This is a genomic window from Streptomyces galbus (genome assembly GCF_005280195.1).
Taxonomy (GTDB): domain Bacteria; phylum Actinomycetota; class Actinomycetes; order Streptomycetales; family Streptomycetaceae; genus Streptomyces; species Streptomyces galbus.
The window spans coordinates 56,237-112,488 of the sequence record NZ_SZPR01000013.1; the positions used below are offsets into that span (position 1 = coordinate 56,237).

51 protein-coding genes and 1 pseudogene (2 of these 52 running past the window's edge) are annotated in these 56,252 nt (G+C 73.2%); 23 read left to right on the forward strand and 29 right to left on the reverse strand.

Translation table 11 applies throughout. From position 1 onward, the window contains the following. The 4 genes in view from E4U92_RS16600 to cobI are tightly spaced (each overlapping or abutting the next) and all read left to right on the forward strand, a layout consistent with a single transcriptional unit that may run on beyond the window. Positions 1-330 carry the 3' end of a putative cobaltochelatase gene (locus E4U92_RS16600; protein WP_137301196.1) on the forward strand. It extends 1,686 nt beyond the left edge of the window, so only the last 330 of its 2,016 coding nucleotides appear in the window; its start codon lies off the left edge, out of view; its stop codon occupies positions 328-330. Next, on the forward strand, positions 330-929 hold the full coding sequence (gene cobO, locus E4U92_RS16605; RefSeq protein ID WP_137301197.1) for a cob(I)yrinic acid a,c-diamide adenosyltransferase: 600 nt from the start codon (positions 330-332) through the stop codon (positions 927-929). The genes E4U92_RS16600 and cobO overlap by 1 nt, the downstream gene beginning before the upstream one ends. Further along, positions 923-2,302 (forward strand): cobyrinic acid a,c-diamide synthase CobB, encoded by a 1,380-nt coding sequence (locus tag E4U92_RS16610; RefSeq protein ID WP_137301198.1) that lies wholly within the window; start codon positions 923-925, stop codon positions 2,300-2,302. Before cobO ends, E4U92_RS16610 begins: the two co-directional genes overlap by 7 nt. Then, positions 2,287-3,033 carry a precorrin-2 C(20)-methyltransferase gene (gene cobI / locus E4U92_RS16615; RefSeq protein WP_137301199.1) on the forward strand — a complete coding sequence of 249 codons (747 nt, stop codon included), beginning with the start codon at positions 2,287-2,289 and terminating at the stop codon, positions 3,031-3,033. Before E4U92_RS16610 ends, cobI begins: the two co-directional genes overlap by 16 nt. A gap of 17 nt (positions 3,034-3,050) precedes the next feature. Here cobI and E4U92_RS16620 read toward each other — a convergent pair whose 3' ends face one another. Then, the gene (locus tag E4U92_RS16620; protein WP_137301200.1) at positions 3,051-3,779 is read right to left on the reverse strand and encodes a ZIP family metal transporter; all 729 of its coding nucleotides are present in this window, start codon (positions 3,777-3,779) and stop codon (positions 3,051-3,053) included. Positions 3,780-3,951: 172 nt separating this feature from the next. Between E4U92_RS16620 and cobM the strand changes: the two genes are divergently transcribed. Genes cobM through cobC form a run of 6 tightly spaced genes read left to right on the forward strand, consistent with a single transcriptional unit; the run spans position 3,952 to position 10,227 of the window. After that, positions 3,952-4,770: a precorrin-4 C(11)-methyltransferase gene (gene cobM / locus E4U92_RS16625; RefSeq protein ID WP_137301201.1), complete on the forward strand. Its 819-nt coding sequence runs from the start codon at positions 3,952-3,954 to the stop codon at positions 4,768-4,770. Further along, positions 4,767-6,014, forward strand: a complete 1,248-nt coding sequence (cbiE, locus tag E4U92_RS16630; protein ID WP_137301202.1) for a precorrin-6y C5,15-methyltransferase (decarboxylating) subunit CbiE — start codon at positions 4,767-4,769, stop codon at positions 6,012-6,014. Before cobM ends, cbiE begins: the two co-directional genes overlap by 4 nt. Continuing rightward, positions 6,011-7,684, forward strand: coding sequence for a precorrin-3B C(17)-methyltransferase (cobJ, locus tag E4U92_RS16635; protein ID WP_137301203.1), 1,674 nt, complete (start codon positions 6,011-6,013; stop codon positions 7,682-7,684). The genes cbiE and cobJ overlap by 4 nt, the downstream gene beginning before the upstream one ends. After that, positions 7,681-8,268: a precorrin-8X methylmutase gene (locus E4U92_RS16640; RefSeq protein ID WP_137301204.1), complete on the forward strand. Its 588-nt coding sequence runs from the start codon at positions 7,681-7,683 to the stop codon at positions 8,266-8,268. Before cobJ ends, E4U92_RS16640 begins: the two co-directional genes overlap by 4 nt. Further along, the gene (locus E4U92_RS16645) at positions 8,265-9,182 is read left to right on the forward strand and encodes a sirohydrochlorin chelatase (RefSeq protein ID WP_137301205.1); all 918 of its coding nucleotides are present in this window, start codon (positions 8,265-8,267) and stop codon (positions 9,180-9,182) included. Before E4U92_RS16640 ends, E4U92_RS16645 begins: the two co-directional genes overlap by 4 nt. After that, complete coding sequence (gene cobC, locus E4U92_RS16650) at positions 9,172-10,227, forward strand: Rv2231c family histidinol phosphate aminotransferase CobC (RefSeq protein ID WP_137301206.1); 1,056 nt, start codon at positions 9,172-9,174, stop codon at positions 10,225-10,227. Before E4U92_RS16645 ends, cobC begins: the two co-directional genes overlap by 11 nt. Before the next feature lie 54 nt (positions 10,228-10,281). Here the strand turns inward: cobC and E4U92_RS16655 are convergent, their stop codons facing one another. From E4U92_RS16655 to E4U92_RS16680, 6 genes are all read right to left on the reverse strand, one after another. Continuing rightward, a complete protein-coding gene (locus E4U92_RS16655; RefSeq protein ID WP_137301207.1) occupies positions 10,282-11,169 on the reverse strand; it encodes an SCO1860 family LAETG-anchored protein in 888 nt (295 codons plus the stop codon). A 257-nt stretch (positions 11,170-11,426) separates the two neighbouring features. Next, positions 11,427-12,518 (reverse strand): amidohydrolase family protein, encoded by a 1,092-nt coding sequence (locus E4U92_RS16660; protein ID WP_137301208.1) that lies wholly within the window; start codon positions 12,516-12,518, stop codon positions 11,427-11,429. A gap of 33 nt (positions 12,519-12,551) precedes the next feature. Continuing rightward, positions 12,552-13,343, reverse strand: a complete 792-nt coding sequence (locus tag E4U92_RS16665; RefSeq protein WP_137301209.1) for a PIG-L deacetylase family protein — start codon at positions 13,341-13,343, stop codon at positions 12,552-12,554. 110 nt (positions 13,344-13,453) lie between these two features. Next, a complete protein-coding gene (locus E4U92_RS16670) occupies positions 13,454-14,245 on the reverse strand; it encodes an amino acid ABC transporter ATP-binding protein (RefSeq protein WP_137301210.1) in 792 nt (263 codons plus the stop codon). After that, positions 14,242-15,075: an amino acid ABC transporter permease gene (locus E4U92_RS16675; protein ID WP_137301211.1), complete on the reverse strand. Its 834-nt coding sequence runs from the start codon at positions 15,073-15,075 to the stop codon at positions 14,242-14,244. Before E4U92_RS16675 ends, E4U92_RS16670 begins: the two co-directional genes overlap by 4 nt. Then, positions 15,072-15,923 (reverse strand): ABC transporter substrate-binding protein, encoded by an 852-nt coding sequence (locus E4U92_RS16680; protein WP_137301212.1) that lies wholly within the window; start codon positions 15,921-15,923, stop codon positions 15,072-15,074. Before E4U92_RS16680 ends, E4U92_RS16675 begins: the two co-directional genes overlap by 4 nt. Positions 15,924-16,118: 195 nt before the next feature. Between E4U92_RS16680 and E4U92_RS16685 the strand changes: the two genes are divergently transcribed. From E4U92_RS16685 to E4U92_RS16710, 6 genes and pseudogenes are all read left to right on the forward strand, one after another. Further along, positions 16,119-17,222: a pyridoxal-phosphate-dependent aminotransferase family protein gene (locus E4U92_RS16685; protein ID WP_137301213.1), complete on the forward strand. Its 1,104-nt coding sequence runs from the start codon at positions 16,119-16,121 to the stop codon at positions 17,220-17,222. A gap of 138 nt (positions 17,223-17,360) precedes the next feature. Next, positions 17,361-17,912, forward strand: coding sequence for a DinB family protein (locus tag E4U92_RS16690; protein ID WP_137301214.1), 552 nt, complete (start codon positions 17,361-17,363; stop codon positions 17,910-17,912). A gap of 307 nt (positions 17,913-18,219) precedes the next feature. Next, on the forward strand, positions 18,220-18,747 hold the full coding sequence (gene ectA / locus E4U92_RS16695) for a diaminobutyrate acetyltransferase (protein ID WP_137301215.1): 528 nt from the start codon (positions 18,220-18,222) through the stop codon (positions 18,745-18,747). 73 nt (positions 18,748-18,820) lie between these two features. Next, on the forward strand, positions 18,821-20,092 hold the full coding sequence (gene ectB, locus E4U92_RS16700; RefSeq protein ID WP_137301216.1) for a diaminobutyrate--2-oxoglutarate transaminase: 1,272 nt from the start codon (positions 18,821-18,823) through the stop codon (positions 20,090-20,092). Between the two features lie 29 nt (positions 20,093-20,121). Beyond that, positions 20,122-20,526 carry an ectoine synthase gene (locus E4U92_RS16705; protein ID WP_137301217.1) on the forward strand — a complete coding sequence of 135 codons (405 nt, stop codon included), beginning with the start codon at positions 20,122-20,124 and terminating at the stop codon, positions 20,524-20,526. 7 nt (positions 20,527-20,533) lie between these two features. After that, positions 20,534-20,947: pseudogene (locus E4U92_RS16710) on the forward strand (hypothetical protein). Between the two features lie 72 nt (positions 20,948-21,019). Here the strand turns inward: E4U92_RS16710 and E4U92_RS16715 are convergent. The 4 genes from E4U92_RS16715 to E4U92_RS16730 form a co-directional block, all read right to left on the reverse strand. Then, complete coding sequence (locus E4U92_RS16715; protein ID WP_137301218.1) at positions 21,020-22,081, reverse strand: aminotransferase class V-fold PLP-dependent enzyme; 1,062 nt, start codon at positions 22,079-22,081, stop codon at positions 21,020-21,022. A 121-nt stretch (positions 22,082-22,202) separates the two neighbouring features. Beyond that, complete coding sequence (locus E4U92_RS16720) at positions 22,203-22,919, reverse strand: DsbA family oxidoreductase (protein WP_137301219.1); 717 nt, start codon at positions 22,917-22,919, stop codon at positions 22,203-22,205. Between the two features lie 79 nt (positions 22,920-22,998). Next, positions 22,999-23,505, reverse strand: a complete 507-nt coding sequence (locus E4U92_RS16725) for a GNAT family N-acetyltransferase (RefSeq protein WP_174863908.1) — start codon at positions 23,503-23,505, stop codon at positions 22,999-23,001. Beyond that, positions 23,502-24,485: a GlxA family transcriptional regulator gene (locus E4U92_RS16730; RefSeq protein ID WP_137301220.1), complete on the reverse strand. Its 984-nt coding sequence runs from the start codon at positions 24,483-24,485 to the stop codon at positions 23,502-23,504. The genes E4U92_RS16725 and E4U92_RS16730 overlap by 4 nt, the downstream gene beginning before the upstream one ends. 70 nt (positions 24,486-24,555) lie before the next feature. Between E4U92_RS16730 and E4U92_RS16735 the strand changes: the two genes are divergently transcribed. Further along, positions 24,556-25,944, forward strand: a complete 1,389-nt coding sequence (locus E4U92_RS16735) for an MFS transporter (protein WP_137301221.1) — start codon at positions 24,556-24,558, stop codon at positions 25,942-25,944. On the opposite strand, the gene E4U92_RS16740 is transcribed toward E4U92_RS16735, so the two are convergent. Both E4U92_RS16740 and E4U92_RS16745 read right to left on the reverse strand, forming a co-directional pair. Continuing rightward, positions 25,904-26,512, reverse strand: a complete 609-nt coding sequence (locus E4U92_RS16740; RefSeq protein WP_137301222.1) for a DUF1349 domain-containing protein — start codon at positions 26,510-26,512, stop codon at positions 25,904-25,906. The genes E4U92_RS16735 and E4U92_RS16740 overlap by 41 nt on opposite strands. A 50-nt stretch (positions 26,513-26,562) precedes the next feature. Next, positions 26,563-28,107 carry an aldehyde dehydrogenase (NADP(+)) gene (locus tag E4U92_RS16745; protein ID WP_137301223.1) on the reverse strand — a complete coding sequence of 515 codons (1,545 nt, stop codon included), beginning with the start codon at positions 28,105-28,107 and terminating at the stop codon, positions 26,563-26,565. A 123-nt stretch (positions 28,108-28,230) separates the two neighbouring features. On the opposite strand from E4U92_RS16745, the gene E4U92_RS16750 reads away from it, so the two are divergent. Both E4U92_RS16750 and E4U92_RS16755 read left to right on the forward strand, forming a co-directional pair. Beyond that, positions 28,231-29,004, forward strand: a complete 774-nt coding sequence (locus E4U92_RS16750; protein ID WP_137301224.1) for an IclR family transcriptional regulator — start codon at positions 28,231-28,233, stop codon at positions 29,002-29,004. Positions 29,005-29,089: 85 nt separating this feature from the next. Beyond that, positions 29,090-29,557: a GNAT family N-acetyltransferase gene (locus E4U92_RS16755; protein WP_137301225.1), complete on the forward strand. Its 468-nt coding sequence runs from the start codon at positions 29,090-29,092 to the stop codon at positions 29,555-29,557. A 17-nt stretch (positions 29,558-29,574) separates the two neighbouring features. Here the strand turns inward: E4U92_RS16755 and E4U92_RS16760 are convergent, their stop codons facing one another. The 3 genes from E4U92_RS16760 to E4U92_RS16770 all read right to left on the reverse strand — a co-directional run bounded on the left by E4U92_RS16760 (position 29,575) and on the right by E4U92_RS16770 (position 32,865). Beyond that, positions 29,575-30,456 (reverse strand): carbohydrate ABC transporter permease, encoded by an 882-nt coding sequence (locus tag E4U92_RS16760; RefSeq protein ID WP_137301226.1) that lies wholly within the window; start codon positions 30,454-30,456, stop codon positions 29,575-29,577. Further along, complete coding sequence (locus E4U92_RS16765; protein WP_137301227.1) at positions 30,453-31,436, reverse strand: carbohydrate ABC transporter permease; 984 nt, start codon at positions 31,434-31,436, stop codon at positions 30,453-30,455. The genes E4U92_RS16760 and E4U92_RS16765 overlap by 4 nt, the downstream gene beginning before the upstream one ends. 106 nt (positions 31,437-31,542) lie before the next feature. Beyond that, entirely contained in the window at positions 31,543-32,865 is a 1,323-nt protein-coding gene (locus E4U92_RS16770; protein WP_137301228.1) for an ABC transporter substrate-binding protein, read from the reverse strand. Between the two features lie 280 nt (positions 32,866-33,145). Here E4U92_RS16770 and E4U92_RS16775 point away from each other — a divergent pair, with 280 nt between their 5' ends. From E4U92_RS16775 to E4U92_RS16785, 3 genes are all read left to right on the forward strand, one after another. Then, complete coding sequence (locus E4U92_RS16775; RefSeq protein WP_137301229.1) at positions 33,146-35,575, forward strand: glycoside hydrolase family 2 protein; 2,430 nt, start codon at positions 33,146-33,148, stop codon at positions 35,573-35,575. Next, the gene (locus tag E4U92_RS16780; protein ID WP_137301230.1) at positions 35,572-36,600 is read left to right on the forward strand and encodes a LacI family DNA-binding transcriptional regulator; all 1,029 of its coding nucleotides are present in this window, start codon (positions 35,572-35,574) and stop codon (positions 36,598-36,600) included. Before E4U92_RS16775 ends, E4U92_RS16780 begins: the two co-directional genes overlap by 4 nt. 134 nt (positions 36,601-36,734) lie before the next feature. Beyond that, entirely contained in the window at positions 36,735-38,465 is a 1,731-nt protein-coding gene (locus tag E4U92_RS16785) for a PA14 domain-containing protein (RefSeq protein WP_137301231.1), read from the forward strand. Between the two features lie 355 nt (positions 38,466-38,820). On the opposite strand, the gene E4U92_RS16790 is transcribed toward E4U92_RS16785, so the two are convergent. Beyond that, on the reverse strand, positions 38,821-40,446 hold the full coding sequence (locus E4U92_RS16790) for a cellulase family glycosylhydrolase (RefSeq protein ID WP_137301232.1): 1,626 nt from the start codon (positions 40,444-40,446) through the stop codon (positions 38,821-38,823). Positions 40,447-40,828: 382 nt separating this feature from the next. Further along, positions 40,829-41,788: an ROK family protein gene (locus E4U92_RS16795; protein ID WP_137301233.1), complete on the reverse strand. Its 960-nt coding sequence runs from the start codon at positions 41,786-41,788 to the stop codon at positions 40,829-40,831. A gap of 280 nt (positions 41,789-42,068) precedes the next feature. Here E4U92_RS16795 and E4U92_RS16800 point away from each other — a divergent pair, with 280 nt between their 5' ends. Next, positions 42,069-43,517 (forward strand): peptidoglycan D,D-transpeptidase FtsI family protein, encoded by a 1,449-nt coding sequence (locus tag E4U92_RS16800; RefSeq protein ID WP_137301234.1) that lies wholly within the window; start codon positions 42,069-42,071, stop codon positions 43,515-43,517. A gap of 141 nt (positions 43,518-43,658) precedes the next feature. Here the strand turns inward: E4U92_RS16800 and E4U92_RS16805 are convergent, their stop codons facing one another. The 11 genes from E4U92_RS16805 to E4U92_RS16855 all read right to left on the reverse strand — a co-directional run. Next, positions 43,659-44,456 carry an HAD family acid phosphatase gene (locus E4U92_RS16805; protein ID WP_137301235.1) on the reverse strand — a complete coding sequence of 266 codons (798 nt, stop codon included), beginning with the start codon at positions 44,454-44,456 and terminating at the stop codon, positions 43,659-43,661. Between the two features lie 94 nt (positions 44,457-44,550). Next, entirely contained in the window at positions 44,551-45,681 is a 1,131-nt protein-coding gene (locus E4U92_RS16810) for a pectinesterase family protein (RefSeq protein ID WP_137301236.1), read from the reverse strand. Positions 45,682-45,772: 91 nt separating this feature from the next. After that, entirely contained in the window at positions 45,773-47,092 is a 1,320-nt protein-coding gene (locus tag E4U92_RS16815; protein ID WP_137301237.1) for a pectate lyase family protein, read from the reverse strand. A gap of 208 nt (positions 47,093-47,300) precedes the next feature. Then, positions 47,301-48,641: an ABC transporter substrate-binding protein gene (locus E4U92_RS16820; RefSeq protein WP_137301238.1), complete on the reverse strand. Its 1,341-nt coding sequence runs from the start codon at positions 48,639-48,641 to the stop codon at positions 47,301-47,303. 90 nt (positions 48,642-48,731) lie between these two features. Then, on the reverse strand, positions 48,732-50,255 hold the full coding sequence (locus E4U92_RS16825) for a glycoside hydrolase family 43 protein (protein WP_137301239.1): 1,524 nt from the start codon (positions 50,253-50,255) through the stop codon (positions 48,732-48,734). Continuing rightward, positions 50,252-51,097, reverse strand: coding sequence for a DUF6807 domain-containing protein (locus E4U92_RS16830; RefSeq protein ID WP_137301240.1), 846 nt, complete (start codon positions 51,095-51,097; stop codon positions 50,252-50,254). Before E4U92_RS16830 ends, E4U92_RS16825 begins: the two co-directional genes overlap by 4 nt. Continuing rightward, positions 51,094-52,290, reverse strand: a complete 1,197-nt coding sequence (locus tag E4U92_RS16835; RefSeq protein WP_422070797.1) for a Gfo/Idh/MocA family protein — start codon at positions 52,288-52,290, stop codon at positions 51,094-51,096. The genes E4U92_RS16830 and E4U92_RS16835 overlap by 4 nt, the downstream gene beginning before the upstream one ends. Beyond that, complete coding sequence (locus tag E4U92_RS16840) at positions 52,290-53,186, reverse strand: carbohydrate ABC transporter permease (RefSeq protein WP_137301241.1); 897 nt, start codon at positions 53,184-53,186, stop codon at positions 52,290-52,292. Before E4U92_RS16840 ends, E4U92_RS16835 begins: the two co-directional genes overlap by 1 nt. Continuing rightward, positions 53,183-54,118, reverse strand: coding sequence for a carbohydrate ABC transporter permease (locus E4U92_RS16845; RefSeq protein ID WP_137301242.1), 936 nt, complete (start codon positions 54,116-54,118; stop codon positions 53,183-53,185). Before E4U92_RS16845 ends, E4U92_RS16840 begins: the two co-directional genes overlap by 4 nt. A gap of 120 nt (positions 54,119-54,238) precedes the next feature. Next, positions 54,239-55,981 carry an L-arabinonate dehydratase gene (gene araD / locus E4U92_RS16850; RefSeq protein ID WP_137301243.1) on the reverse strand — a complete coding sequence of 581 codons (1,743 nt, stop codon included), beginning with the start codon at positions 55,979-55,981 and terminating at the stop codon, positions 54,239-54,241. Beyond that, positions 55,978-56,252, reverse strand: partial view of a dihydrodipicolinate synthase family protein gene (locus E4U92_RS16855; RefSeq protein ID WP_137301244.1) — the 3' end only. The gene runs 637 nt beyond the window's last position; only the last 275 of its 912 coding nucleotides appear in the window; the start codon falls outside the window, past its right edge — the gene reads right to left on this strand; it ends in the stop codon at positions 55,978-55,980. Before E4U92_RS16855 ends, araD begins: the two co-directional genes overlap by 4 nt.

Genomic DNA, 56,252 nt, shown 5'->3' on the forward strand with positions numbered 1-56,252 from the left:
GCCGCCGGGCTGCTGAAGGCGCACGAGGTGCTGCGCGTGGAGCGGCTGCGGGACCCGGCGCGCCGGGCGCTGGTCGTGGTGGTGACCGACGGCAGGGCCACCGGTGGTCCTGAACCGGTGGCGCTCGCCGGGCGGGCGGCGCGGCTGTTCGCGGCCGAGCAGATCGCGTCGGTGGTCGTGGACTGCGAGTCGGGGCCGGTGCGGCTCGGGCTCGCGGGGCAGCTCGCGGCCGAGCTGGGCGGCACCGCCGTCACGCTCGACGAGCTGCGCGCGGACGCGATCGCCGGACTGGTCAAGGACGTTCAGGGGACGAGCAGGAGGGCCGCGTAATGCCGCAGGGACAGCCGAGTGTCGTACCGGACGACGGACTGACGACCCGTCAGCGCCGCAACCGTCCGCTGGTCGTCGTGCACACCGGCGTCGGCAAGGGCAAGTCGACGGCCGCCTTCGGGCTCGCGCTGCGCGCCTGGAACCAGGGGTGGCCGATCGGGGTGTTCCAGTTCGTCAAGTCGGCGAAGTGGAAGGTCGGTGAGGAGAACGCGCTGCGCGTGCTCGGCGCCTCCGGCGAGGGCGGCACCGTCGACTGGCACAAGATGGGCGAAGGCTGGTCCTGGGTCCAGCGCGATGCCCAGATGGACAACGAGGAGAAGGCCCGCGAGGGCTGGGAGCAGGTCAAGCGCGACCTCGCCGCCGAGACGTACCGGCTGTACGTGCTGGACGAGTTCGCCTACCCGATGCACTGGGGCTGGGTCGACACCGACGAGGTCGTCTCCGTGCTGCGGGACCGGCCCGGCACCCAGCACGTGGTGATCACCGGGCGCAACGCCCCGCAGGAGCTGGTGGACTTCGCCGACCTCGTGACCGACATGTCCAAGGTCAAGCACCCGATGGACGCCGGCCAGAAGGGCCAGAAGGGCATCGAGTGGTGACCTCCCCGTCGTCCGTGCCCCGGCTGGTGGTCGCCGCGCCCTCCTCGGGCAGCGGCAAGACCACCGTCGCCACCGGGCTGATGGCCGCGTTCGCCGCGCGGGGGCTCGTCGTGTCCCCGCACAAGGTGGGCCCGGACTACATCGACCCCGGGTACCACGCGCTCGCCACCGGGCGGACCGGTCGCAACCTCGACGCGTACCTGTGCGGGCCGGAGCTGATCGCCCCGCTGTTCCTGCACGGGGCGCGCGGGTGCGACCTCGCCGTGGTCGAGGGCGTGATGGGGCTGTACGACGGGGCCGCCGGGGAGGGCGAACTGGCCTCCACCGCGCAGGTGGCGAAGCTGCTCGGCGCGCCGGTGGTGCTGGTGGTGGACGCCTCCGCGCAGTCGCGGTCGGTGGCCGCGCTGGTGCACGGGTTCGCCTCGTGGGACCCCGGGGTGCGGATCGGGGGCGTGATCCTGAACAAGGTCGGCTCGGACCGGCACGAGGCGCTGCTGCGGGAGGCGTTGGAGTCGTGCGGGGTGCCGGTGCTCGGTGCGCTGCGGCGGGCCGAGCCGGTGTCCACGCCGTCGCGGCATCTCGGCTTGGTGCCCGTCGCGGAACGGCGGGCCGCCGCGGTCGACTCCGTCGCGGCGATGGCCGACCTGGTCGTACGAGGGTGTGACCTGGACGCGTTGGAGGCGCTCGCCCGGGGTGCCGGTGCCGTACCAGGGGGCGCCGCCCCCTGGACCCCCGATCGGCCTGAACGGCCTCGTCCTCAATCGCCGGACGGGCTGGTAGTTGCTGTGGCCGGCGGGGAGGCGTTCACCTTCTCCTACGCCGAGCACGCCGAACTGCTCGCCGCCGCCGGGGCCGAGGTCGTCACGTTCGATCCGTTGCGGGACGAGCGGCTCCCCGACGGGACGCGGGGGCTGGTGATCGGGGGCGGGTTCCCCGAGGTGTACGCCGGGGAGCTGTCCGCCAACGAGCCGCTGCGCAAGGCCGTCGCCGAACTGGCGAACTCCGGCGCCCCCGTGGCCGCCGAGTGCGCGGGGTTGCTCTACCTGTGCCGGGAGCTGGACGGGCAGCCGATGTGCGGGGTGCTCGACGCCACCGCCCGTATGACGGAGCGGCTGACGCTCGGCTACCGGGACGCCGTGGCCGTCGGGGACAGCGCGCTGGCCGCGGCCGGGACGCGGATGCGGGGGCACGAGTTCCACCGCACCGTCGTCGAGCCCGGCGCCGGTGCCGCTCCCGCCTGGGGTGTGCGGGCGCCCGTGCGGCGGGTCGAAGGCTTCGTGCAGCACGGCGTGCACGCGAGTTATCTGCACACGCACTGGGCGTCCGAGCCCGGTGTCGCCCGTCGGTTCGTGGAGAGGTGCCGGACGTCATGAGCAGCAGCAGGTTGGTCGGGGTCGGGGTGGGTCCCGGGGATCCGGAGCTGGTGACCGTCAAGGGCGTCAACGCCCTGCGGGCCGCCGACGTCGTCGTCGTCCCGGTGATGGACACCGGCGAGCGGGGGCGCGCGGAGGCGACGGTGCTGCACTACGTGCCCGCGGAGAAGGTCCTGCGCGTGGTGTTCGCGCTGAACGAGCGCACCGACCGGGCGCGCCGCGAGGCCGCCTGGGACGAGGCCGGCCGGACGGTCGCCGAGCTGCTCGGACGGCACGGCACGGTCGCGTTCGCCACCATCGGCGACCCGAACGTGTACTCGACGTTCACCTACCTCGCGCACACCGTCGGGGAGCTGGTGCCGGGCGTCGCCGTGGAGACCGTGCCGGGCATCACCGCCATGCAGGACCTGGCCGCGCGTTCGGGCGCCGTGCTCACCGAGGGCACCGAACCGCTGACGCTGGTGCCGGTGACGGCCGGGTCGGCGGTGCTGAAGGAGGCGCTGGCCGGGCCGGGCACCGTGGTGGCGTACAAGTTCGGCCGGCACGCCGCCGAGGTCGCCGAGGTGCTGCGGGAGACCGGGCGGCTCGACGACGCCGTGTGGGGCGCCTCGCTCGGGCTGCCCGAGGAGAGCATCCGGCCGGCCGCCGGGATGGACGCCGAGCCGCTGCCGTACCTGTCGACGCTCATCGCGCCCGCGCGGCGCGACGGCGGGCGGGGCGGCAAGCTGTGAGCCCCGCCGTCGCCCGGTCAGCTCGCCAGGCCCACCACCAGCCAGATGAAGGCCGTCCCGGCGACCGTGCACAGCAGGGTCGAGCGGGCCGGGTGGGCGTGGTGGGCCTCGGGCAGGATCTCGGCGGCGGCGAGGTAGAGCAGCGCTCCGCCGAAGAGGCCGAGATAGCCGCCGAGCAGTTGCTCCGGAATGGTGACGAACGCGGTCGAGGCGGCGCCGACGACCGGGGCCACGGCGTCCGCGAACAGCATGGTCAGCGCCTTGCGGCGGGCGTTCCCGTACAGGCTCGTGATCGTGTACGTGTTGAAGCCGTCGGCGAAGTCGTGGGCCACGACCGCCAGCGCGACCGCGGTGCCCATGCCGCCGCCGACCTGGAAGGCCGCGCCGATCGCCACGCCGTCCATGGCGCTGTGGCCGACCATCGCCGCCGCAGCCGTCAGGCCCACCTCGGGGGCTCGGTGGTGGTGGTCACCGGCGCCGTGCGCCGCTGTGCGCCCGGCGAGCAGGTGCTCCATCAGGTGGGCCAGCAGGAAGCCGGCCACGAACAGCAGCAGCGCGGCCGGGACGCCGAACACCTCCGCGCCGGCCGCCTCCAGGGCCTCCGGCAGCAGGTCCAGGCCGACCACGCCGAGCATCAGCCCGCCGGCCAGGCCCAGCACCAGGTGGCGACGGTCGGTCACGCGCTGTGCCGTCCAGCCGCCGGCCAGCGTCATCAGGAACGCGCCGAGCGCGACGAGGACCGCCATGGCCCCTTCGTATCCGATCAACCCCCGGCCGCGCACATCCGGCCACCCCGGCACGGGTGATCTGTCCCGCCACGCCCGTTACGTCCCCGCTCGATCCGTCCGACCCCACCGTCACATCCACCCCCGACTTCACGACCCGACGTGATCCGCCCGTCTCGAGAGGACCGAACCCATGGCCGATGCCCCCACCGGCAAGGTGACCTTCGTCGGTGCCGGCCCCGGCGCCGCCGACCTGCTGACGTTCCGCGCCGCCCGCGCCATCGCCGAGGCCGACGTGGTGATCTGGGCGGCCAGCCTGGTCCAGGCGGAGGTCCTCGAGCACGCGCGCGGGGGCGCCGAGGTGCTGGACTCGGCGACCATGTCCCTGGAGGACGTCGTCGCCGTGTACGAGCGGGCCCACCGCGAGGGTCTGCGCGTCGCCCGCATCCACTCCGGCGACCCGGCGCTGTGGGGCGGCACCCAGGAGCAGCTCGACCGCTGCCACGCGCTGGGCATCGCGACCGAGGTCGTCCCGGGGGTGTCGTCGTTCTCGGCGGTGGCCGCGCTCGCGCAGCGCGAGCTGACCATCCCGGAGGTCGCCCAGTCGGTGGTGCTGACCCGGCTCGGCGGCGGCAAGACGCCCATGCCGCCCGGCGAGGAGGTGCGGGAGTTCGCCCGGCACGGGACCACCATGGCGGTCTTCCTGTCCGCCGCCCGCAGCGGGCAGCTCGTGCGGGAGCTCCTGGAGGGCGGCTACCCCACGGACACCCCGGTCGTCGTCGCCTACCAGGCGACCTGGCCGGAGGAGCTGGTCGTGCGGTGCACGATCGGCACGCTGGAGGAGACGGTCAAGGAGCACAAGCTCTGGAAGCACACGCTGTTCCTCGTCGGGCCGGCGCTCGACGCGCACGGCACCCGCTCGCACCTGTACCACCCGGGGCACTTCCACGGCTTCCGCAAGGCGGACCCGCAGGCCCGCCGGGCGTTGCGCGAGCGGGGGGCGAGTACGTGATCACGGTGGTGGGCGCGGGGACGGGCGGACCGGCCGGCGCCGAGACCCTCGCGGACACCCTGGCGGGCGCCGAGCTGGTCGTGGGCGGACGGCGGCACCTGGACGCGGCCGCGGTGCCGGAGACGGCCGAGCGGATCGTGCTCGGGCCGCTGGGCCCGGCGCTGGACGCGATCGAGGCGTACGTGGGCGCGGGGCGGCGGGTGGTCGTGCTGGCCTCCGGCGACCCGGGGTTCTTCGGGATCGTGCGGGTGCTGGCCGAGCGGTTCGGCCCGGACCGGCTCGCGGTGCGGCCCGGGGTGTCGTCCGTCGCGGCGGCGTTCGCGCGGCTCGGGCTGACCTGGGAGGACGCCGTCGTCGTCAGCGCGCACGGACGGGACCTGCGCACGGCGGTCAACGTGTGCCGGGCCCAGCCGAAGGTGGCGGTGCTCACCGGGCCCGGTGCGGGCCCGGCCGAGATCGGTGCCGCGCTGCGGCCCTGGGAGCGCACGCTGGTCGTGGCGACCGCGCTGGGCTCCCCGCAGGAGCGGCTGGAGCGGGTGACGCCCGCCGAGGCCGCGGAGCGCGACTGGGGCACCGCGGTGAGCGTGGTCCTCAGCCTGGACGAGCGGCGCACGCCGGAGGGCGGCGCACGGACGCTCGCGGGGCGGGGACCCGGACCCGCGGGCTGGGCCCTGGCCGAGGAGGCGTTCGCCCACCGGGACTCGATGATCACCAAGTTCGAGGTGCGGGCGCTGGCGCTGGCCCGGCTGGGGCCGCGCCCCGGTGACCTGGTGTGGGACGTCGGCTCGGGCTCCGGCTCGGTGGCCGTGGAGTGCGCGCGGCTGGGCGCCGCGGTCACGGCGGTGGAGAAGGCCGCCGACGGGGCCGGGCGGATCCGCGCCAACGCGGCCGCGCACGGCGTCGACGTGCACGTGGTGCACGGCACCGCGCCGGACGCGCTGGACGCGCTGGACGACCCGGACGCGGTGTTCGTCGGCGGGGGCGGGCGCGAGCTGGCGGACGTGGTGGCCGCGTGCGCGCGGCGGGCGCGGCGGACCGTGGTCGTGGCGCTCGCCGCCCTCGACCGGGTGCCGGCGGCCCGGGCGGCGCTCACCGGCGCCGGGTTCACCTGCGACGGCGTGCTGCTGCAGTCGTCGCGGCTGGCGCCGCTGCCGGGGGACGTGACCCGGCTGGCGGCCACCAATCCCGTTTTCCTGCTGTGGGGCGTACGGCCCCCCGCGACGAACGAAGGAGTTGCTCAGTGATCGGCCTGATTTCCGCCACCGCGGCGGGGGCGGCGGCGCGCGACCGGCTGGCCGCGGCGTGGCCGGACCGCACGCGCGTGTACGACGGTCCCGTGGCGGACGCCGTGCGGCGGGCGTTCGCGGAGTGCGAGCAGCTCGTGTGCTTCCTGGCCACGGGCGCGGTCGTCCGGCTCGTGGCGCCGCTGCTCGCCGGCAAGGCGGCCGACCCCGGGGTGGTGTGCGTCGACGAGGCGGGCCGGTTCGCCGTGTCGCTGCTCGGCGGCCACGGGGGCGGGGCGAACGCCCTCGCCGTCGAGGTCGGCGAGGTGCTGGGCGCCCGCCCGGTGGTGACCACCGCGACCGACGCCGTGGACCTGCCGGGCCTGGACACGCTGGGCCTGCCGGTGGAGGGCGACGTCGCGGGCGTGAGCCGGGCGCTGCTCGACGGCGAGCCGGTCGCGCTCGACGCGGAGGTGGCCTGGCCGCTGCCGCCGGTGCCGTTCGCGGACGGGCCGGCCGCGCACACCGTGCGGCTGACGGACCGTGCCGTCGAGGCCGGGCCGCGCGAGGTGCTGCTGCGCCCGCCGACCCTGGTCGTCGGCGTCGGCGCCTCCCGGGGCGCCCCGGCCGACGAGGTCCTGGGCCTGGTCGAGGAGGCGCTGCGGGACGCCGGCCTGTCGGCGCGCAGCGTGGCCGAACTGGCCACCGTGGACGCCAAGGCGGAGGAGCCCGGCATCCTGGCCGCCGCCGCGCGGCTCGGGGTGCCGGTGGTGACGTACTCCGCCGGGGAACTGTCGGCCGTCGACGTGCCGAACCCGTCGGCGGCGCCGCTCGCGGCCGTCGGCACGCCCTCGGTCGCGGAGGCCGCCGCCCTCGTGCGGGGCGGGCAGCTCCTCGTCCCCAAGCGGAAGTCGGCCATGGCCACCTGCGCCGTCGTACGGCGGCCGGGGCGCGGGCGGCTCGCGGTGGTGGGCCTCGGGCCCGGCGCGCGGGACCTGCTCACCCCGCGCGCCCGGGACGAACTGCGGCGCGCCTCCGTGCTGGTGGGGCTCGACCAGTACGTCGACCAGATCCGCGACCTGCTGCGGCCCGGCACCCGGGTGCTGGAGTCGGGGCTCGGCGCCGAGGAGGAGCGGGCCCGCACCGCGGTCGCCGAGGCCCGCGCGGGCCACGCGGTGGCGCTGATCGGCAGCGGCGACGCGGGCGTGTACGCCATGGCCTCCCCGGCGCTCGCCGAGGCGTCCGACGACATCGACGTGGTCGGCGTGCCCGGCGTCACGGCGGCCCTCGCCGCCGCCGCGATCCTCGGGGCGCCGCTCGGCCACGACCACGTGTCGATCAGCCTGTCCGACCTGCACACGCCGTGGGAGGTCATCGAGCGGCGGGTGCGGGCCGCGGCCGAGGCGGACCTCGTGGTGACCTTCTACAACCCGCGCTCGCGCGGCCGGGACTGGCAGCTGCCCAAGGCGCTCGCGGTCCTCGCCGGGCACCGGACGCCGGACACGCCCGTCGGCGTCGTGCGCAACGCCTCCCGGCCCGACGGGTCGGCCCGGCTGACCACGCTGGGCGCCCTGGACCCGGCGACGGTCGACATGATGACCGTCGTGACCGTGGGCAACACCGCGACCCGTGACATCGCGGGCCGCATGGTGACCCCGCGCGGCTACCGCTGGCAGGAGGGCGCCGAGTGAACCGCGTCGTCCACCCCATCGAGGAGGAGTCCTACCGGCGGCTGCGCGCCCGGCTCGACACCTCGCACTTCCCGCCCCTGACCCGGGCGGTGGTGGAGCGGGTGATCCACTCCGCCGCCGACCTGGCGTACGCCGACGACCTCGTCATGGACGAGGCCGAACTGGCCGCGGCGCACGCCGCGCTGCACGCCGGGGCGCCGGTCGTCGTCGACGTCGAGATGGTGGGCGCCGGCATCACCCGCCGGGAGACCGTGTGCCGGCTGAAGGACGCCGTGGCCGGTCCCGGGCTGACCCGGTCCGCGCACGGCATCCGGCTCGCGTACGAGCAGGTCGGGCCCGGCGCCCTCTGGGTGATCGGCAACGCGCCGACCGCACTGGAGGAACTGCTCACCCTGGACGCCCGGCCCGCGCTCGTGATCGGGCTGCCCGTCGGTTTCGTCGGCGCCGTCGAGTCCAAGGCCGCGCTGCGCGGGAGCGGCCTGCCGGCCGTGAGCAACGTGTCCGAGAAGGGCGGGTCGGCGGTCGCCTCCGCCGCGCTCAACGCCCTGCTGTACCACCCCATTTCCGTCGAGGAGACATCGTGACCACCCCGCCGCCCGCCCTGCTCATCGCCGGCCACGGCACGCGTGACGACGCCGGAGCCGAGGCGTTCCGCGACTTCGTCCGGGAGCTGGGGCGCCGCCACCCCGACCTGCCCGTCGCGGGCGGGTTCATCGAGCTGTCGCCGCCGCCGCTGGGCGACGCGGTGACCGACCTGGTCGAGCGGGGCGTACGGCGCTTCGCCGCCGTGCCGCTGATGCTGGTGTCCGCCGGGCACGCCAAGGGCGACATCCCGGCCGCGCTGGCCCGGGAGAAGGAGCGGCACCCGGGGATCTCGTACACCTACGGCCGCCCGCTGGGCCCGCACCCGTCGCTGCTGCGGGTGCTGGAGCGTCGCCTGGACGAGGTGCTGGACGGGGTGGACCGCGCGGAGGTGACCGTGCTGCTGGTCGGGCGCGGCTCGACCGACCCGGACGCCAACGCCGAGGTGTGCAAGGCGGCCCGGCTGCTGTGGGAGGGGCGCGGGTACGGTGCCGTGGAGACGGCGTTCGTGTCGCTGGCGGCGCCGGACGTGCCGAGCGGGCTGGAGCGGTGCGCGCGGCTGGGCGCGCGGCGGATCGTCGTGCTGCCGTACTTCCTGTTCACCGGCATCCTGCCGGACCGGGTGCGCCGGCAGACCGAGGAGTGGGCGGCCGCGCACCCCGGCCTGGACGTGCGCTCGGCGGACGTCATCGGGCCGGAGCCGGAGCTGCTGGACCTGGTGATGGAGCGGTACGCGGAGGCCGTGCAGGGCGATCTGCGGATGAACTGCGACTCGTGCGTGTACCGGATCGCGCTGCCCGGGTTCGAGGGCAAGGTGGGGATGCCGCAGCAGCCGCACTTCCACCCGGACGACGACGGCGACCACCACCACGGGCACGGGCACCACCACGGGCACGGTCACGCCCATGCGCACTGAGCACGACCTGCGCCACCACGGGGACGCGGAGGTCCGCGACGGCGGGGCGGCGCTGGTCGACCTCGCCGTGAACGTGCGGGCCGACACCCCGCCGCCCTGGCTGCGGGAGGTGATCGCCGGCTCGCTGTCCGGCCTGGCCGCCTACCCCGACGGGCGGGCGGCGCGGGCGGCGGTGGCCGCGCGGCACGGGCTGCCGGCCGAGCGGGTACTGCTGACGGCGGGCGCCGCCGAGGCGTTCGTGCTGCTGGCCCGGGCGCTGCGGGTCCGGCGGCCGGTCGTGGTGCACCCGCAGTTCACCGAGCCGGAGGCGGCGCTGCGCGACGCCGGCCACGAGGTGGGCCGGGTCCTGCTGCGGGAGGAGGACGGCTTCCGGCTCGACGCGGGGGCCGTGCCCGAGGACGCCGACCTGGTGGTGATCGGGAACCCGACGAACCCGACGTCGGTGCTGCACCCGGCGGACGCGATCGCCGGGCTGGCCCGGCCCGGGCGGACGCTGGTCGTGGACGAGGCGTTCATGGACGCCGTGCCGGGCGAGCGCGAGGCGCTGGCCGGGCGGACCGACGTGCCCGGGCTTGTGGTGCTGCGCAGCCTCACCAAGACGTGGGGCCTGGCGGGCCTGCGGATCGGGTACGTCCTGGCCGGGCCGGGGACGATCGCGGCGCTGGAGCGGGCGCAGCCGCTGTGGCCGGTGTCGACGCCGGCGCTGGCGGCGGCCGAGGCGTGCGTGTCCGCGCGGGCCCTCGCGGAGGCGGACGGTGCGGCGCACCGGGTGGCGGCCGACCGGGCCCACCTCGTGGCCGGGCTGGAGGAGTTCGCCGGGGACGGGGTACGGGTCGTGGGCCCGGCCGAGGGCCCGTTCGTGCTGGTCGGCGTGGCCGGCGCGGCGGCGGTACGGCGACGGCTGCGCGACCTGGGCTTCGCGGTGCGGCGCGGGGACACCTTCCCGGGGCTGGGCGAGGACTGGCTGCGGGTGGCGGTGCGGGACCGGGGGACGGTGAACGCGTTCCTCCAGGCCCTGGACCAGGCCCTGACGTCCCTCCCCTGACCCCGCCGCTCCCCCGGCCGTGCGGCGGCCCCCGTCGACCGGGGTGCGCGGGGTTCAGTTCTTGCGCCGGGCGAGGGCCAGCGCTCCCGCTCCCGCCGCCAGCAGCGCCGTCGCCCCCGCGGCCAGCCACGGGGTCAGGGAGCTGCCGCCCGTCTCCGCCAGGTCGGCCGTCTCCGGAGCGCCCTGGGGCTTCACCGCGGGCTTCGGGGTGGAGGCGGGCGCGGGCGGGGCCTCGCAGGTCGCCTCGGCCAGGGTCAGGGTGCCCTCCACCTCGGCGACGTTCAGGTTCAGCGGATCGACCGTGACCCGCAGGCGCAGCGCGGTCGCCGCCGCGGTGCGGGACGTGGTCTCGCGGTGCGCGAAGTCGAGGCGGACCTCGCCGACGCCGGGCACCTTCACGTCGGTGGTGCCGCCGGTCGTCACGGAGACGCGCTTGCCGAGGACCGTCAGGGAGGCCGGGAGCGTGGAGGAGGCCACCGGGGCCGCGCCCCGCGCGCACACGGCCTTCGACGTCACGGCGTCCACCTCGACCACCGACAGCAGCGGCAGGCCGGGGACGTGCAGCCGGGCCCGGGCCAGCCGGGTCGACGCCTCGGCCCGCTCCGCGGTCACCGTCGCCTCCGCCCGGGCGACGTCCGCGCGCAGCACGCTGAACGGGCGGCCCCCGTCGACGCCGTCCAGCGTCGCCGTGAGCGACGTCTTCTCCGCGCTGCGCGGGGCCCGCACCTCGTTGAGAGAGACCGCGAGCGGGACCTGGACGGTCTTGTCGAGCAGGGACACGTCCAGGCCGGTGCGCAGGACGGCGGCGCTCGCCCTGCCCTGGTCGCCGGTGGCGTGGGCGGGCGCCGCGCCGGCCAGGAGCGCGGGAGCCGCGGCGAGGGCGGTGGCCGCCGCGGCGGCGGCGAGGCGGTGTGCAGGCATGCGGAAGGTGGTGCCGTTCACGGTGTGGGACCCCCAGAGGAGACAGTCTCGGGACCAGCACAGAATTACGCACTCCGGGTGAACGGGCAGCGATCCGGCGACACTTCACCCCATCGTGGGGTTTCCGCGCGCGGTTTCGAATCCTGCGGCACGGGTGTTCCCTTCCGTCGCGCGCGTACCTCCGGACGGGCGGGCCGGCCGCTCGACGCCAGGCGCGCGGGACGGAGTGCACAACGCCCACCGGCCCGCGCGGTCACGGTCCGTCGACCCGCAGGCTGTCAGCCGACCACCGTGCCGTTCAGCACGATGCGGCGCGGTGCCGCGAGCACCCGGACGTCCTCGCGCGGGTCCGTGTCGTAGACCACCAGGTCGGCGGGGGCGCCCTCGTCGAGCGCGGGGCGGCCGAGCCAGGCGCGGGCCGACCAGGTGGCCGCCGCGAGGGCGTGCAGCGGCGGCAGGCCCGCTGTGACGAGTTCCTCGACCTCGGCGGCCACCAGGCCGTGCGGGAGGGAGCCGCCGGCGTCGGTGCCGACGAACACCGGGATGCCGGCGTCGTACGCGGCGCGCACGGTGTCGTAGCGGCGTGCGTGCAGGCGGCGCATGTGGGCGGACCAGGCCGGGTACTTCTGCTCGCCGCCGGCGGCGAGGTCGGGGAACGTGGCGATGTTGACGAGCGTCGGGACGATGGCGACACCGCGCTCGGCGAACGGCGGGATCAGGTCCTCGGTGAGGCCGGTCGCGTGCTCGACGCAGTCGATGCCCGCCTCGACCAGGTCGCGCAGCGAGTCCTCGGCGAAGCAGTGCGCGGTGACGCGCGCGCCCAGCCGGTGCGCCTCGGCGATGGCCGCCTGTGCCGCCTCGCGCGGCCAGCAGGCGGCCAGGTCGCCGAGGTCGCGGTCGATCCAGTCGCCGACCAGCTTGACCCAGCCGTCGCCGCGCCGGGCCTCGCGGGCGACGTACGCGACGAGGTCGGCGGGTTCCACCTCGTGGGCGTAGCCGCGCAGGTAGCGGCGGGTGCGGGCGATGTGCCGGCCGGCCCGGATGATCTTCGGGAGGTCGTCGCGGTCGTCGACCCAGCGGGTGTCCGAGGGCGAGCCCGCGTCGCGGATCAGCAGGGTGCCGGCCTCGCGGTCGGTCAGGGCCTGCTTCTCGGCCACGTCGGCGTCGACCGGGCCGTGGGCGCCGAGGCCGACGTGGCAGTGGGCGTCGACGAGTCCGGGCAGCGCCCAGCCCTCGACGGTGGTGACGTCCCGGGCGCCGGCCGGGCGGTCGTAGGAGACGCGCCCGCCGACCACCCACAGTTCGTCCCGGACGTCCTCGGGCCCGGCCAGGACCCTGCCCCTCACGTGCAGCACCGCGCGATCGCTCATGCACCGCACCTTAGCCAGCGGGCCGGTGCCCGGTCACTGCTCCCAGGGCGGGGGGCCGTCCAGGGTGAGCGGGAAGACGTCGAAGAGGACCGCGGCCGGCACGCCGAGGGCCGGTCCGGCCCGGCGGGCGGCCCAGGTGAGGAAGGGCCGGGGGTCGAAGGCGCCGGGGCCGAGGCCCTTCGTGTACTCGGCGTGGGCGGCGAGCGAGGCGATGCCCCGCTCCAGCGGCTCGCCGGTCACGTCCACGCCGTGCGTGGGCCGCTCGGCGCCGGCGAAGCAGACCAGGCGGACGCCGCCCCAGGGCTGGAGACCCTCGTCGGCGAGTTCCGGGAAGATCCACCGGTTCCCCGCGTCCCGGGCGGCGTCGAGGGCGGCGAGGCCGACGGCGCGGTGGTCGGCCTGGTTGACGATGCCGCCGACCATCCGCACGGTGTACGCGCCGGTCAGCACGACCTCGGGCCGGTGCCGGCGCACGGCGCGCACGAGGTCGCGGCGCAGGGCGGGGCCGTACTCCACGGCCCCGTCGGGGTGGTCGAGGAACTCCACGGTGTCCACGCCCACTTCGCGGGCCCCGGCGCGTTCCTCGGCCTCGCGCAGCGGTCCGGCCCGGTCGGGGTGCAGTCCGTCGATGCCGGCCTCACCGCGGGTGGCGAGCAGGTACGTGACCTGCTTGCCGCGCGCGGTCCAACGGGCCACGGCGGACGCGGTGCCGTACTCGATGTCGTCGGGGTGCGCGGCCACGGCCAGGGCGCGGTCCCAGTCCTCCGGCAGGTGCGGCAGCGGCGGGTCCGCGCCCGGGCCGCCCGTGTCGTCGTGCGTCGTCATGGGCTGCATGATGGCGCTTCGCCCGCCCCGGGCGACAGAGGCGCGGATGTCCGGAACGGTGTGCGGCTCCGGCGCGTGCGGGGCGGGGTGGCGCGGCGGCGGGTCGGGCGTCAGGCGTCCTTGCCGACCTGGTCGGAGGTGCCCTCCTCGACGTCGGCCATCGCCGGGTCGAGGAGGCGGGACAGGAAGTGGCGGGTGCGCTCGTGGCGGGGGTGGGAGATGACCTGCTCGGGGGCGCCGTCCTCGACGACCACCCCGCCGTCCATGAAGACGACCCGGTCGGCGACCTCGCGGGCGAAGGTCATCTCGTGGGTGACGACCATCATCGTCATGCCCTCCTGGGCGAGCATGCGCATGACCGCGAGGACGTCCCCGACCAGTTCGGGGTCGAGGGCCGAGGTGGGCTCGTCGAAGAGCATCACCTCCGGGCCCATGGCGAGCGCGCGGGCGATGGCGACGCGCTGCTGCTGGCCGCCGGACAGGGAGGACGGGTAGGCGTCCGCCTTCTCGGCGAGGCCGACCCGCTGGAGGTTCTGGGCGGCGACCCGCGCGGCCTCGGCCTTGCCCCGCCGCAGCACCCGGCGCTGGGGCAGGGTGAGGTTCTCGGTCACCGTGAGGTGCGGGAACAGGTTGAACTGCTGGAAGACCATGCCGATGCGGCGGCGTACGGCGTCGATGTCGACGTCCGGGTCGGTGACCTCGGTGCCGCCGACGACGACCTGCCCCTGGCTGGGCTCCTCCAGCAGGTTGACGCAGCGCAGCAGGGTGGACTTGCCGGAGCCGGAGGGGCCGATGACGCAGACGACCTCGCCCTGGCCGATCTCCAGGTCGATGCCGCGCAGCACGTGGTTGTCGCCGAAGGACTTGTGCAGGCCCCTGATCTCGATCTCGGGTCGGCTCACTTGACGGCCTCCTGTGCCTTGGCCTCCATGCGGCGCACGACGAAGCCGAGCGGGATGGTGATCAGCAGGTAGCACAGGCCGGCCACGAGGATCGGCGTGGAGTTGGCGGTGGTGCTGGCCAGGTCGCGGCCGTACTTGGACAGTTCGCGCTCCTCCAGGGTGACACCGAGGAAGAGGACCAGCGAGGAGTCCTTGAACAGCAGCACCAGTTCGTTGGTCAGCGGCGGGAGGATGATGCGGAACGCCTGCGGGACGATGATCGATACCATGGCCCGGGCCGGGGAGAAGCCCAGGGAACGGGCCGCCTCCATCTGGCCCTTGGGCACCGCCTGGATGCCGGCCCGGATCGTCTCGGCCATGTAGGCGGCGGCGACCAGGCCGAGGGCGAGCGCGACCTTGCCGTAGGTGCCGCCGACGATCTCCGTGCCGGGGAAGGCGAGCGGGACCGCGACGCCGATGAAGATGAAGATCAGCAGGGCGGGCAGGCCGCGGAAGATCTCGATGTAGATCCCGGCGAGCCAGCGGTAGGGCCCCACCGACGACAGCCGCATCAGCGCGATGACCATGCCGAGCGCCAGTCCGACGACGAAGCCCGACACCGTGTACAGCACGGTGTTCTTCAGCGCGAGCGTGATGACGTCGGGGAACATCTGCCGGGCGATGTCCCACTGCGCGAACTGGTTCTTCAGCCGTCCCCAGTCCGCCGTGACCGCGAGGGCGACCACGGCGGCGACGAAGACGACGTACTGCGCGCCGCGTGACAGGCGGCGCTTCTGACGCCGGGTCAGCCCCTTGGCGCGGGGCTGGAGTTCGGTGTCGCCGGCGGTCATGAGGCCGACGGGGAGGCCGCGGACGCGTCGTACGGGCCGATCCACTTCTCGTACAGCTTCTTGTACGTGCCGTCGGCCTTGGCGTCGGCGATGGCCTTGTTGATGGCGGCGAGGAGCTTGGTGTTGCCCTTCTTCACCGTGAAGCCGTACTGCTCACCGGTGTTGAGGTTGTCGACGACCTCGAAGGCGGAGGCGTTGGCCTTGTCCTTCAGCCAGCCCTGCACGACCGGGTAGTCGATGATGACGGCCTTGACCTGGCCGGTGCGCAGGCCGTTGAGGACGGCGTCGGAGGACTCGAAGGACACCGGGTCGAAGCCCTGCTTCTTCGCGTAGTCCTCGCCGGTGGTCTGCGCCTGGGCGCCGAGCTTGACGCCCTTGGACTTGACGTCGGCGAGGGAGTCGACGCCGCTCTTCTTGTCGACCAGGACGGCCTGGGTGGCGTCGAAGTAGGGGTCGGAGAAGTCGACGTTCTTCTTGCGCTCCGCGGTGATGGTCATGCCGGCGGCGGCCAGGTCGCACTCGCCGGAGTTGAGGAACGCGCCGGTCTTGAAGTTCTCGAACGGCGTGTCGAGGATGCTCTGCTGCACGCCGAGGTCCTGGGCGACCAGGTCGATGAGGGAGACGTCGAAGCCCTGCACCTTGCCGTCGATCTCCGACTGGAAGGGCGGGTACGGCAGGTGGGTGCAGGTGGTGAGCCGGCCGGCCTTGACGAGCTCGACCCCGCCGGCGGCGGTCTTGGAGCCGCTGCCGCCGTCGTCGCTCGACGTGCAGCCGGCCACGAGGACCAGTCCGGCCGTCGCGGTGGTGGCGGCCAGGATGCGGGCGCGGCGCCCGAGGAGCGTGTTCATGGGGATTCTCCCTGGGAGGGAACTGTGCGTTCCGATTATAAGGAGCCATTTGGGTGTCTCAAACCAAACCGATGGTACGGGGGCCGTCCGGCCTAAGAAGTCGCCGGTGCCGGACGTCCGCGGACCGAGGACCGGGCGCGGCCGGCCAAGGATTAGGCTCGGGCGGGTCGACCCTGCGAGCGAAAGAGCACCGCCGTGACCCATCCCTTCCTGGACCTCGCCCCGCTGAGCGCCGCCCGCTTCGCCTCGATCGAGGACCGGGTGGCGAAGCTGCTCGGCACCCGTCAGGACGTCGTGGTCACGCAGGGCGAGGCGCTGCTGCCGCTGGAGGGCGCGATCCGCGCGTGCGCCGGTCCCGGCACGACCGCGCTGAACGTGATCACCGGCCCCTACGGGCAGACGTTCGGCGACTGGCTGCGGGACTGCGGCGCCACGGTGATCGACCTCGCGGTGCCGTTCCACACGGCGGTCAAGGCCGCGCAGGTGCGGGAGGCGTTCGCCGAGCACCCGGAAATCGACTTCGTGTCGCTGGTGCACGCCGAGGCGGCGACCGGCAACACCAACCCGGTCGCGGAGATCGGCGAGGTGGTGCGCGCGCAGGGCGCGCTGTTCTACCTGGACGCGGTGGCCTCCGTCGGGGCCGAGCCGGTGCTGCCGGACGCGTGGGGCGTGGACCTCTGTGTGATCGGGGCGCAGAAGGCGATGGGCGGCCCGGCCGGCGTGTCCGCGGTGTCGGTGAGCGAGCGGGCGTGGGCCCGGATGGCGGCGAACCCGAGGGCGCCGCGCCGCTCCTACCTGTCGCTCCTCGACTGGAAGGAGCGCTGGATCGACGGCGGCCGCAAGGCGCTGCTGCACGCGCCCGCGCAACTGGAGATGCTGGCCCTGGAGGCGTGCCTGGAGCGGATCGAGGCGGAGGGCCTGGACGCGGTGATGGCCCGGCACGCCTCGGCCGCGGCGGCGACCCGGGCGGGCGTGGCCGCGCTCGGCGGCGGCCTGGAGCCCTACGTCCACGAGGCCGGCGAGGCGGCCCCGGTCGCCACGACGCTGCGCACGCCGGACGGGGTGGTGGCCGCCGAGCTGGTGGCGCGGGCCCTGGCGGCGGACCCGGCCCTGCCGCTGGCCGCGGGCGGCGGCGCGCTGGCCCAGGAGATGATCCGGGTCAACCACTACGGCCCCGACGCGACCCCGGGCGCGGTGCGCGCGTGCCTGGCGGCGCTCGGCACCGCGCTGGCGGAGTCCGGCGCGCAGGGCGTGGACGTCACCGGGGCCCTGCGGGCGGCGTCGGAGGAGTGGCGGTAGGACGCGCGGACGCGCAAGGGCGAGGGAGAAGAGGAGCGCAGGGGGACGCGGCCCGGGGGACGGGAGGGGCGTCCGGCGCACCGGGCGCCCCTCCCCGCCTCCGGCCCCGTTGTCACACCCCCGTGTCATGCTCCGCGCATGACCACTGACACGTCCGGCGACCCGTCCCGCGACACCTCCGGCGCCCTGCCCGACGGCCGTCCCGTCCCGCCGCTGACCGGCGACGAGCGGTCCCAGCTCCTGGGCTGGCTCGACTTCCACCGCGCCACGCTGGCGGCGAAGTGCGCGGGCCTGAGCGACGAGCAGGTGCGGCGCGCGTCGGCCGAGCCGTCGGCGCTGACGCTGCTGGGGCTGGTGCAGCACCTGGCGGAGGTGGAGCGGACCTGGTTCCAGCGGGTCTTCGCGGGCCTCGACGTGCCGCCCGTCTTCGAGCAGGGCACGGGGTACGCCCTCGCTCCCGAGCGGGGCCTCGACGAGGTGCTCACCGCCTGGCGCGGGGAGATCGCCCGCGGACGAGAGCTGATCGCCGGGCGGTCCCTCGAGGACACGGGACGGCTCGTGGACCCGCCGATGGCCGGCCTGGAGGTCAGTCTGCGCTGGGTGCTCCTCCACCTGGTCGAGGAGTACGCACGGCACAACGGGCACGCCGATATTCTTCGCGAACGCATCGACGGAGTGACCGGAGCCTGAATCAACGGTATTCATCGGGGAATTCCACGAGGTAGTTCCCCCGCCCTCTCCTGCCCGGTTCCCCGAGGGCCAAACGCGAAGATTCCGCGAACGCCGTCCGGAGGATTCCGGGCACATTCCGTGGTGGTCCCGTTCTTGTGACGGGTTCCACAGTCCGTCCGTTTTGCAGAGAAATACACGGACATAATCGGGCAATCCGCGGGCGGTCCGCGCACTCGCACCCACCCGCGCGATAACACATCGACCCGCCTGACCCAACGTCTTCCGGCCATGCATTTCTGCATGGCGCTCGGTAAATTCGTTCCGCATGACCGCCGCACATGCAGACCTGCTCACCGACCGTCTCGCGGACCGGCCCTCGATCGCGGACGGGGCCGCGCTCTGGCGAATCGCAAAGGATTCCCGGGCCCTCGACCTCAACTCGTCCTACAGCTACCTGCTGTGGTGCCGTGACTTCGCCGGCACCTCCGCCGTGGCACGCGACGAGGACGGGACGCCCGTCGGCTTCGTCACGGGCTACGTCCGGCCGGACGCCCCGCGCACCCTGCTGGTCTGGCAGGTGGCGGTCGACACCGCGCAGCGCGGTCGCGGGCTCGCGGCGGCGATGCTCGACGGCCTGGTGCGCCGGCTCGCCGCCGAGCAGGGGGTGGACACGGTCGAGACCACCATCACCCCCGGCAACACCGCCTCCGAGCGGCTGTTCGCGTCCTTCGCGGCCCGCCACGGCGCGCAGGTCACGCGCGAGGTCCTGTTCGGCACGCCGCTGTTCCCGGACGGCCCGCACGACCCGGAAGTCCTGTACCGCATCGGCCCGTTGACGCCGCCCGAGCACTGAGCCGGGACCGCCTACCGGCCCGGCCTCCCCCAGTACGAGCACCAGCCCATCCCGACCGAGGAGTTTCTTCGCCGTGACCATCACCCAGCCGGACCTGAGCGTCTTCGAGACCCTGGAGTCCGAGGTGCGCAGCTACTGCCGCGGCTGGCCCGCCGTCTTCGACCGCGCGCGGGGCAGCCGGATGTACGACGAGGACGGCCACGCGTACCTGGACTTCTTCGCCGGCGCCGGTTCGCTGAACTACGGCCACAACAACCCGGTCCTCAAACGGGCGTTGATCGACTACCTCAGCCGGGACGGCGTCACCCACGGGCTCGACATGTCGACCGTCGCCAAGCGGACGTTCCTGCAGACCTTCCAGGACCTGGTGCTGCGGCCGCGTGACCTGCCCCACAAGGTCATGTTCCCGGGCCCGACCGGCACCAACGCCGTGGAGTCCGCGCTGAAGCTGGCCCGGAAGGTGAAGGGGCGCGAGGCGATCGTGTCGTTCACCAACGCCTTCCACGGGATGTCGCTGGGGTCGCTCGCCGTCACCGGCAACGCCTTCAAGCGGGCCGGGGCCGGTGTCCCGCTGGTGCACGGCACGCCGATGCCGTTCGACAACTACTTCGACGGCCGGGTCCCGGACTTCCTGTGGTTCGAACGGCTGCTGGAGGACCAGGGCTCCGGGCTGAACAAGCCGGCCGCCGTGATCGTGGAGACCGTGCAGGGCGAGGGCGGCATCAACGTGGCCCGGCCCGAGTGGCTGCGGGCGCTCAAGGAGCTGTGCGAGCGGCAGGACATGCTGCTCATCGTCGACGACATCCAGATGGGCTGCGGCCGTACCGGTGCCTTCTTCTCCTTCGAGGAGGCGGGCATCACCCCCGACGTCGTCACCGTCTCCAAGTCGATCAGCGGCTACGGGCTGCCCATGTCGCTCTGCCTGTTCCGGCCCGAGCTGGACGTGTGGGAGCCGGGCGAGCACAACGGCACCTTCCGCGGCAACAACCCGGCGTTCGTCACCGCCACGGCCGCGCTGGAGACGTACTGGACCGACGGCTCCGCGATGGAGAAGCAGACCCGTGCGCGCGGCGAGCAGGTCGAGCAGGGGCTCATCGAGATCTGCGAGGAGAACCTGGCCGACGTGAAGGAGTACCGCGGGCGCGGCCTGGTGTGGGGCCTGGAGTTCCACGACCAGGGCCGTGCCGAGCGGGTGGCCCGCCGCGCCTTCGACCTCGGCCTGCTCATCGAGACGTCGGGCCCGCAGAGCGAGGTCGTCAAGCTGCTGCCCGCGCTCACCATCGACCCGGACGAGCTGGACGAGGGCCTGCGCGTCCTGGCCCGCGCCGTCCGGGAGACCGTCTGACCCGCCCCCCACAGAAGGGATCGCACCACGTGATCGTCCGTTCGTTCAAGGACATCGAAGGCACCGACCGGCACGTACGGGCGGCGTCCGGCACCTGGGAGAGCAAGCGCATCGTGCTCGCCCGGGAGCGGGTCGGCTTCTCGCTGCACGAGACGGTCCTCTACGCGGGGACCGAGACGTCCATGTGGTACGCGCACCACGTCGAGGCCGTCGTGTGCGTGGAGGGCGAGGCCGAGCTCACCGACCGCGAGACCGGGAAGACGTACACGATCACTCCCGGGACCATGTACCTGCTGGACGGCCACGAGCGGCACACGCTGCGCGTCAAGGAGGACTTCCGCTGCATCTGCGTGTTCGACCCGCCGGTCACCGGCCGGGAGGACCACGACGACAACGGCGTCTACCCCCTGCTCACCGAGCCCGAGGAGGTGTGAGACCCCCATGACCACCCTCACCGATCTCCACCCCACCCGCGGCACCGCCGAAGTGGCCGTGCCCCGCCAGGACCCGGTCGTCTAACGCGCCCCGGACACGCCCGCTTGTGCCGGCGCGAGCTGGAACGGCTGGTCGGCGACCCCGCGGTCCGGGCCGACGAGCGGGCGGTCGTGGAGCCCGGGACCGGGGAGATCCGCTCCGTCTTCGAGGTGCACCGGCTCAGCCCGGGTCTTCGCGCAACTGGTGCGGGACGAGCGGGTCGTCGGGCGGGCCGGCTCCGGGGACAACATCACGCCGTTCCCGCGCAGCAACGTGTTCATCGTGTTCAACAGCGTGGAGAACACGGCGGTGGAGCCGTTCGCCGCGCCCGTACGGCGACCGGAGTACATCGGGGCACGGGACTTCACACCGGTGCGCTAGGCGCCCGGCGCCGTACCCCTCGGCCCCGGGCCGGGGCCTCCTCGTGGGACGGGAGGCCCCGGCCCGGTCGGGTCAGCCGGTCAGGGCTGCGAGCAGCCGGTCGACGTCGTCGGCGGTGTTGTACACGTGGAAGGCCGCGCGCAGGTTGCCGGCGCGGTCGGAGACCTCGATGCCGGCCCGGCTCAACTCGCCCTGGCGGCTGCCCAGTCCGGGCACGGAGACGATCGCGGAGCCCGGCGCGGGCACCGGCGTGTGGCCGAGGTCGGCGAGCCCGTCCCGGAACCGGTCGGCGAGCGCCACGTCGTGGGCGTGGACGGCCGCCACGCCCAGCTCCTCGATCAGCTCCAGGGAGCGGCGCAGGCCGGCGAAGGTGAACAAGGCCGGGGTGAGGTCGAACCGCCGTGCGGAGCGGGCGAGTTCCTGGACGGGGCCGTAGCAGCTGTCCCAGGGCGCCTCGCCCGCGACCCAGCCGGCGAGCACCGGGGTGAGTCCGCCGAAGTCCTCGGGGACCACCAGGAAGGCCGTTCCGTGCGGGCCGAGCAGCCACTTGAAGGAGACCGAGACGCTGAAGTCGAAGGCGTCGGCGGCCATCGGCAGCCATCCGGCCGCCTGGGAGAAGTCCACGTAGGTGCGGGCCCCGTGCTCCCGGGCGGCCTCGCGCAGGGCCGCGAGGTCGGCGACGCGGCCGTCGGCGGACTGGGCGGCGCTGACCGCGACGAGGGCGGTGCCGGGCCGGACGGACTCGGCGATCCGCTCCAGCGGCACCGCGCGCACCTTGAGGTCGCCGCGGACGTGGAACGGGTTGAGCACGGAGGTGAAGTCGTCCTCCGCGGTGAGGACTTCGGCGCCCGCGGGCAGCGAGGCGGCGATCACCCCGGTGTGCGCGGCGACGCTGGCGCCGGCCGCGACCCGGGTGGCCGGGACGCCCGCGAGCCGGGCGTAGGCGGCGCGGCACGCCTCGACGTCCTCGTGCAGCGGGGTCAGCGGACGGCCCTCGGCCCGCAGCACGGCTGCCTCGTGCAGGGCGGCGACGGTGCGGGCGGGCAACAGGCCGTTGCTCGCCGTGTTGAGGTAGGTGCTCCGGGGAGCGAACTCGGCACGGACGAGGCGGTCGAACGTCGGCGTGGTCTCCATGGCTCCACTCTGCGGTCCACGGAGTCCCACGTCCATTGCGATTTTCTGCGCGGTTTCCCCAAGCGACGCTTATGGGACCGCGCCGAGCTGCGGTTTTCCCGGACGGTCCGGGCGCCCGGGGTCAGTGGTGCGGCACCGCGCAGCCGTCGGGACCGCACGCGTCGGTGTCGCCCTGGTCGAGGAGGGTCAGCGGGGAGCGCCCGCCCCAGGCCTGGGTGAGCGCCTGGGCGAAGACCTCGGCGGGCTGGGCGCCGGAGACGCCGTACCTGCGGTCGAGGACGAAGAAGGGCACACCGTTGGCGCCGAGTTCGGCGGCCTCGCGCTCGTCGGCGCGGACCGCGTCGGCGTAGGCGGCCGGGTCGGCGAGCACCGCGCGGACCGCGTCGGCGTCCAGGCCGGCCTCGACGGCCAGCGCGACGAGGCGCTCGTCGCCCTCGGTGAACAGGGACCGCTCCTCGGCGAAGTTCGCCCGGTACAGGACCTGGATCAGCTCGTCCTGCCGGCCGTGCTCCTTGGCGAGGTGCAGCAGGCGGTGCAGGTCGAAGGTGTTGCCGTGGTCGCGGCCCCGGGTGCGGTACGGCAGGCCCTCGGCGGCCGCCTGGGCGCCGAGGTTGTCCTCCCCGGCCCGGGCCTGCTCCTCGCTCAGCCCGTACTTGCGGCTGAGCATGGTGATCACCGGCTGGACGTCGTCCTTGGCGCGGCCGGGGTCCAGCTCGAAGGAGCGGTGGACCACCTCGACCTGGTCACGGTGCGGGAAGGCGGCCAGCGCCTTCTCGAAGCGGGCCTTGCCCACGTAGCACCAGGGGCAGGCGATGTCGCTCCAGATCTCCACGCGCATGCTGTCGGCTCTTCTCCAGGTCTCAGGGGCACGGGGGCTCTCTCCGCACCGGAATCCCTGAACGTTCAAGCAGTGCCGTTCATTCCCGCGGCGGCACGCGGTAGCGCAGCGACAGATGGTGGTCGTCGTCCGCCGGCGGGTTCGCGGGGTCCGGGGTCCAGCCGTGCCGGGCGTAGAACGCCTGGGCGCGCCGGTTGTCCGCGTGGACGCCGAGGACGGCGGTGCGCCGGCCGTCGGCCCGCCACCGGTCGACGCAGGCCGCGTGCAGCCGCGTGCCGATCCCGGTGCGCCAGCGGTCGGGGTCGACGTGGAACTGGAGCAGCTCCACCGTCTCGGCGGGCGCGTCCGGCTCGGTGCGGAAGGAGGCGAGGGCCACGATCCTGCCGTGCTCGACGGCGCACAGCACCTGGCCGTCGGTCCGTCCGACGGCGGTGCGCCAGGCGGCGGGCCAGTCGAAGCCGTCGTCGGGGAGCCCGTCGGGGTAGTACGTCGCCCGGGCACGGGCGTGCAGCGCGGCCACGGCGGGTGCCTCGGCGGGCACGGCGGTGCGGATCACGAGGGTGTGGGGCAGCCGGTCACGGATCATGCCACGGAGGACGGGGCCTCCCGCCCGGCGGTTCCGAGCCGGCTGAACTGGGCGCGGTAGGCGCTGGGCGTGAGGCCGGTGCGGCGCAGTACGTGGGCGCGCAGGGAGTCGGCGGTGCCCAGGCCGCAGGCGCGGGCCACCTGGTCCATGGGCAGGGTGGTGGTCTCCAGGAGTTCCTTGGCGCGTTCGACGCGCTGGTGCAGCAGCCACTGCAGCGGGCTGACCCCGCTCTCGGCGTGGAAGCGGCGGGTCAGGGTGCGCACGCTCACGCCCGCGTGCCGGGCGAGGTCGGTGAGGGTGAGCGGCTTGTCGAGGTTGCGCATGGCCCAGCCGCGCACGTCGGCGCAGGCGGTGCCGCGCTCGGGCGGCAGCGGGGTCTGGGTGAACTGGGTCTGCCCGCCGGGGCGCACCGGGGCGACGAGGGCGAGCCGGGCGACCCGGTTGGCGACGGCGGCGCCGTAGTCGGTGCGGATGACGTGCAGGCACAGGTCGATGCCGGCGGCGTAGCCGGAGGCGGTGAGGTAGGGGCCGTCCTGGACGTAGAGGACGTCGCCCTGGAGGTCGACCTGGGGGTAGCGCCGGCGCAGTTCGTCGGCGTGCTCCCAGTACGTGGTGGCCCGGCGGCCGTGCAGCAGGCCGGCCTCGGCGAGCTGGAACGCGCCCGTGCACAGGGACGCGATCCGCTTGCCGCAGGCGGCCGCGGCGCGGACGGCGGCCACGATGCGGGGGTCCGGCTCGAAGGGCGCCCCGGTGCCCGCGACGATCACGGTGTCGGCGTCCTCCAGCGCGTCGAGGCCGTGGGGCACGTGCAGGTCGAGTCCGCCGGTGGTGGGGACGGGCCCCGGGTCGGCGGTGCACACGAGCACCTCGTAGCCGGGACGCCCGTCCGTGACGACCTTGCCGAACAGCATCTCCGGGATGGCCAGGTTGAACATCGACACGGGCGAGGGCGCGACGACGGCGACACGGTGCGCGGACATGGCCAGAACCTCCGGGTGCATGGCATTCGGGCCACTACTGTACGGCGCCCGTCCTGCGGAGCATGGACGCATGACGACGAACCCCGCCCTCGACGACGAACGCACCGCTGACCGAGCCGAGTTGCCGCCACCGGGGCCTTCCTCGCCGGTCCTCTCCCTCACCGCCGGGCTGCTCGGCTTCACCCTGGTCTGCCTGGACGCGTCCGTGGTGAACGTGGCGCTGCCCGCGATCGGTTCCTCCCTCGGGGGCGGGATGTCCGGGCTGCAGTGGGTGGTCGACGCCTACACGCTCGCCTTCGCGGCGCTGATGCTGTCCACCGGTGCCTTCTCCGACCGGGCGGGCGCGAGCCGGGCGTACGCCCTGGGGACGGCGGTGTTCACGCTCGCCTCGGCGGCCTGCGGGCTGGCGCCCGGCCTGCCGGCGCTGATCGGCGCGCGGGTGGTGCAGGGCGTGGCGGCGGCCGTGGTGCTGCCGGCCTCGCTGGCGCTGGTGCGGCAGGCGTACCCCGATCCGGCGCGGCGGGCCCGGGCGGTGGCCGCCTGGGCGGCGGGCGGTTCGGCGGCGGTGGCGCTGGGGCCGGTGGCCGGCGGGGTGCTGACCTCGGCCTGGGACTGGCGGGCGATCTTCTTCGTCAACCTGCCGGTGGGCGCGGCGATCCTGCTGCTGCTCCTGCGCGCCCCGCGCTCCGAGCGCCGTCCGGCGCCGCTGGACCTGCCGGGTCAGGTGACGGCGGTGGTGACGCTGACCGCGCTGACCTTCGCGGTGATCGAGCGCGGGGCGACGGGCGCGGTGGCACTCGGGGTGGCCGTCGTGTCGGGTGCGGCGTTCTTCCGCGTGGAGGCCCGGGGCCCGCACCCGGTGGTGCCGCCGGGTCTGTTCCGGGACCGGACGGTGGCCGTGGCGGTCGCGACGGGGGCGGCGGTGAGCGTCGCCTTCTACAGCGTGGTGTTCGTCTTCTCGCTGTACTTCCAGCAGGTGCGCGGGCTCGGGCCGCTCGCGGCGGGGCTGGCGTTCCTGCCGATGACAGGCCTGATCGCGGTGACGAACGTGGTCGCGGGCAAGCTCGCGGGGCGGTTCGGGCCACGGCTGCCGATGGTGGTGGGCCAGTGGGTGGCGGTCGCCGGCCTTCTCCTGCTGCTGTGCGTCGGCGCGGACACGCCGGCGCCGCTGGTGGCCGTGCTGCTGGTGCCGCTGGCACTGGGCTGCGCGCTGACCGTGCCGCCGCTGACGGCCGCGATGATGGACGCCGTCCCGGCCGAGCGGGCGGGGCTGGCGGCCGGGGTGCTCAACGCGGCGCGCCAGGTGGCGGGCGGTCTGGGCATCGCGGTGTTCGGCACGCTGGTCGCGGACGGGTTCGCCGCGGGGATGCGGCTGAGCCTCGCGCTCGCGGCCGTACTGCTGGCGGTGACGGGCGCGTTCAGCTTCCGTCTCGCAGGTCGTCCGGCCACGCGTCCCTGAACTCCAGGTGGTCGTACGTCACCACGCAGCCCTCCCCGAGGGGCGCCTGCGTCATGAAGCCGACCAGGGCCGCCCCGGTCTCCTTCTCGTCGCCGAGGGTGAACAGCCGGACGAACACCCAGCGCCGGCCGTCCCGGGAGGCGTGGAAGGCGAAGGCCCGCCCGGTCCTGCTGACCCGCAGCCACACCGAACTGCCGTCCACGGTGAAGGCGTTGGCGTCGTCGGAGTGGCCCCGGGTGACCACTGTGCAGACGGTGGGCACGTCCGGGGAGTACTCCAGGCACAGCTTGGCCCAGGCCCGCTCGCCGACGTGGACGTACAGCACGCCCGCGTCGAAGGAGGAGCTGAACCCCACGGTGACCCGCGCGAGGAGCTGGAAGTCGCCCTCCGGCGCCCCCAGCAGCCGGGGGGCGTCGGAGGCGGGCTCCAGCGCCTCCCCGGTGGGCGTCACGAACCGGTCCTGCCGGGCCCCGGCCCAGCCGGTGAGCACACCGTCCTCGTAGGACCAGTGCCCGTCGGGGCCGTAGGTGCGCAACGGGAAGGGCAGTTCGGGGAGTTCGACGTCCATGGGGTCGAGTTTTCCAGTCCGCGGGACCGGGCGCGGTGCCGGGGGGTGGCTCAGCGTTCGAGGCGGCCGTCGAAGCGCCTCGGCAGGCCGAGCGGGTTGTCGTCGCGCAGCTCGGGCGGCAGCAGGGCCTGCGGCGCGTTCTGGTAGACGACCGGCCGCAGCCAGCGCTCGATCGCCGTGCCGCCCACCGACGTGGACGTGGACGTGGTGGCGGGGTAGGGCCCGCCGTGGTGCTGGGCGGGCGCGACCGCGACCCCGGTCGGCCAGCCGTTCACCAGCACGCGCCCGGCCAGCGGGGTCAGCTCCGCGAGGAGCTCCGCCCCGCGGCCCTGCCCCTCGGCCTCCTCGGTGGACAGGTGGACGGTCGCGGTGAGGTTGCCGGGCAGCCGGGACAGCACGGCGCGCGCCTGGGCCTCGTCGTCGTAGCGCGCGACGACGGTCACCGGGCCGAAGCACTCCTCCAGCAGGACGTCGTGCTCGCCCCCGTCGGCCAGCTTCTCGGCCGGCACCGTCAGGAAGCCCGCGCTGACCGTGTGCTCGCCGCCCGCGCCGGGCGTCACCGGCGACTCGACGTCGGGCAGGTGCGTCCGCTCGGCGATCCCGGTGAGGAAGTTGTCGCGCATGCGGTGGTCGAGCAGGACCCCGGCGTCGGTGTCGCTGACCGCGTCGGTGAGGGACTTCACCAGTCCGTCGCCGGCCGCGCCCGACGGCACCAGCACCAGGCCCGGCTTCACGCAGAACTGCCCGACGCCCAGCGTCATCGAGCCGGCGAGCCCGGCGCCGATGGCCTCGGCACGCTCGGCGGCGGCCGCCTCGGTGACCACGACCGGGTTGAGGGAGCCCAGTTCGCCGTGGAAGGGGATGGGCACCGGCCGCGCGGCCGCCGCGTCGAACAGGGCGCGGCCGCCCTTGACCGAGCCGGTGAAGCCGGCCGCCGCGACCAGCGGGTGGCGGATCAGCTCCAGGCCGGCCTCGAAGCCGTGCACCAGGCCCACCACGGCGTCGGGCAGGCCCTGTTCGCGGGCGGCCCGGCGCAGCACCTTGGCGACCAGCTCGGACAGGCCCGGGTGGTCGGGGTGCGCCTTGACGACGACGGGGCAGCCGGCCGCGAGGGCGCTGGCGGTGTCGCCGCCGGCGACGGAGAACGCGAACGGGAAGTTGGAGGCGGAGTACACGGCGACGACGCCGAGCGGCACCTTGTAGCGCCGCAGGTCCGGGACGGGCGGGGTGGCGGTGTCGTCGGGGTGGTCGATGACGACGTCGAGGAAGGCGCCCTCGTCCACGATGTCCGCGAAGGCGCGCAGCTGGTAGCAGGTGCGGGCGAGTTCGCCGGTCAGCCGGACCGGGCCGAGCGCGGTCTCCGCGTCGGCGGTCTCCACGAGGCCGTCCCGGGCCGCCTCCAGCGCGTCGGCGGCGCCGCGCAGGAAGGCGGCGCGCACGGCGCGGTCGGCGAGGGAGCCCCGCACCTCGTGCGCGGCCCGGACGGCGGCGTCCACCTCCTGGGCCGTGGCCTCCACCGCAACCTGCTCGCGCTGCTTCCCGGTACGGGGGTCGACACTCCAGACTGGTGCTGCCACAGCGGGTCCCTTCCACATCGATGCCGCAGGCAATGCCGCAGTGTGTACGTCAGCCACCAGGACTGTTCGATATACTGAACGCTGTCTCTGATGCTGAATGCTGTGGAGACTATTTCTCGTCGAACGAAGGGGTCAAGGGCGATGTCGGCAGGCGAGACGGGGGGCGGGTCCCAGGTCAAGTCCGCGGTGCGGACGGTCGAACTGCTCGAGTACTTCGCCGGGCGGCCCGGCATGCACTCCCTGGCGTCGGTCCAGGAGGCCGTCGGCTATCCCAAGTCCAGCCTGTACATGCTGCTGCGCACCCTGGTCGAGCTGGGCTGGGTGGAGACCGACGCGACCGGCACCCGGTACGGCATCGGCGTGCGGGCGCTGCTGGTCGGCACCTCCTACATCGACGGCGACGAGGTGGTCGCGGCGGCCCGCCCGACCCTGGACCGGCTCTCCGACGACACCACCGAGACCATCCACCTGGCCCGGCTGGACGGCACCAACGTGGTCTACCTCGCCACCCGGCAGTCCCAGCACTACCTGCGCCCCTTCACCCGGGTCGGCCGCCGGCTGCCCGCCCACTCCACCTCGCTGGGCAAGGCGATCCTCGCCACGTACACCGACGAGCAGGTGCGCAAGCTGCTCCCGGAGACGCTGCCCGCGCTCACCGAGAACACCCTCACGGACCGCGAGAAGCTCATCGAGGAGCTGCACCAGGTCCGCGAGCAGGGCTTCGCCGTCGACCGCGAGGAGAACACCCTCGGGCTGCGCTGCTTCGGCGTGGCGATCCCCTACCGCACCCCGGCCCGCGACGCGATCAGCTGCTCGGTGCCGGTGGCCCGGCTGACCCCGACGCACGAACAGACGGTCAAGGACGCCCTGTTCGACGCCCGCGACCGGCTGACCCTCGCGACGCGCAGGCTCTGAGCGCACGCGCGCGTTCCGGCCGGCCCCGCGCCCGCCGCGCCGCCGCGCACCGGCCGTTGTCGGTGCCCTCTCGTAGGCTCGGGTCATGGAGATCGCCCTTCGTGCGGTGCACGACAGCGACCTGCCGGTGTTCTTCCGGCAGATGAACGACCCCGAGGCCCTGCGGATGGCCGCCTTCACCCCGAAGGACCCCGCCGACCGGGACGCCTTCGAGGCCCGGTGGGTCCGCATCCGCGCCTCCGACGCCGTCACGCGCACGGTCCTGGCCGACGGGGACGTGGTCGGCAGCGTCGCGGTCTACGGCGCGCCGGGCGAGCGCGAGGTCACCTACTGGCTCGACCGGGCGTACTGGGGGCGCGGCATCGCCACGAGCGCCCTGCGTGCCCTGCTCGCCGAGGTCACCGAGCGCCCGCTGCACGCCCGCGCCGCCACGGACAACACCGGGTCGCTGCGGGTGCTGGAGAAGTGCGGGTTCCGGGTGACCGCCCGGGCGTCCGGGTACGCCGAGGCGCGCGGCACGCAGACCGAGGAGTTCGTGCTGGTCCTGGACTGACGTCCGCGCTCCGGGACCTACTTGGTCGCCCCCTGGGTGAAGCCGTTGTAGATGTAGCGCTGGAGGAAGAGGAAGACCAGCAGGGTCGGCAGGATGACCAGGATCGCTCCGGCCGAGATGGTCTCCCAGTGCGCGCCGTAGGGGCCCTTGAACCGGAAGAGGGCGGTGGAGATGGTGCCGAGGTCCTCCGAGGGCATGTAGAGGAACGGGATGTAGAAGTCGTTGTAGGTGGTGATGCCCTTGATGATGACCACGGTCGCGATCGCCGGCTTGAGCATCGGGAAGATGATCTTCCGGTAGATCGTGAACGCGTTGGCCCCGTCCAGGCGCGCGGCCTCGTCCAGGGACGTGGGGATGCCCCGGATGAACTGCAGGAAGATGTAGATCGAGACGATGTCCGTGCCCATGTAGAGCAGGATCGGGGCCCAGCGGGTGTCGATCAGACCGAAGCTGTTGATCACCTGGAAGGTCGCCACCTGGGTGGTGACGCCGGGCACCAGGGTGGCGAGCAGGAACAGGGCCATGACGGCCTTCTTGAAGCGGAACTCGAAGCGGTCGACGGCGTAGGCGGTCATGGAGCCGATCACCACGGTGCCGGTGACCGAGAACAGCAGGATGAACGCCGTGTTCCCGAACGCCATGAGCATGTGGCCGTCGGTGAACGCGGTGCCGTAGTTGGAGAAGTTCAGCCAGTCGTGGGGCAGGGCGAGCACGTCGGTGCCGTCGGCGACCTCGCCGGACGTCTTCAGCGAGGTGAGGAGGACGACCAGGAGCGGCACGAGCACCACGAGTGAGGCGGCCACCAGCGACGCGTAGGTCAGGACGGTGCTGACGCGCGGGGGCCTGCGCCGGGCCGGCCGGCCGTCGAGGGGGGCGGGCGTGCGGGCGGGGGCGGTCATACGAGGTCCACCTTCTCGTCGGGCACCAGGCGCCGCTGGATCCAGGTGACGGCCAGGATGATGAGCAGCAGCACGACGGCGCAGGCCGAGGCCAGGCCGGTCTTGTTGAACTGGAAGGCGAGCTTGACCGTCTGGATGACGAAGGTCTGGGTGCCGGTCGCGCCGCCGGTCATGATGAACGGGATCTCGAACACCGACAGGGAGCCGGAGATCGCGAGGATGACGCTGAGGCTGAGCACGGGCCGGATGCCGGGGGCGATCAGGTGGCGGAACTGCTGCCGGCGGGTGGCGCCGTCGATCTGCGCGGCTTCGTACAGCTCACCGGGGATGGACTGGATCGCGCCGAGGAACAGCACGAAGTTCAGCCCGGTGAAGCGCCACACCGAGACCCCGGCCAGGGCGGTGTTGGCGGACCGCGGATCACCGAGCCAGGCGTGGTCGCTGTCGATGCCGAGGAGCGACAGGACGGAGTCCAGGGTGCCGCCGTCCTGGAAGAAGTACAGGAAGACGAAGCCGATCGCGACCCCGTTGATCAGGTAGGGGAAGAACAGGATGCCCTTGAACAGGTTGCGCAGCCGCAGGTCGAAGCTGAGGACCGTGGCGAAGTACAACGCGGCGGCGATCTGCACGACGGACGCCGCCAGGTAGTACAGGCTGACCGCGAAGACGCGGAAGAGGTCGGGCCGGGTGAACAGTTCCTCGTAGTTGTCGCCGCCCACGAAGGAGCGGTCGGGGCTCACGCCGTCCCAGTCGGTGAAGCTGTAGTAGATCATGTTGCCCACCGGCACGTACGTGAACGTGACGAGCAGGGCGAGCGGTACCAGCAGGAACAGCCACGGCGTGACGCGGCGCAGCGGGTGGTCCCGCCAGGAGCGGGGGCGGGAGCGCCGGTCGACCGGGCGGTGCCCGGGGCGGCGGCCGGCGGTGTGCGGTCCGGTCAGCGGGTCGGGCGGTGGTGCGGTGCGGGTGGAGTGGGTCATGGCGGGACCTTTCGTCGTCCGCGGACAGCGCGCGTCGGCCGGCGCACCGGGCTCGCCGTCCGCCCGGCCGCCGGGCGTGGGGGCGGGAGCCCGGGGCGCGGCCGGTTCAGGAGCCGGCGGTCTGCTTGGCGTCGGCCCACCGCTTGTTCAGGTCGGCGAAGTAGCCCTCGAGGGTGCCGCTCTGCGCGCCCCGGGCGATGTCGATCAGCTTCTGCCGGTAGTCCTGCTTGTTCAGCCCGATCTCCGAGGCGTTGTCGATGGCGTTCACCTCTGCGGTGTCCGCCTCGGAACGCTCCACCAGGGTGACATCGTTATCAACGAATTCCTCGAGCGTCGCGGGCAGGGGGGCGGAGCGCAGGGCCGAGACCGCGCCCTGCGCCTCGGAGAAGCCGGACTTCTCGGTGAACCAGTCGATCCAGGCCCGGGCGGCGGCCTTGTGCGCGGAGTGGATGTTCACGGCCTGCTGGTAGTCGGACAGCAGGGTGGAGCAGTACGTGCCGCTCTTCTGCACGGGGAAGGGCATGAAGCCGATCGAGTCGGCGCCGGCCCCGGCCTTCTGCGCGGCGTCCTGCATCTGCGTGATCGCCCAGGACCCCAGGACCATGCTGCTGATCCTGCCCTTGGCCAGGAGGGTCTTGGAGTTCTCCCAGTTGGTGGTGCTGGGGTCCTTCTCGGCGAGCCTGTCGTGGACGATGTCGTACAGGAGGGTGTCGATCACGTTGAGGTCCGTGCCGGTGTCCCAGGGCTTGTCCGTGACGGCCAGGTTGTCGGACGCCTTGGCGTCGCAGCTGACCGAGCCGATGCTGTTGGTGAAGGGGCTGACGAGCGGCCAGCCGTCCTTGAAGTTGGTGTAGTAGGTGGCCCCGGTCCTGTCCTTCACCGTTTTCAGGTCGGCGAGGAACTCCTGTGGGCTCGTCGGCCACTCGGTGATGCCGGCCCGCTTCCACAAGGCCTTGTTGTAGACCACGCCGTTGGCGGTGCCGAAGTTGGCGATGCCGTACGTCCGGCCGTCGACGTCGGTCTTGTCGGTGAAGCGGTACTTCTGCTCCATCGTCCCGGTGGAGCCGAGGGGCGCGAAGAACTTCGGGTAGTCACCCTTGGCGACCGCCGCGGGGATCAGCAGGACGTCCCCGTACTTGTCGGTGTTCATACGGATCTTCACCTCCCCCTCGTAGTCGGTGATGCCCTCGAACTCCACCTTGACCCTGGGGTACTCCTTGCCGAAGGCAGCCGCGTACTTCTTCATCGTGCCGTCCTGCACGAGGTCGGTGCGGTTGGTCAGCACCTTGATGGTTCCGCTGACGCTGTTCGCGTTCAGCGGTGGCGCGGCGGTCTCGTCCGAGCTGCCCGTCCCGCCCCCGCCGCACCCCGCGACGGCCAGCAGTGCGGTGGCCGTCAGCAGTGCGGTGCCGAGGATCTTCCTACCCATGTGCCCAACTCCCTCTGTGGATTACGGCTCGGGCCGCCTGGCTGATCGGCACTATGTCAGCCGCTCATGAACCGGTAAAGCTAGTGAGTTGGGCGCGATACCTAATCGTTACCTGGCTCTGCCGTCGGGCAGCAGATCAAGCCCTTTCACCTGCATCGTGGCGTCCGAGGGTGATTCAGGGGCAGGGTCTAGACCGGTTAATCACCGCGGGTTAGGTTGGGGGCGTTCTTGTCCGACCAGCGTCGTACGCACCCAGGCCGGCCGCCACGAGGAGCCGCACATGAAGGACGTCATCCCGCTCACCGGGGAGTGGACTCTCCAGCACGACGGAACACGCCTGCCCGCGCAGGTGCCCGGCTGCGTGCACACCGATCTCCTGGCCGCGGGTGTGATCCCCGATCCGTACCTCGGACTCAACGAGCTGGACGTCGCGTGGGTGGGCCGCCGGGCGTGGACGTACAGCCGCCCGCTGGACCCGCGGGACACGGGGAGCGACGGCCACGAGCGCACCGACCTGGTCTTCGACGGCCTCGACACCGCGGCCGTGATCACGGTGGACGGTCGCGAGCTGGGGCGCACGCGCAACATGCACCGCCGCTACCGCTTCGACGTGACGGGCGCCGCCGGGACGCTGGACGTGCGGTTCGCGTCCGCCTACGACGAGGCCGACGCCGTCCGGGAGCTGACCGGTGAGCGGCCCAACGTCTATCCCGAGCCCTTCCAGTACATCCGCAAGATGGCGTGCAGCTTCGGCTGGGACTGGGGGCCGACCCTGGTCACCGCCGGCATGTGGCGGCCGGTCCGGCTGGAGCGGTGGTCGACGGCCCGCCTGTCGGACGTGCGGCCGCTGGTGACGGTCACCGACGGCACCGGGCGCGTGGAGATCCACGTGGGCCTGGAGCGCACGGCCTCGGGGGCCGGCCGCCGCCTGGCCCTGCGGGCCTCGGTCGCGGGCCGGCAGGCGCGTGCGGAGGTGGCGGGTGACCGCGCCGTCGTCACCCTGGAGGTGCCCGGCGTCTCCCTGTGGTGGCCGCGCGGACACGGGGAGCAGCCGCTGTACGGGCTCGACCTGGTGCTCGAGGACGACCGGGGCCGGCCGCTGGACTCCTGGCAGCGCCGGATCGGCTTCCGCACGGTCCACGTCGACCGTTCCCCCGACGCGCACGGCAGCGGGTTCACCTTCGTGGTCAACGGCGTGCGCCTCTTCACGCGCGGCGTGAACTGGATCCCCGACGACGTCTTCCCCTCCCGCGTCACGCCCGAGCGGTACCGCACCCGGTTGCGCCAGGCGGCCGGGGCGGGCGTGGACCTGGTGCGGGTCTGGGGCGGCGGCATCTACGAGGACGAGGCCTTCTACGACGCCTGCGACGAGCTCGGCCTCATGGTCTGGCAGGACTTCCTGTTCGCCTGCGCCGCCTACCCCGAGGAGCAGCCGCTGCGCGGCGAGGTGGAGGCCGAGGCGCGCGACAACGTCGTCCGCCTCATGCCGCACCCGTCGCTGGTGCTGTGGAACGGCAACAACGAGAACCTGTGGGGCTTCAGGGACTGGGAGTGGGAGCCCGCGCTGGCCGGCGACTCCTGGGGCGGCGGCTACTACCTGGACCTCCTGCCCCGCGTCGTCGCCGGACTCGACCCCACCCGCCCCTACACCGCGGGCAGCCCGTGGTCCGGTTCCTGGGAGCACCACCCCAACGACCCGGCGCACGGCACCCACCACTCCTGGGAGGTGTGGAACCGGCGGGACTACGCCGGGTACCGCGACAGCGTGCCCCGGTTCGTCGCCGAGTTCGGCTGGCAGGCGCCGCCCGCCGTGGCCACCCTGCGCCGCGCGCTCCCCGGCGAGGAGCCGGCCCCCGGCTCCCCCGGGATGCTGCACCACCAGAAGGCCGAGGACGGCAACGGCAAGCTCGACCGGGGGATCGCCCGCCACTTCGCCCTCCCCGACGGCGACTTCGACCGCTGGCACTACCTCGCGCAGGTGGTCCAGGCCCGGGCCGTGGCCGCCGGCATCGAGCACTGGCGCTCCCACTGGCCCGTGTGCGCGGGCACCGTCGTCTGGCAGCTCAACGACTGCTGGCCGGTCAGCTCCTGGGCGGCCGTCGACGGCGACGGCCGGCTCAAGCCGCTCTACCACGAGCTGCGCCGGGTGTACGCGGACCGCCTCCTCACCGTCCAGGAGGACCCGGAGGCCCCCGCCGGGCACCTGGTCATCGCCGTGATCAACCAGTCCGGCGAGACCTGGCACCCGCACCTCGTCCTGCGGCGGCTGACGGCGGACGGCACCGTCCTCGGCAGCGCGGGACTCGACGCGGCGGCGGCCCCGCACTCCGTCGCCCGCGTCGTCGTCCCGCGCGGCCTCCTCCCGGACCCGACGACGGCGAAGGAGTTCCTGGTCGCGGACGCCGACGGACTGCGCGCCCTGCACTTCCCCGTCCCCGACCTGGACTTCGCCTACCCGGCACCCGGCTACGACGTCGTCGTGCGGTCCCGGGCCGAGGACGAGGCGGGTAGTGTCGAGGTCGTGGTGACAGCACGAACCCTGGTACGCGACCTCCTCCTCCAGGCCGACCGGCTCGGCCCCGACGCCACCTGTGACGCGGGCCTGCAGACCCTGCTGCCCGGTGAGAGCGTGCGGCTGCGGGTCCGGGGCGCGGCCGAGACCGGTGCCAACGCCGTGCAGGCGGCGCTCTTCTGCGTGGAACCGGCGTGAGCACACCGACCGAGCGGGTGACGATCAAGGACGTCGCCGCGGCGGCCGGTGTCTCCAAGGGCGCGGTCTCGCTCGCGTTCAACGACAAGCCGGGCGTCTCCGAGGCCACCCGTGCCCGCATCTTCGCCGCGGCCCGGCAACTGGGGTGGGCGCCGAACTCCTCGGCGCGCAGCCTGTCACGCCAGTCGGTCGACACGATCGGGCTGGCGATCTGCCGGCCCGCCCGGCTGCTGGGCCTCGAACCCTTCTACATGGAGTTCATCTCCGGCATCGAGAGCGTGCTGGCCGAACGCAACTGCTCCCTGCTGCTGCGCCTGGTGGGATCGCTCGAAGAGGAGACCCGGCTCCAGCAGTCCTGGTGGCGGGAGCGTCAGATCGCCGGGTCGATCCTGGTCGACTTCCACCAGGAGGACCCCCGGACCGGTCCGCTGCGCGAGCTGGGGCTGCCCGCCGTGGCGGTGGGTCACCCGACGCTCACGGGCGGCTTCCCCTCGGTGTGGACCGACGATGCCGTCGCCGTGGCCGAAGCGGTGCGGTACCTCGCCGCTCTCGGCCACCGGCGGATCGCCCGCGTGGGGGGTCCGGCCGGGCTGGGGCACAGCGCCATCCGGGCGAAGGCGTTCGAGGAGACGATGGCGGCCCTGGGCCTCGACGGCCGTCCGCACGTGGAGACCGGCTTCTCCGGCGAGGAGGGCGCCCGCGCCACCCGGTCCCTGCTGCTGTCGGCGGACCGGCCCACGGCGATCGTCTACGACAACGACCTGATGGCCGTCGCCGGGCTGGGCGTGGCCGCCGAGATGGGCGTCTCGGTGCCGGACGAGCTGTCGCTGCTCGCCTGGGACGACTCGCAGCTGTGCCGGCTCACCCATCCGACGCTGTCGGCGATGAGCCACGACGTGCACGGGTTCGGCGCGCAGGTCACCCGGGTGCTGTTCGACGTCATCGCCGGGCAGGACGTCGTCTCCCGGCCGGTGGCCACTCCGTCGCTCGTACCGCGCGCGTCGACGGCTCCACCACGCGGGTAGGGCTGTCGCTCGGACGCCCGCGGTCCGGGGCGGGCGAAGGGCCCGCCCGTACAACCAAGCGCCTCGCCTGTCGGTCTTGGCAGCGAGCCGTTCCGCTGATCGCCGGAACGGACCGAGACCGAATGAAGGACCGTATGAGACCAGCAAGAAGCACCGTGGTGGCCACCGCCGTGGTGATGGCGGCGGTGGGTGGCCTGCTCACGGCCTCCTCCGCTTCCGCCTCCGCCTCGACGAGCTGCACCTCCCCCGTCTTCAAGCGGCAGTTCTTCGCCACCACCGCTTTCTCGGGCACGCCCAAGAAGACGGACTGCGACAGCGCCATCAGTGAGTCCTGGTCAGGCGCACCGGCCCGCGGGCTGCCCAAGGACAACTTCGGCGTGCGCTGGACCGTCACCCGTGACTTCGGCTCCGGGGGGCCCTTCGCCTTCTCCGCGGAAGCCCGCGGCGGCATCCGCGTCTACCTCGACGGCGTCCGCAAGGTCGATCTCTGGAAGAAAGTTTCCACGATTCGGAAGCAGGCCGTCAACGTCGCCATTCCCGCGGGACAGCACTCCTTGCGGATCGACTTCGTGAACTGGACCGGCCAGGCGAACGCCAAGTTCGCCTACGCGCCTCGCACCACGGCCGACGTCGACAAGGTCAAGCCGCTCGTCCCCACCGGTCTCGGCGCCACGTACGACAAGGTCACGGGCAGGGCGAGAATCGCCTGGGCGAAGAACAAGGAGATGGATCTCGCCGGTTACCGCGTCTACCGGCGCCTCCGGGGCGAACCCTTCCCTGCCGCGCCTCTCGTCACGACGACCTCCACCTCGTACACCGACATCCCGCCCCCCACCGGCAGCACCTACGCCTACGAGATCCGCGCCTACGACAAGGCGGGCAACACCTCCTCCGGAAGTGCCGCTCGAGGTGTGACCACGGTCGACAAGACCCCGCCCGCACGTGTGGTGGCGACAGTCGCCATGGGAACCGACCGCACCCGGGAAAGCTATGTCGTCCGTTGGCAGCCGGTTGCTGATGCCGTCCGCTACCGGGTGCTTCATCAGCTCCTCGTGGACGGACAATGGAAGTGGTCCGAAGCAGCCGTCACCACCGGTACCTCGGTCACCGACTACGTACCTGTCACCGGCGCCGCTGTGTGGTACCGCGTCGAGGCCTATGACGCCGCCGGGAACGTCCGACCCGCCGGAAGCGGCGACGAGGTCCATGTCGACGCCTTCTGGGAGCATCGGGCGACCGACGTCACCGCCGCCTACCAGGGTGACAACCGAGCACTCCTGCAGTGGAGCCTGCCCAAGGACACCTTCGCCATCCGCGGGGACCAGATCCGCCTCCTGCGCGGCGTCGGCACTCCGTCATGGGAGGAGACGACGCCACCGCAGTACTGCATCAGCCTCAAGTACGCCGATGACGGCGATCACTTCCGTTACAGCTGCGTCGCCGAGGTGACCCCCGGCGGGACGAACTTCTTCGCCGTGGAGCCGTACCTCTCCGCATCCCTGCGGGCGCTGCCCAGCGCGATCGTCCCCCTGGCCGTTCCGGCCGCGCCGATGCCCGCCACCGACTTCACCGGTGTCTCGGACGGCCGCCGTGTGGATTTCCGCTGGACTGCGAGCGCCTCTGGCGACGTCGACCATTACGAGCTGCACAGCGGCGTCTGGCACCCGGCCACCTCACCCGCCGAGGAGGGGTGGTTCTACACCTACACGACCGACACCGTTCCGGGCGACACCACGAGCATCAGATGGCGTTACCTCCTCACGCAGGAGCTGGACTTCGTGCTCGTCGCCGTCGCGAAGGACGGAACCAGATTGTCGACGAGCCAGTCACCGAGGCTGCGGATGGAGGCACCAGCCGCCGGCTGACAGGGAATCGGATCGAGAACGACGGGAACACACACGTCATGACGAACTCCGATGATGAAGCGCAGCCGTCCCACGCACCGGGATCCCAGCCGAGTGTCCACCCGGGTTCCGACGAACCGCAGACGATCACGGCACCGACACCGCCCGTCGCGTGGAGCAGTGGCGCTCCGGACCCAGCCGACCTGACCGCCGAGGAGGACGAGTCGGACGGGCCCCGTGGGGAAGCGAAGACCACGCCCCAGAGCGACTGAGCCCTTCTCGGGGTTGCCCTCCCGTGCCGCCGTCACCCTCGACCGGGTGACGGCGGCCGGCACCCGGTCCGGGGTGCGGGCCCGGCGGGCCGGAGCGGTGCGGTTCAGGAGACGGTGCAGGTGGTGCCGTTGAGGACGAAGGCGGCGGGGACGCCGTTGGTCCCGGGCGTGGAGGAGGCGTTGAACCCGAAGCCGACCGAGCCGGCCGCCGGGATCGTCTTCGTCCAGGACTCGTCGGTGACGTGGACCGCGCTGCCGCTCTGGGTGGCCCTGGCGTTCCAGACGGAGTTGATCCGCTGGGCCGCCGGGAAGGAGAAGTCGAGGGTCCAGCCGTCGACGGCCTGCGCGGAGGTGTTGCGGACGGTGACGTCGGCGTTGAAGCTGCTGCCCCAGTCGCTCAGCCGGTAGCTGACCGAGCACGCGCCGGTCGTGCTGCCCGGACGGGTCGCGGCGGTCACCGTGGCCGAGCGGGGCGAGCGGTTGCCGGCGGTGTCGCGCGCGTACACGGCGAACGTGTAGGTGGTGTTCGGGCTCAGCCCGGTGACGGTGGCACCGGTCGTGGCGGAGGTGGCGACGGTGGTCTCGGTCGACCCGCTGACGCGGACGACGTCGTAACCGGTCACGCCGGTGTCGTCGGTGGCGGCCGGCCAGCTCAGGCGGACGCTGCTCGCGGTGGTGTCGGAGGCGGTCGGGGTGCCGGGAGCGGTGGGCGCGGTCGTGTCGCCGCCGTCGGAGAAGACACCGGCTTCCTTGGCGGTGGCCTTGATGCCGTCGGCGCCGTCGAAGAGGCGCTGTCCCCAGGTGGTCATCCGGGTGGCGTCGAAGCCCTGCACGAGGTCGAGGTACTCGACCCCGCCGCCGTTGCCGCTCCAGGACCAGCCCAGGTAGCCGATGCCCCGCGCCTGGGCCGTGGCCATGATGGCGTCCTCGTCGGGGTCGCCGTCGGAGTGCATGTTGCCGAACTCGCCTATGACGAGCGGGAGTCTCGCCGCGACGAAGTGGTCGACGTAGTCGCTGACCTCGGCCGCGGTGTCGTACACGCCGTACATGTGGATGTCGAAGACGGTGTTGCGGTCGGGGTCGGCGGCGAAGACGCCGGCTGCGTTGTCCCGCATGGTGAAGGACCAGTCCTGGCCCCAGTTGGGCGCGTCCACCAGGAGGGTGTGGTCGATCCCGCCGGCGCGCAGCCGGCCGATGGCGGTCTTGGTGTCGGCGGTCCAGGAGGTGTGACCGGTGTTCCCGTACGGCTCGTTGCCGATGTTCACCAGGACGTACTTCTCCTGGCCGACGAGGGCGCTCTTGACGCCGAGCCAGTAGTCCACGGCCTTGGACAGCGGGGCGGCGGCGCCCGCCTCGCCGTAGCCGGTGGTGTCGTGGGCCTCCAGGATGCAGACGAGGCGGTTCGCCTTGCACTGGCTGACCACGCCGGCCACGTCCGCCGCGTCGTTCCTGGTCCACTGGTCGCCGGTGGCGAGGACCACGCGCACGGAGTTGGCGCCCTGGGCCTTGATGTCCTTCAGCGCCTGGGCGGTGCGGCCCGGGTACCAGGTGTGCGCGTGGTTGACGCCCCGCAGGACGAAGTCCTTGCCGCCCGCGTCCAGCAGCCGGCCGTCCTGTACGTGGAACCCGGCAGTCGTGTCCGCGGCCTGGGCCTGGGGTGCGCCCGCGAGGAAAGCGGCGCACACGGCGAGGGCGGTGCCTGTGGCCGCGGCGGCCAGTGGTCTTCTCATCGATGATGCTCCCGGCTCGGTCGAGGGCGGCACGGCGGTCCTGTCGGGCCGTGCCGGCCCGCTCGTGTCCCTGTGGTCGTCTGCCGCGCGGTGGCAGCGGTGCGCGGCGCGGTGGGGCAGGGTGGTGCGCCGCCTCATATGAACGGCTCTCGGTGCCCGGCCGGGCGCGGATGGGTCCCCTGCGTACGTACGGCATCCGACCGGTGCGGACGGCGGGCTCACTGCGCTGAACGCATTCCTGCCCCGTTCGCACCGCTGAGGTTAGGGGCGCTTGCGGACCCCGGGCAACGCTTTTGACCGAACCGGTTAAGTAGGCAGTCCGGTATTGCCCGGGACCGCACCCCCGGCGGCGCGTCCGACGCGCCGCCGGGGGTGCGGCTCGTCAGGTCGTGGCACCGGCCACCGCGGCCCGCCGGCGCGCCGCGGACGCCGCGCCGACGAGGCCCGCGTCCTGCGCCAGGGCCGCGGGACGCACCTCGACACGGCGGGCGAAGTCGAGCGTCGCGTACGTCGTCAGGTGCCGCCTCAACGGCGCGAACAGCGTGTCGCCCGCCTGCGCGACGCCTCCGCCGATGACGGTGACCTCGATCTCGAGGAGCGTGGCACTGCCCGCGATCGCGGCGGCCAGCGCCCTGGCGGACCGGTCGTACGCGGCCAGGGCCCGTTCGTCGCCCTCGCGCGCGGACGCCGCCACGGCGGCGGCGGTGGCCGGCACCCCCGGCGGCGGCTCCCAGCCGGCCCGCCGGGCGTGCCGGGCGATCGCCGTTCCGCTGGCGTACGCCTCCAGGCATCCGCGCGCCCCGCACGCGCAGGGCGGCCCGTCCAGGTCCACGGAGATGTGGCCGATGTGGCCGGCGTTGCCCGACGGGCCCGGGTACAGACGCCCGCCCAGCACGTAGCCGCCTCCCACGCCGGTGGAGACGACCATGCACAACGCGTTGTCCACGCCCCGGGCGGCACCGCGCCAGTGCTCGGCGGCGGCCACCGCCACGGCGTCCCCCAGGAGCACCGGCTCGATGGAGCCGGGCAGCGCGTGATGGGAGCGGACGCTCTCGACCAGGGGGAACTCCCGCCACGCCGGGATGTTCACCGGACTGACCGTGCCGGCCGCCGTGTCGACCGGACCCGCACTGGCGATGCCCAGACCGCGGACGGCCGACCAGGCCGGCTCGGCCGCCAGCGCGTCGATCACCGCGTCCAGGGTGCTCACCAGCCTGGCCTCCGACTCCCGTGCCGGGGTGGGCAGTTCGACCCTGCGGACGACCGAGCCCGCTTCGTCGACGAGCGCGCCGGCGATCTTGGTGCCGCCTATGTCGAGAGCTGCGTACATGGGTGTGCTCATTCCTCTCCGGACGGCGGCGCGGGCACTCTTCGGCACACCGGCCTGACATCGTTGTCTCACCGAGTCGGCCTCCACGGCCGTACGCGACTTCGCGAACGCGTGACGACATCACCCTAGGGCCTTTTCAAGTGAACCGGTATAGCACCCCGATCCTCGGTCACGGTGCCACCGACTGCGCGCTCCCGGCCGGACCGGACACGCCGGCCGTTCCATGAACGTCCGATGAGAATCCGGGCGCCCGGGAACGTTCGCTATCACCCCGTTCGTCCTTCCGGATGCGATGAACAAGACGATCAGGCGTGTCTCGGTCTTCACCCTGCTCCTGGTGTTCGCCCTGCTGGTGCGGGCGACCTGGGTGCAGTTCTACGAGGGCCGGGCACTGGCGGACGACCAGCACAACCGGCGCAACGCGATCCAGACGTACGCGGAGCCGCTCGGGAACATCGTCGTGGCCGGCCGGGCGGTCACCGGCTCGGCGGTCACCGAGGGCAGCGACCTGAAGTACAGACGCACGTACACGGACGGCCCGCTGTACGCGGCGGTGACGGGCTACGCCTCGCAGGCGTACGCGCCGACCCAGCTCGAGGGCATCTACGCCGACCTGCTCAACGGCACCGACACCCGGCTGAAGACCGTGCTGGACACCCTGACGAACAAGCGGGCCGACCCGGGCAACGTGGTCACGACCATCGACCCGGACGTGCAGAAGGCGGCGTACGACGCGCTGGGCGACACCAAGGGCGGGGCCGTCGCGATCGACCCGGAGACCGGCCGGATCCTGGCCGCGGTGTCGACCCCGTCGTACGACCCGTCGACACTGACCGACGCCGACACGGCGGGCGGCGCCTGGAAGCGGCTGAACGCCGACCCGGGCAAGCCGCTGACCAACCGCGCCCTGCGCCAGCCGCTGCCGCCGGGCTCGACCTTCAAGCTGGTGGTCGCGGCGGCCGCGCTGGAGGACGGGCTGTACTCGTCCGTCGACGAGCCGACCACGAGCCCGAGCCCGTACACCCTGCCGGGCACGGTGACCCCGCTGCGCAACGAGAGCGCCTCGGCGCCCTGCACGAACGCCTCGATCCGGGTCGCCCTGCAGTACTCCTGCAACACCGTCTTCGCGAAGATGGCCGTCGACCTGGGCCAGGACAAGGTACGGGCGATGGCCGAGAAGTTCGGTTTCAACGACACCGCCCAGGACGTGCCGGTGCGCGCGTACCCCAGCGTGTACCCCGCGGACATGGACCGGGCGCAGACCGCGCTGACCGGCATCGGCCAGTTCGACGTGACGGCCACTCCCCTGCAGATGGCCATGGTCTCCGCGGCGCTGGCCGACGACGGCAAGCTGGTGGCGCCGCACCTGGTCGACCGGATCACCGACGGCGGCGGCGACACCCTGGAGGACTACGACGACGGGGCGCGCACCACCCGCATCGTCAGCTCCCGCACCGCCGGGCAACTGCGCTCCGCGATGCAGACCGTGGTGGAGGAGGGCACCGGCACCAACGCGCGGATCGCCGGCGTCACGGTCGGCGGCAAGACGGGCACGGCCCAGCACGGCGAGAACAACAGCAAGACGCCGTACGCCTGGTTCACGTCCTACGCGACGTCCGGGGACAAGCAGGTGGCCGTGGCCGTCATGGTCGAGCAGTCGGACGCGGCCCGTTCCGAGGTCAGCGGCAACGGCCTGGCGGCCCCGGTGGCCCGGGCGATGATGAAGGCGGCCCTGCGGTAGGGAGAGCGGATCGGCGCGGCGCGCCCGGAAGCGGTTCGGGCTGTCACACGGTGTTCGAAGATCCGTACGAACAGCGCGGTTGGCCGCTGCCACGCTTCCGGGTCGCGTCCCGACGATCTTCCCGGGACCTCGGCCCGCCGTTCAGCCGACGAAGTACGTCGGGTTCGGCAGCTTGTAGGTCCGGTCGGCGTAGCCGCCCTCGAGGTCGGAGTACTGGTCGCCGACGTTGGCGATGATGTCGTACCCCAGGTCCCGCTCGATGTGCTCGCGGGTGCCGGACTTGTACTGCACGGTCGTGCAGGTCCAGGTGCCCGGGGTGGCGCAGGCGCTCAGGTAGGCGGGCGGGGTGGCCGTGTTCTTCAGGAACATGTGGTCGGCGTCCAGATCGACGTCGACACCGACCTTCTTGAGGTTGGCCACGGCGGCGGAGCGCTGGGCCTCGCTGAGCCCGGAGTTGTAGAAGACCTCGACGCCCTTGGACGCGGCGTAGCGGACGAGTTCCGGGCTGCCGAAGACCGCCGGGCGGTCGGCGCGGTTGACGTAGGCCGCCCAGCTCGCCGAGTTGTAGGTGTAGTTGTAGCGCTTCTCGTAGTCGAGGCTCAGCAGCAGGGTGTCGTCGATGTCGAAGACGACGGCGGGCTTATCGCCCTTGTGCAGCGCCTTGCGGGCTGCCTTGTCGATGTACGCGCGCGCCGCCCGGTCGACGGACGCGAGGTCCTGGGCGTACGGGCTGGTCGGGGAGGCCTGGTACACGCCGTCGGCGTCGGCCGCCGTGCCGTAGTAGGCGTCGATGTCCTTCACCAGCAGCCCGATGTTGTAGGGCTCGTGGGTGGAGTTGGCCGTGGTCTGGCCGGCGGTGGCGGCGCCGGCGCCGTACAGGGCGGCTCCGGCGACGGCACAGGTGGCGGCGATCGCCGCGAGACGCAGTGACTTATGCATGACATGCTTTTCTACGCGCGTCACCCGGCGGACGCGAGACCCGCCGGGCAAAAAACGGGTCAAGCGCCCGCTTGTGCGGCGCGGACTCCCCGGGTCAGGGGCCCTCCGTCCAGGGCGCCCAGTCTCCGAGGTACGCCTCACGGGTCGCCGACACGGCCTGTGCCCGGGTGAGCTGGGGGCGGTTCGCGGGGACGGTGATCACGGCGCCCGGGCCGGTGTTGCGGTACTCGGCGAAGCGCTGGCTCTGCCACGGGTGGGCGCTCGACATGTCGGCGTACGGTGCCACCGCGTCGATGCCGGGGCCGAGGCGGGTCTCGCGCACGGTGAGCATCGGGCGGGCGGTGGTGTCGGAGCTGGGCACCCAGGGGCGGGCCAGCTTGTACGCCGCGTCGGGGGCCGCGCTGCTGATGCGGCCGTGGGTCACCAGGAAGCCGCGCGGGTCGGCCCCGGCGGTCGAGGGGGCGAACACGAATCCGTAGGGCGCCGACGCGAGATCGGTGCGGTCCAGGGTGCGGAAGCGGCAGTGCTCGAAGACGGCGGTGGCCCGGCCGAAGACGAAGTCGACGTCGCCCTCGACGTGGCAGTGGGCGTAGTACTGGCGGGCGAAGGCGGTCAGCGCCGTCGAGTCGGCGTACAGGGTGTCCTGGTGGCCGAGGAACCGGCAGTGGAAGAAGGCGCTGCGGTCGCCCTGGACCTTCAGGGCGACGGCCTGGGTGCCGGTGACGTCCGGGTGGTCGGCGCGCAGCCAGTCGTTGGCGAAGGTGATCCAGCGGGCCGTGAAGCCGTCGGCCTGGACGGTGGTGGTGGCCGAGCCGGTGGTGCCGTACGTGCCGCCGCCGGGCTTGGGGGTGCCGGCCGCGTTGTCGTACACGATCACGACGTCGCGGGGGTTCTCGGAGGCGCCGATCCAGGTCGCCCCGGTGCGCGCGGCGGAGACGGCGACCGTCTCCCGGTAGGTGCCGGGCGCCAGGACGAGCGTCCAGCCGCTGCCGGACGCGGCGGCCACGGCGGCGGAGACGGTGGGGTGGTCGCCGCGGCCGGCGGGGTCGACGTACAGGGTCTGCGGGGTGAGGCGGGCGGCGGGGGACCCGAAGCGGCCGAACGGGCGCCGCCCCGGGCCGGCCCAGGACGGCGCGGCGGTCAGCGCGAGCGCGGCGCCGGCCCCGGCGCTCGCCAGGAGGAAGCGCCTGCGGGAGGACGACGGGTGCGCGGGGGGCGAGGACATGCTGCTGCTCCTTGGTGGAAGGTACGGCCGGGGCGGACGCCTCCGGGGTGGGGAGGCGGTGCGGTCCGCCCCGGCCGGCCGGGGCGGGGCGTCAGCGCAGGCGGCCGGCGCCCGCGCGGTGGTCGACGATCCCGGGGACGGCCCTCGCCGGGTCGACCCTGGTGCGCAGGGCCGGGGTCCAGCCGGCGCCCGGCTGGAGGGTCTCGGCGGGGATCTGCGCGTTGTGCACGGCGATCAGGTCGACGCGCCTGCCGTTGACGTAGTTGTCGTCGGCGGTGACCGGTGAGACGTTCCAGCGCTTGAGGATCTTGCCCGCGGCGACGCCCTCGGGCAGCGTGAACGCGTTGTGCTCGGCGACGAGCTGGGACTCCTTGCCGATGCCGAAGCTGTAGGAGTAGTCCTCGTCCGCCACGAAGTGGTTGTTGTAGGAGTCGACCTGCCCGAACCGCACGCGCGGGGCGCGCTCGACGAGGTTCTCGAACAGGTTGTGGTGGAAGGTCACCTTGAGCTTGCCGCGGTCGCCGGCCGCGGTGGACTCGCTGTCGCTGTTGCCGATGAGGATCGTCTTGTCGTGCTCGGTGAAGACGTTCCAGGAGGCGGTGACGTGGTTCGCGCCGCGGACGATGTCCAGCTCGCCGTCGTGCTGCTGGTAGAGCATCCCGAAGTAGGTGGGCGCGGCGCTGTCGGGGTGGCTGCCGTCGGTGAAGGTGTTGTGGTCCAGCCAGACGTGGGTGGAGCCGTAGACCACGGCGGTGTCGTACTCGGAGTTCCAATTGCCCTTGCTGCCGTCGGTCGGGTCCCACTGGGGGAAGCAGTCGACGGGGCTCTCGAACGTCAGGTTGCGGACGATGACGTTGTCGACGGCCTTGATCTGCAGGCTCGCGCCCTTGAAGCCGGCGCCCCGGCCGACGCCGATGATCGTGGTGTCGGACGGCACGTTCGCCTTGACGGACTGGTCCTGCCGGGCGGCCGAGGCGCGCCGCAGTCCCTCGGGGCTGTCGTCGGGCTCGGCGCTGAGGTCGGTGTCCAGGCCCCAGGTCTCGGGCGCGTACGCGGCCAGGTAGGCGTCGAAGTCGTAGCCGGGTGCGGCGAAGGCGTCGCAGCCCTCGGAGACGGCGTCGATGACGCCCTTCACCTTGATGATCCTGGGCGCGTCGCCGCCGGCGGCGAGGGCGGCCTTGAACTCGGCCCAGGTGGTGACGGTGTACACGTGCGCCGCGTCGGCCACCGCGCCGCCGGTGGTCCCGGTGCCGTACGCCCCCCAGCCGTCCTGGGCGCCCAGCACCTGCCGGGCGGGGTCGCGGGGGTGCGCCTGGGCGGCCGTGCCGGTCAGGGACAGCGCGAGGGCGGCGCAGCCGACCACCGCGGCGGCCCGCGTCATGGCATGCGCATGCCACTTCTGTACGTTCATCGTGTGCGGCTCTCTCTTCTCGGAACGTCTCTGGACTTGCCTGGACGGGGTGTCACTCGCAAGGTGCGGCGGCGGCCGCCCTCACGAGATGCGTGCACGAACCTGCCCCAAGGGGGCGCGGGGAACTGCGCGACAAGCCAGGGGCGGCCCGCACCCCGCGACGAAACAGACCGCCCCCGACGCAACCCGGCACCCGCTCAGCCGGCGGCTAGCCCTGCCGCTTCCACTCGGCCTGCGCCTTGTTGAGCTGGTCGGCGAGCGTGTCCAGGAACTTCTTCGCGCTCATCTTCCCGAGCAGCACCTTCTGGAAGTTCGGCTCGTTGTCCGCCTTGGAGATCGTGTTCCAGTCCGGCAGGTAGTACGGAAGCTGCACGATCGTGGTCGAACCGTCGCTCAGCGCCTGAGCGGCGAGCTTCGTCGGCTCGGACTTCTGCACCCAGGTGTCCTGCGCGGCCTGCGTGTTGGCCGGGACCTGCCCCGCCGACTCGTTGAACTTGGAGTTCTCCGCGCGCGACGCCGCGAACTCGATGAACTTCCAGGCGGCTTCCTTGTTCTCGGAGCTCTTGAACAGACCGAGCCCGTCCACCGGGTTGGAGACCTGGACCCGCTTGCCGTCGGGCTGCGTCGGCAGCGGGATGCCCCGGAACCGGTCGGCGCCGAACGCCTTCACGTGGTCCTGGTAGGACCCGAGGTTGTGGTTGAGCATCCCGATGGTGCCGGAGTCCCACTGCGCGACCATCTTGGTGAAGTCGTTGTTGACGTCGGCGGCCGGGGTGGCCTTCTTGTACAGCCCGGCGTACTTCTCCAGCGCGGCCACGTTCTCGGGGTCGTTGAGGGTGGTCTTGTCGCCGTTCCAGAACGAGGTGATGCCGGACTGCCCGTAGATCGCGTCGAGGGCCTGGGCGATGGAGCCGGCGCCGCCGCGGATGGTGTATCCGAACTCGTTCCTGCCCGTGTCCGTCAGCTCGGCGGCGGCCTTGAAGAACGTGTCCCAGGTGGTCGGCGCCTCCAGGCCGGCCTTCCGGAACAGGTCGGTGCGGTAGTACAGGACGCCGTTGTTGGCGGACGTCGGCACCGAGTACAGCCGGCCGTCGCGGCCGCCCGCGGCCTTCAGCGAGGTGAGCATGTCCTTGTTGAGCAGGCCGTTGAGCGAGGACTTCGCCAGCCGCCCGTCGAGCGGCTCCAGCGCGTTCTGCGCGGAGAACCCGGCGAGCATCGCCGCGCCCACCCCGCCGACGTCGGGCAGGCCGCCGCCCTGGAGGGCGGTGTCCACCTTGGACTGGTACTCGGTGGCCGCGATGCCGACGTACTCGACGTCGATGTCCGGGTGGGCCTTCTCGAAGTCGGCGATGATCTCCTTCCAGACGTCGGTGCGCACACCGCCGTTGTTGTCCCAGAAGACGATCTTTCCCTTGCCGCTGCCCTCGGAGCCCTTGTCGCCGCCGGCGCCGCTGCCGTCGTCCCCGCAGGCGGTGGCGGTCAGGGCGAGCACGGATGCCAGGGCGACGGCCACGGCGGCCCGCCTGCTTCTGCTCATGCTGGTCTTCATTGGTCGGCTCTTTTCTGTGGCGTCGAGTAAGCGCTTGCTGGGCGGATGTGCGTCCGCGCGGCTCCCGTCGGGCGGGCGGGGGTCGGCGGGTTACAGCGGGCGGATCCGGAACCGGGTGAAGACGGCCGCTCCCGCGTGTCCCTCTTCCTCCCCGTGCGCGGGACCGGCGGGGGCGAGGGCGAAGAGGCCGAGCAGGGCCCCGACCCAGCGCCAGGGGGTGGCGGCGAAGACCGGGCCCGACGGCTCGAAGCCCCCGCCGAGGTCGTGGGAGAAGCGGCAGCGGGCGCCCGGGGCCGTCTCGATCCGCAGCCGGACCCGCCCCTCGGGTGCCGGGCGGGAGTGCCCGGCGTCGCGTTCCGCGTCGGCGGCCGGCTCGGCGAACCGGTGCACCAGGCGGACCGTCCCGTCGGTCCCGCGCTGGAGCCCGATCCAGCAGTAGGCGTCCCCGAGGACGGCGAGCCCGGCCCGCGCCCCCGGCTCCCGCGCGGCCAGTTCCAGGTCCACCTCGACGACCGAGGGCGCGCCCGGCAGCCGCTGGGTGAGCACGTGGGGCAGCCTGCGCAGGTCGTGCGCGTCGGACGTGCGGACGCAGGCCAGGCGCAGTCCGTCGCCGGAGTGCCGGGTGGCCCAGCCGGCCCACGGGTTGGCCGTCCACTGCCACTGCCGGCCGTACCGGCCGCCGGGGAAGTCGTCATCGGTGGCGGGCGCGGCGGGCGGCTGCCCGGGCAGGGCGGGCCTGCGGTGGACGAGGACGGGGGCGCCGTCGTCGCCGATCACCGGCCAGCCTCCCGGGCCGTCCCAGCGCATCGGCTGCAGGTGCACCACCCGGCCGTACGCCCCGCGCTGCTGGAAGTGCACGAACCAGTCCTCGCCGGACGGGGTGCGCACCCAGCCGCCCTGGTGGGGCCCGTTGACCTCGGTGTCCTTCTGTTCCAGGACGATGCGCTCCTCGTACGGGCCGAAGAACCCGCGGGAGCGGAAGGCGCCCTGCCAGCCGGTCTCCACTCCCCCGGCGGGCGCGAGGATCCAGAACCAGCCGTCGTGGCGGTAGAGCTTGGGGCCCTCCAGGGTGAACCAGCCGGGGATGCGGTCGGCGTCCACGATCACCGTGCCCTCGTCGAGCAGCGAGGTGCCCTCCGGGTGCATCCGGTGGCCGGTGAGCCGGTTCTTCACGCCCGACCGGGACCTGGCCCAGGCGTGCACGAGGTACGCCTCGCCGGTCTCCTCGTCCCACAGGGGGCACGGGTCGATCAGACCCCGGCCCGCCTTCACCAGGTGCGGGCGGGTCCACGGGCCCCTGGCGTCGTGGGCGTTGACCTGGAAGACGCCGTGGTCGGGGTCGCCCCAGAAGATCCAGAAGCGGTCGTCGTGGTGGCGGATCGAGGGGGCCCACACCCCGCCGTCGTGCCGGGGGCGGACGAACTCCTCCTCCGGTTCGAGGCGTTCGAGGGCGTGGCCGACCAGGGTCCAGTCGACCAGGTTGCGCGAGTGCAGCAGCGGCAGGCCGGGCACGCGGCCGAAGCTGGAGGCGGTGAGGTAGAAGTCGTCACCGACGCGGACCAGGTCCGGGTCGGACCAGTCGGCGTCCAGCACCGGGTTGGTGTACGTCGTCACGTGCCCACCGCCTTGCGCACCAGCGCCGCCGCCCCGCCGCGGTCCAGGCGGCCGTCGACGACGACGGTGACGATCCGGCGTACGGCCGTGTCGCCGGGGGCCACGACCAGCCGCCGCTCGGAGGCCAGCGAGGAGCCGACGCCGGGGTACTCGGCGGTGCGCACGAACCAGGGGTCGCGGCGGGTGGCGTCGGTGGCGCCCGCGAACACCAGGGTCCACCGGTCCGTCGCGAGGGCCAGCCAGTCGGCGGGGCGGCCGTGCACCTCGTCCTCGCCCTCCGCGTCCGGCGTGAAGGCGTCCGGCGCGCGGTCCTCCTTGCGGGCCCGCCAGAAGAACCCGCCGTAGGCCGCTCCGGGGCGCCCGTTGGTGGCGGGGCTGCCGATGGAGAGCGGGCCGGGGGTGACGTTGGTGAGGGAGAAGGTGAGGCCCAGCGCCCAGGCGGCCGCGGTGAGTCCGGTGGCGGCGACGGTCCGGCGCTCGCGCAGCAGCTCCGCCCCGGCGGCGACCCAGCGCAGTTCGGCCACGAAGCCGTCGGGGTCGCGCAGGGGGAAGCCGGTGTGCCGCTGGGCGCCGTGGTTGTCCAGCTCGGTCGGGCCGCGGTCGCGCACGTAGGTGCGTCCGCCCCAGAAGTTGGTCCCCTCGACGTCGGGAACGGCGACACCGGCGCCGAGGTGGTGGGCGTGGTCGGCGGGGGTCAGCTCGGTGACCGTGGTGCCGGCCAGGGTGGTGACGGGGTGCAGGTAGGGGCGGGGCGCGAGCCGGGCGGGCAGCTCGGGCCGGGTGACGTAGCGGGCGACCGGGCGGCCCGCGACGCGCAGCACGGTGACGTCGTCGGTGGTCATCGGGGGCTCTCCTCTCCCGGCGGGTCCGGGACGGGCCGCGTCCAGCCGGCGCCCAGCTCGGAGTACAGGGACAGCGTGTCGGCGGCGGCCGCGACCAGGGCGTCCACGCCGGGCACCACCCGGCGCCGCTCCTCGGGCACGGGGCGCCAGGCGGTGGCGGGCAGCGGGGCGGGGTCGGGGGCGGTGCGGACCGCCTCGACGACCTTCATGAAGGCGCCGGTGGCGTCCGGCGGGACGAGCAGGTCCACGCCGTCGACGAGGTGCTCGACGAGGTTCTCCAGCAGGTCGGTGCGGCCGTGCTCGAACTCCTCGGGGCCGTGGCCGGCGCGCTGGAGCAGCACCCGGTCCTGCTTGTACCAGTGGGTGATCCGGCCGCGGGTGCCGTGCACCAGGACGTACGGCTCACCGGGGTGTTCGGCGCACAGGGTCGCGGCGACGGTGACGTGGTGGCCGGCCGCGGTGGTGACGCGCACGCAGGAGGTGTCGTCGGACTCGATGGCGTTGGCGTGCCACAGCTCGGCCTCGACACCGGTGACGTCCTCGGCGCGGGTGGCGCCGGCGAGGGCGAGGGCGGTGGCGACGGCGTGCGCGAGCGGGTTGGTCAGCGCGCCGTCGACGACGTCGGCGCCGTCCATGCGCCGCCGGCCGGCCCAGGGGGCGCGCCGGTAATACGCCTCGGGCCGGGACCAGGCGCCGGCCCCGCCGACCCCGGTGACCTCGCCGATCGCCCCGTCGGCGAGCAGCCGGCGGATGGCGGGCAGGGCGTGGGAGCCGAGCGACTGGAAGCCGATCTGGCAGGCCACGCCGGCCTTGGCGACCCCGTCGGCCAGGCGGCGGAACTCGGCGTAGGACGGGGCGGGCGGCTTCTCCAGGAGCAGGTGCACGCCGCGGCGGGCGGCCGTGAGCGCCAGGCCGGTGTGGGTCGGGATCGGGGTGCAGACGACCGCGATCCGGGCGCCGGTGGTGTCGAGCAGGGCGCCCAGGTCGGCGGACTGCTCGGGGGTGCCGAGGCCCTCGGGGATCTCGTCGGGGGTGAGCGGGGTCAGCTCGCACAGGCCGGCCAGGCGGACGATGCCCTTGTCCTGGAGGCGGCGGAGGTTGTCCAGGTGCCAGCGTCCGTGGCCGCGTGCGCCGGCCAGCACGACGGGGACCGGCATCTGGGTTGCGCCGCCGCCGCGGTGACGGTTCGTCATCATCCCTTCACCGCCCCCGCGCTGAAGCCGGTGATCAGCCACTTCTGGATGAAGGCGAACACGAGCACCACGGGCACGGCGGCGATGATGCCGCCCGCGGCGAGGGCGCCGAGGTCGACGCTGTCGGCGCTCATCAGGGTGTTGAGGCCGACCGGGATCGTCTGCTTGTCCTGGTTGTTGAGGAACATCAGGGCGAACAGGAAGTGGTTCCAGGAGTGCACGAAGGCGAAGGAGCCGACGGCGATCAGGCCGGGGCGCAGCAGCGGCAGCACGACGATCCGGAAGGCCGTCAGCCGGTTGCAGCCGTCCACCCAGGCCGCCTCCTCCAGGGAGTACGGCACGTTCTTGATGAAGTTGCTGATCAGGATCATCGACAGCGGGAGCTGGAAGACGGTCTCGGCGAGGATGACGCTGCCGAGCGAGTTGATGAGCTGCAGCTTCGCGAAGATCTCGAACAGCGGGACCAGCAGCAGGGCGCCGGGCACGAACTGGGAGCACAGCAGGGCCAGCATGAACCCCCGCTTGACCTTGAAGTCGAAGCGGGCGAGCGCGTAGCCGCCGGCCAGCGCGACCAGGGTCGTCATCACCAGCGTGCACAGCCCGACGAGGACGCTGTTCTGGAAGTAGGTGCCGAAGCTGCGCTCGGTCCACACCTTCTCGAAGTGGTCGAAGGTGACGGGCCAGGGCACCAGCGAGGTGGAGCCGGCCGGGCGCAGCGCGAACAGCACGATCCAGTAGAACGGGACCAGGGTGAAGACCAGGTAGACCGACAGGGGCAGGTAGATGTGCCAGCGGGGCACCTCGTCCCAGGCGCGGTGGCGGGCGGCCGGGCGGGACGGCCCGGGCGTGGCGCGCGCGGGGGCGGGTGCGGCCTGGGTGGCCTCCTCGGTGATCACTTGGACTCACCTCCGAACTTGCTCAGGCGCAGGTAGACCATCGAGCAGAAGAGCAGGATCACGAACGCGACGGTGGTCAGGGCGGACGCGTAACCGAAGTTGTGGGCGTCCACGCTGGTGTTGGCGATGTACAGCGGCAGGGTGGTGGTCTCGCCGGCCGGGCCGCCGCCGGTCAGGGTGTAGAGCAGGTCGACGTTGTTGAACTCCCACACGGCGCGCAGCAGCGTGGACAGCACGATCGCGTCCTTCAGGTGGGGCAGGGTGATGTGCCGGAACTGCTGGAGCCGGCCCGCCCCGTCCACCTCGGCGGCCTCGTACAGGTCCTTGGAGACGGACTGGAGGTCGGCGAGGATGAGGATCGCGAAGAAGGGCACCCCGCGCCACAGGTCGGCGACGACCGCCGCCGGGAAGACGGTGGAGGTGTCCGACAGCCAGCTCGTGCCGTAGGAGCCGATGCCCAGGTCGGCGAGGTAACGGGTGATGCCGGTCTGTGAGTTGTAGAGCAGCACCCAGATCGCGGAGGTCAGCACGCCCGACACGGCCCACGGCGAGAACACCATGGCCCGGCCCAGCGCCCGCCCGGCGAAGGTCTGGTTGACGATGAGCGCGAGCGCCAGGCCGAACAGCAGTTGCAGGCCGACCTCGGCGAGGACCCACTGGGCGCTGAAGGTCAGCGTGTCCCAGAACTGCGGGTCGTTGGTGAAGATGCGCACGAAGTTGTCGAGGCCCGCGTAGCCGTTGCGCCACGGCTTGGTGGGGTTGTAGTGCTGCAGGCTGTAGTAGAAGACGCTGATCACCGGGTAGGCGATGAAGCCCAGCATCAGCAGGGCCGCCGGCGCGATCAGCAGGTACGGCAGTCTGCGCGGGGTGGCGGAGGCACGGCGCCGCCTCGGTGGCGCGGGCGGTCTCGCCACGGCTGCGGCTTGGGCCATGACTGTTCTCCGTTCTCGGTACGTCGTGCGGGAAGCGCTTGCTCCGGTGGCGCGGTGCGGCCGGGCCGGGGGCGGTGCGGGAGCGTGCGGGGCGTGCCGGGGCGTGCGGAGGGGCGGTGCTCAGCCCGCGTACGGGTCCGCGACCCGGCCCGGGCGGGCGAGGAACTCGAAGTCGCAGCCGGTGTCGGCCTGGGTGATCTGCTCGTTGTAGAGCGCGCCGTAGCCGCGCTCGTAGCGGGTGGGCGGCGGCGTCCAGGCGGCGCGGCGCCGCCCGAGTTCGGCGTCGTCCACGTGCAGGTGGAGGCTGCGCGCCTCGACGTCGAGGGTGACGAGGTCGCCGCTGCGCACCAGGGCCAGCGGCCCGCCGACGTAGGACTCGGGTGCCACGTGCAGGACGCAGGCGCCGTAACTGGTGCCGCTCATCCGGGCGTCGGAGATGCGGACCATGTCGCGCACGCCCTGCTTGAGCAGGTGGTCCGGGATCGGCAGCATGCCGTACTCGGGCATGCCGGGGCCGCCCTTGGGGCCGGCGTTGCGCAGCACCAGGACGCTGTCGGCGGTGATGCCGAGCGACGGGTCGTCGATGGTGCGTTGCATGGTCCGGTAGTCGTCGAAGACGACCGCGGGGCCGGTGTGCTTCAGCAGGTGCGGCTCGGCGGCGATGTGCTTGATCACCGCGCCGTCCGGGCAGAGGTTGCCCCGCAGGACGGCCACCCCGCCCTCGGCCGCGACGGGGTTGTCGCGCGGGCGGATCACGTCGTCGTGGTGCACCCGCGCGCCCTCGATCTGCTCGCGCAGGGTGTCGTGGGAGACGGTCGGCCGGTCCAGGTGGAGCAGGTCCGGGATCCGGGAGAGGAAGCCGGGCAGTCCGCCCGCGAAGTGGAAGTCCTCCATGAGGTACGTCCGTCCGCCGGGCCGCACGTTGGCGAGGACCGGGACCGTGCGGGCGATGCGGTCGAAGTCGTCGAGGGTGAGCCGCACTCCGGCGCGGCCCGCCATGGCGATCAGGTGGATCACCGCGTTGGTGGAGCCGCCGAGTCCGAGCACGGTGGTGACCGCGTCCTCGAAGGCCTCCCGGGTGAGGATGTCGCTCACCTTCCGGCCGCGGTGGATCAGTTCGACGACGGTCAGGCCCGCTCGGGCGGCCATCCGGTCGTGCCCGGAGTCGACCGCCGGGATGCTGGACGCGCCGGGCACGGTGACGCCGAGCGCCTCGGCGGCGGCCGTGAGCGTGGAGGCGGTGCCCATGGTCATGCAGTGGCCGGGCGAGCGGGCGAGGCCGCTCTCCAGCTCGGCCAGCTCGCAGTCGCCGATGAGTCCGGCGCGCTTGTCGTCCCAGTACTTCCACATGTCGGTGCCGGAGCCGAGCACCTCGTTGCGCCAGTGGCCCGGCAGCATCGGGCCCGCGGGCACGAACACGGTGGGCAGGTCGGCGGAGGCGGCGCCCATCAGCAGCGCGGGCGTCGTCTTGTCGCAGCCGCCCATGAGCACCGCGCCGTCCACCGGGTAGGAGCGCAGCAGCTCCTCGGTCTCCATCGCGAGCAGGTTGCGGTAGAGCATCGGGGTCGGCTTCTGGAAGGTCTCGCTCAGCGTGGCGACCGGGAACTCCAGCGGGAAGCCGCCCGCCTGCCACACCCCGCGCTTGACGGCCTGGGCGCGGTCGCGCAGGTGGACGTGGCAGGGGTTGATGTCCGACCAGGTGTTGAGGATCGCGACGACCGGCTTGCCGAGGTGCTCCTCGGGCAGGTAGCCGAGCTGGCGGGTGCGGGCGCGGTGGCTGAACGAGCGCAGCCCGTCGGTGCCGTACCACTGGTGGCTGCGCAGGTCCTCGGGGTTCCTTCGGGGCGGTCCGGGTGCGGTCACGACGACCACCCCGCGGCTATGGCGGCCACCTCGGCCCGTTCCGTGTCGGGCAGCAGCCGACTGGGCGGGCGCACGTCCCGGCGGCACAGCCCGAGCGAGGCGAGGGCCTCCTTGACGACGGTGACGTTGTCCGCGCTGCCGTTGGCGGCGCGCAGTTCCTCGAAGCGGCGGATCTGCTCCCAGACCTTCATCGCGGCCGGGTAGTCGCCGGCCCGCAGCGCCTCGATCATGTCGCGCGAGACGGACGGGGCGACGTTGACCAGGCCCGAGG

Excerpts from the sequence above, each read along its gene's own strand:
- cobO (WP_137301197.1), top strand. The coding sequence starts at position 330 with ATGCCGCAGGGACAGCCGAGTGTCGTACCGGACGACGGACTGACGACC.
- E4U92_RS16620 (WP_137301200.1), bottom strand. The coding sequence starts at position 3,779 with ATGGCGGTCCTCGTCGCGCTCGGCGCGTTCCTGATGACGCTGGCCGGC.
- cobM (WP_137301201.1), top strand. The coding sequence starts at position 3,952 with ATGGCCGATGCCCCCACCGGCAAGGTGACCTTCGTCGGTGCCGGCCCC.
- cobC (WP_137301206.1), top strand. The coding sequence starts at position 9,172 with ATGCGCACTGAGCACGACCTGCGCCACCACGGGGACGCGGAGGTCCGC.
- E4U92_RS16660 (WP_137301208.1), bottom strand. The coding sequence starts at position 12,518 with ATGAGCGATCGCGCGGTGCTGCACGTGAGGGGCAGGGTCCTGGCCGGG.
- E4U92_RS16665 (WP_137301209.1), bottom strand. The coding sequence starts at position 13,343 with ATGACGACGCACGACGACACGGGCGGCCCGGGCGCGGACCCGCCGCTG.
- E4U92_RS16675 (WP_137301211.1), bottom strand. The coding sequence starts at position 15,075 with ATGACCGCCGGCGACACCGAACTCCAGCCCCGCGCCAAGGGGCTGACC.
- E4U92_RS16680 (WP_137301212.1), bottom strand. The coding sequence starts at position 15,923 with ATGAACACGCTCCTCGGGCGCCGCGCCCGCATCCTGGCCGCCACCACC.
- E4U92_RS16690 (WP_137301214.1), top strand. The coding sequence starts at position 17,361 with ATGACCACTGACACGTCCGGCGACCCGTCCCGCGACACCTCCGGCGCC.
- ectA (WP_137301215.1), top strand. The coding sequence starts at position 18,220 with ATGACCGCCGCACATGCAGACCTGCTCACCGACCGTCTCGCGGACCGG.
- E4U92_RS16715 (WP_137301218.1), bottom strand. The coding sequence starts at position 22,081 with ATGGAGACCACGCCGACGTTCGACCGCCTCGTCCGTGCCGAGTTCGCT.
- E4U92_RS16720 (WP_137301219.1), bottom strand. The coding sequence starts at position 22,919 with ATGCGCGTGGAGATCTGGAGCGACATCGCCTGCCCCTGGTGCTACGTG.
- E4U92_RS16725 (WP_174863908.1), bottom strand. The coding sequence starts at position 23,505 with ATGATCCGTGACCGGCTGCCCCACACCCTCGTGATCCGCACCGCCGTG.
- E4U92_RS16730 (WP_137301220.1), bottom strand. The coding sequence starts at position 24,485 with ATGTCCGCGCACCGTGTCGCCGTCGTCGCGCCCTCGCCCGTGTCGATG.
- E4U92_RS16735 (WP_137301221.1), top strand. The coding sequence starts at position 24,556 with ATGACGACGAACCCCGCCCTCGACGACGAACGCACCGCTGACCGAGCC.
- E4U92_RS16740 (WP_137301222.1), bottom strand. The coding sequence starts at position 26,512 with ATGGACGTCGAACTCCCCGAACTGCCCTTCCCGTTGCGCACCTACGGC.
- E4U92_RS16745 (WP_137301223.1), bottom strand. The coding sequence starts at position 28,107 with ATGTGGAAGGGACCCGCTGTGGCAGCACCAGTCTGGAGTGTCGACCCC.
- E4U92_RS16750 (WP_137301224.1), top strand. The coding sequence starts at position 28,231 with ATGTCGGCAGGCGAGACGGGGGGCGGGTCCCAGGTCAAGTCCGCGGTG.
- E4U92_RS16755 (WP_137301225.1), top strand. The coding sequence starts at position 29,090 with ATGGAGATCGCCCTTCGTGCGGTGCACGACAGCGACCTGCCGGTGTTC.
- E4U92_RS16760 (WP_137301226.1), bottom strand. The coding sequence starts at position 30,456 with ATGACCGCCCCCGCCCGCACGCCCGCCCCCCTCGACGGCCGGCCGGCC.
- E4U92_RS16765 (WP_137301227.1), bottom strand. The coding sequence starts at position 31,436 with ATGACCCACTCCACCCGCACCGCACCACCGCCCGACCCGCTGACCGGA.
- E4U92_RS16770 (WP_137301228.1), bottom strand. The coding sequence starts at position 32,865 with ATGGGTAGGAAGATCCTCGGCACCGCACTGCTGACGGCCACCGCACTG.
- E4U92_RS16775 (WP_137301229.1), top strand. The coding sequence starts at position 33,146 with ATGAAGGACGTCATCCCGCTCACCGGGGAGTGGACTCTCCAGCACGAC.
- E4U92_RS16785 (WP_137301231.1), top strand. The coding sequence starts at position 36,735 with ATGAGACCAGCAAGAAGCACCGTGGTGGCCACCGCCGTGGTGATGGCG.
- E4U92_RS16790 (WP_137301232.1), bottom strand. The coding sequence starts at position 40,446 with ATGAGAAGACCACTGGCCGCCGCGGCCACAGGCACCGCCCTCGCCGTG.
- E4U92_RS16795 (WP_137301233.1), bottom strand. The coding sequence starts at position 41,788 with ATGAGCACACCCATGTACGCAGCTCTCGACATAGGCGGCACCAAGATC.
- E4U92_RS16800 (WP_137301234.1), top strand. The coding sequence starts at position 42,069 with ATGAACAAGACGATCAGGCGTGTCTCGGTCTTCACCCTGCTCCTGGTG.
- E4U92_RS16805 (WP_137301235.1), bottom strand. The coding sequence starts at position 44,456 with ATGCATAAGTCACTGCGTCTCGCGGCGATCGCCGCCACCTGTGCCGTC.
- E4U92_RS16810 (WP_137301236.1), bottom strand. The coding sequence starts at position 45,681 with ATGTCCTCGCCCCCCGCGCACCCGTCGTCCTCCCGCAGGCGCTTCCTC.
- E4U92_RS16815 (WP_137301237.1), bottom strand. The coding sequence starts at position 47,092 with ATGAACGTACAGAAGTGGCATGCGCATGCCATGACGCGGGCCGCCGCG.
- E4U92_RS16820 (WP_137301238.1), bottom strand. The coding sequence starts at position 48,641 with ATGAAGACCAGCATGAGCAGAAGCAGGCGGGCCGCCGTGGCCGTCGCC.
- E4U92_RS16830 (WP_137301240.1), bottom strand. The coding sequence starts at position 51,097 with ATGACCACCGACGACGTCACCGTGCTGCGCGTCGCGGGCCGCCCGGTC.
- E4U92_RS16835 (WP_422070797.1), bottom strand. The coding sequence starts at position 52,290 with ATGACGAACCGTCACCGCGGCGGCGGCGCAACCCAGATGCCGGTCCCC.
- E4U92_RS16845 (WP_137301242.1), bottom strand. The coding sequence starts at position 54,118 with ATGGCCCAAGCCGCAGCCGTGGCGAGACCGCCCGCGCCACCGAGGCGG.